Here is a 56,466-nt window from a genome sequence, read left to right on the forward strand (position 1 = left end):
CCGTTCCACCCCCGCCGCACGGTTGAGGAGGTTGAGGAAGGCACCCTGCTGTCGCCCCGGTTCGGCCCCGATGGCCTGCTTCCCTGCATCACCACCGACGCCGGAACGGGCGAGGTGCTGATGCTGGGCTGGATGAACGACGAGGCCCTGCGCCGCACCCTGCAAACCGGCGAGGCGCATTATTTCAGCCGGTCACGGCAGGCAGTCTGGCACAAGGGCGCAACCTCGGGTCTGGTGCAGCGGGTGACCGAGGCGCGCATCGACGATGATCAGGACGCGCTCTGGCTGCGGGTGCAGGTGCCCGGTTCCGGCGCTTCATGCCATGTGGGCTATCGGTCGTGCTTTTACCGCGCGGTGCCTACCGGCGCTCAGGCGGGCGGGCCGCTGCGCTTTACCGAGGCGGAGAAGAGCTTTGACCCGGTCGCCGTCTATGGCGATGCGCCGAACCCGACGCAGCTTTGACAAAGGGCAGCGGTGGAGCATTGCCCTGCCGCTGCCCTCGTACCTTTGCCCGTGCAGGCCTTAGTCCATGCGCTGCCAAAGCTGCGTGGCCAGCGCGCCCAGCCGGTCTTCGATGGCGCACATCGCATCGACCACCAGATCCTCGCGCCAGCGGCGGCCGACAATCTGCACACCAATCGGCACCGGGCCTTGCGGCAGCACCGACAGGCGGGCGGGCAGGTTACCCGCCGGAAGCCCCATGAAGTTCATCGAATAGGACCAGAGCGCGGCACCCAGCACCTCGCGCACGCCCTCGGCCCCCTCGGTATCGCGGTCGGGGCTGAAGAAGGGCTGTGGCAGGAACGGGGTCAGCATCAGCGGGAAACGCTCCTGCTGCCGCGCCCATTCGCGGCTGTAGTAGGTGCGCCTGGCGATGACCTTCAGATAATCCATCTCCTCGAACGGCGGGAACTGGCGGAAATACTCCGCGAAGATCGCCTTGATCGTGTCGCTGCCGATTGCTTCGATATCGGCCTTCATCAGGTGCGACACTTCGGTCAGCAGCGCGCGATATCCTTCCTGCGCCACTTCGGGCATGCAGGGCGGCGTGACCTCTTCGACGATATAGCCGGCATCGTTGAGCGCGTCGCGCGCGGCCTCCAGCGCGGCATTGACCTCCGGGTGCAGATCAAAGCCATAGGTTTCGCGCGTGAAGCCCACGCGGATCGGCCAGTCGAGGTCTTCGCCGCGCCACGGCAGCGGCGCATGGAACGGATCACGCGCATCGGGCGCAATCATCGCGGGCATGGCGGTGTGCAGGTCGGCGGCTTTGCGCACCAGCAGCCCCTGCACCGACATCGACTGCGCCAGCATCCCGCGTTCGGCCTTCTGGCTGGGGTTCCATGCGGGCACGCGGCCCAGCCCGGGCTTGACCGTCACCGCGCCATTGGCCGCTGCCGGAAAGCGCAGCGAGCCGCCGATGTCATTGCCATGCGCCAGCGCGCCGATCCCGGCCATGACCGCCGATCCCGCCCCGCCGGATGACCCGCCGGCACTGATATGGTGCCCCCACGGGTTGTGGGTGCGCCCGAAAAGCGGGTTGTCGGTATCGGCGCGGAAAGACAGCTCGGGCGTGTTGGTCCGGCCAATCACCACCGCGCCCGCGTCCTGAAGGTTCTTCACCAGCGGCGCGTCATCAGCCGCGATCATGTCCTTCAGCGCGGGCATCCCGTTCGAGGTGGCCTGCCCCTTCTGATCCACGTTGATCTTGATGGTCACCGCCACCCCGTGAAGCGTGCCGGGCGTGGCGCCCCCCTTGCGCGCCTTGTCCAGCGCGCGGGCGCGTTCCAGCGCATCATCGCCGGTATCGACCACCACGGCATTCAGGGCCGGATTGACCGCGCGCATCCGGTCTACGGCGGCCTGCACCGACGCTTCGGCTGAAATGTCGCCGTTGCGGGCGCGTGCGGCCAGATCTGTGGCGCTCAGCTGCCACAAGGGGGTGTCGGTCATCGGACTCTCCTGTCGAACATGTGCGGCGTCGCGGGCGCTGTTGCCGGACGCGGTCTTTCACGGGTGAAGCTTCACCCAACAGCAACGGGGCTGCAAGCATCTTTTCTTATTCTCAGGGGGGTGTCCACAGCCACGACCGGAAAGCCGCACTTGTCCGCGTGCTAACAATCTTCTAATCCCCCTTCCCTAGACGCCGCTGCTTGCATAAGGTTCGCGCAGAAAACACACAAATCACAGGAGGGTGCCATGCTTGGCCGTCTTAAAATGGGGCTTGCAGTGCTGGCGCTGGTTGCCACGCCCGCGTTTGCCCAACGCACGGATATTTCGGTCGGGATGGTGCTTGAGCCCCCAAACCTTGACCCCACCAGCGGCGCCGCAGCGGCGATCCGTGAGGTGACCTATTCCAACATCTTTGAGGGCCTCACCCGTTTTGGCCCCGATGGCGCGGTCAACCCCGGTCTGGCGCATGACTGGGAAATTTCCGAAGACGGCCTGACCTACACCTTCCACCTGCGCGAGGGTGTGCAGTTCCATGACGGCACACCGTTCAGCGCCGATGACGTGGTCTTCTCGCTCGACCGTGCCCGCGCTGAAGACAGCACCAACGCACAAAAACAACTCTTCGCTGCCATCGATACCGTCACCGCGATTGACCCGCTCACGGTCGAAGTGGTGCTGAGCCAGCCGCAGGGCGCTTTCCTGTTCAACATGGCCTGGGGTGATGCGGTGATCATGTCGCCCGCAAGCGTTGAGAACAACGCCACCAACCCCGTGGGTACCGGGGCTTTCCGCTTTGCGCGCTGGGTGCAGGGCGACCGCGTAGAGCTTGAGCGCAACGCCGATTACTGGGGCGAGGCCCCGGCGCTTGAGCGTGCGACCTTCCGCTTCATCTCTGACCCTTCGGCCGCTTTCGCTGCCATGATGGCGGGCGATGTCGATGCCTTCCCGAACTATCCCGCCTATGAAACCCTCGCCCAGTTCGAGGCCGATCCGCGCTATAACGTGATCGTCGGCTCGACCGAAGGTGAGACCATCCTGTCGATGAACCACCAGAACGAGGCGTTGTCGGATATCCGGGTGCGTCAGGCGATCAGCCATGCGATCAACCGGCAGGACATCATCGACGGTGCCATGTTCGGCTATGGCACGCCCATCGGCACCCATTTCGCCCCGCATAACCCCGATTATCTGGACCTGACCGCCAATTCCGCCCATGACCCGGAAGCCGCGCGCGCCCTTCTGGCTGAGGCCGGGCAGGAAAACCTGACGCTGCGCCTGATGCTGCCGCCGCCGGTCTATGCGCGCCGTGGTGGTGAGATCGTTGCCGCGCAGCTGCGCGAGGTGGGTATCCAGACCGAGATCACCAATCTGGAATGGGCCCAGTGGCTTGAGCAGGTTTTCCGCGGCAAGGATTTCGACCTGACCATCATCAGCCATACCGAGCCGATGGATATCGAGATCTATGCCCGGCCTGACTACTACTTCCAGTATGACAACCCTGAGCTTCAGACGATCATGGCCGAGCTGGATGAAACCTCGGACCCGGCAGCGCGCACCGATCTGCTGCACCGCGCCCAGCGCCATATCGCCGATGATTTCGTGGTCGGCTTCCTGTTCCAGCTTCCCAAGACCGGCGTTGCCAATGCCGCGATCGAGGGGTTGTGGGAAAATGCGCCGGTTCCGGCCAATGACCTGACCGGCGTGCGCTGGACCGAGTGATCCGCCCCTGCTGAGACAACGCCGGGCGCGGCCCTGTCGCGCCCGGTACGTTTTGAAAATTCCCGACGCCGCGTGGCCCGCCCTCCTCTGCGGCCCGCGCCCCCAGATACTGACACCGCATGCTTCGCTTCGCCCTTCAGCGCCTTGTCTCGCTTACGATCAGTCTGATCGTGGCCAGCATGGTGATCTTCTTCGTTATCGAGGTGATTCCGGGTGACCCGGCCGCCTATATGCTGGGCATGAATGCCCAGCCTGAAACCGTGGCGGCGCTGCGGCGTGAGCTGGGCCTCGATGTGGGGCTGTTCAGCCGCTATCTGACCTGGATCAGCGGCATGCTGATCGGCGATTTCGGCACCTCCTATACCTACCGCGTTCCGGTGAACGAGCTGGTTCTGGCGCGTATGGGCGTGTCGCTGCCGCTGACGGTCTATGCGCTGCTGCTGTCCACGCTGATTGCCTTTCCGGTGGGCCTGATCGCCGCCGCGCGCCGCGGCTCGGGCCTTGATGCCGGGATCATGGGCGCAACGCAGCTGGGAATCGCGGTGCCGAACTTCTGGTTCGCCATGCTGCTGGTGCTGCTGTTCTCCATCAACCTGCGCTGGTTTTCGGCCGGGGGCTTTCCGGGCTGGGACCGGGGCTTCTGGGTCAATATTCAGGCGCTGACCCTGCCTGCCATCGCGCTGGCCCTGCCGCAGGCGTCGATCCTTGCCCGCGTCATGCGCTCGGCTGTCATTGAAACGCTGGGGCAGGATTACATCCGCACCGCCCGCGCCAAGGGCCTGTCGGCGCGCCAGACGGTGGTGCGCCACGCATTGCGCAATGCGCTCATTCCGGTGCTGACCATCATCGGTCTGCAATTCTCGTTCCTTCTGGCCGGCGGGATTATCATTGAAAACGTATTCTTCCTGCCCGGCCTTGGGCGGCTGATCTTTCAGGCGATCACCCAGCGCGATCTGATCGTGGTGGAATCGGTGGTGATGCTTCTGGTCTTCGCGGTGATCCTTGTGACCTTTCTTGTCGATCTGGCCTATGCCGCCGCCGACCCACGCCTGCGGAGGCGCGCATGAAACGCCTGCCCATGACGCTTGTCGCAGGGGCGGCGCTGACCGGCGTCTTCGCGCTGGCGGCCATCCTTTCGCTGTTCTGGACGCCCTATGGCGTCGAGGGCATGAACATTTCCGCCCGCCTGCAGGCCCCAAGCGCAGCGCACTGGTTCGGCACTGACCATTTCGGGCGCGATATCCTTTCGATGATCATGGTGGGGGCGCGCACCTCCATTGCCGTGGCGGTGATCGCGGTGGGCATGGGCATGGTGCTGGGCGTGCCACTGGGCCTGTTGGCCGCCGCCAACCGGGGCGGGCTGATTGATGAAGTGATCATGCGCGGCAATGATCTGGTCTTTGCCTTTCCCGCGCTGGTCATCGCCATTCTGATCACCGCTGTTTTCGGCCCCTCCGCCGTCAATGCGATCATCGCCATCGGCATCTTCAACACGCCGGTCTTTGCCCGCGTCACGCGCGGCGGTGCGCTCAGCCTCTGGACGCTGGATTACATCCGCGCCGCCGAGGTGGCGGGCAAGCGCCGCGCGCGGATCTCGCTGGAACATATCCTGCCCAATATCGCCAACCTCCTGATCGTGCAGGGCACCATCCAGTTCTCGCTGGGCATTCTGGCCGAGGCCGCGCTTTCCTATGTCGGCCTTGGCGCGCAGCCGCCGATCCCCAGCTGGGGCCGCATGCTGGCTGAGGCGCAGACCATGATCTCCTTCGCGCCGCATATGGCGGTCATTCCGGGCCTCGCCATCGTGCTGACGGTGCTGGGCCTGAACCTGATGGGCGACGGTCTGCGCGATATTCTGGACCCGAAACTGAGGCGCGCACGATGAGCCTGATCCGCGTTGAGAACCTGTCGCTTGATATCCACGGCACACCGATCCTGCGCGACGTGTCGTTTGATATCCCGCAAGGCAAGGTCTTCGGGCTGGTGGGTGAATCCGGCTCGGGCAAATCCATGACCTCGCTGGCGCTGATGAAGCTGCTGCCAGAGGGGGGCAAGCGCAGCGGGCGCGCGATGATGGACGGGCGCGACCTGTTCGCGCTGGACGAAGACACCATGTGCGGCATTCGTGGCAATGATATCGGCATGATCTTTCAGGAGCCGATGACCGCGCTGAACCCGGTACAGACCATCGGCGATCAGGTGGCCGAAACGCTGATCATCCATGGTGCCGCCAAACGGTCTGAGGCCCTGAAACTTGCCCGCGAAAAGCTGGACCGTGTGGGGCTGGACGGCGCGCGCTTCCCGCTCGATCGCTACCCGCATGAGCTGTCAGGCGGCCAGCGCCAGCGCGTCTGCATTGCCATGGCCGTGGCCCTGCGCCCGCGCCTGCTGATCGCCGATGAGCCCACCACCGCGCTGGATGTCACCACGCAGGCGCAGATTCTGGACCTTTTGCGCGGGCTGGTCGATGAAGAGGGCATGTCGCTGCTGCTGATTACCCATGATCTGGCGGTGGTGGCGGGCGTGGCCGATCATGTGGCGGTGATGCAGGAGGGGCGGATTGTCGAGCAGGGGCCGACCGAGGCCCTGTTCCGCACCCGCGCGCATGACTACACCCGCCGCCTTTTCGCAGCCTCCGCCCATCACCCCGCGCGCCAGCCGACGGTGGAGGAGGAAACCCTGCTTGAGGTCGCCGATGTGCGCCGCAGCTACGCCCTGCCGCGCCGCTCGCTCTTCGGCCCCACGCCGATGCTTGAGGCCGTGCGCGGCGTCAGCTTCACCCTGCGCCGGGGGGAATCTTTGGGGCTGGTGGGTGAGTCCGGCTGCGGCAAATCCACCCTGACGCGGGCCATTCTGGGGCTGGAAAAGGTGCAGGCGGGCAGCATCCGGCTTTATGGCCGCGAGCCGATCAGCCCTTCCATGCCCAACGCACTGCGGGCCGGGTTGCAGGTGGTGTTCCAGGACCCCTATGGCAGCTTCAACCCCCGCTGGAAGGTCTCACGCCTTGTGTCCGAGCCGTTTCACCTGATGCCGCAAACCCCCGCAGACGCCCGCGACCGTATCAGCGAGGCTTTGAGCGAGGTTGGCCTGACCCCCGCCGACGCCGACAAATACATCCACGAGTTCTCCGGCGGCCAGCGCCAGCGCATCGCCATCGCCCGCGCGCTGATCAACCGGCCTGACCTGATTGTGCTGGATGAGGCCGTATCGGCGCTGGACGTGCGGGTGCGCGCGCAGATCCTTGATCTGCTGGCGCGGTTGCAGGAAAGCCACCAGCTGGGCTATCTGTTCATCAGCCATGACCTGCATGTCGTGCGCGCTATCACCGACCGGGTGATGGTGATGAAGGCCGGCGAGATCGTTGAAAGCGGCGAGACCGAGGCGGTTTTCGCCAACCCCCAACACCCCTATACCCGCGAACTGATCGCCGCCACGCCGGTGATCCCGGCGGGTTGGACGGAAGGAAAGACCCATGAAACTCTGGTATGATCCGCGCGAAATCCTGATCGGCGGCCAATGGCGCCGCACCGCTGACACGCTGGCGGTTGAAAACCCCTCCACCGGCGCTGAAATGGCGCAGATCGCGCGCGGCACAAGCGCTGATATTGACGATGCGGTAGCCGCCGCGCAATCGGCGCTGCACGGCGTCTGGGGCAAGACTACGGCGGCAGAGCGCGGGCGGCTGTTGACGCGCATCGGCCAGATGGTGGCCGAGCGTGCTGACGAGCTGGCCGCGATCGAGGCCGCCGATGTCGGCAAGCCGCTGAAGCAGGCGCGCGCCGATGCGCTGGCACTGGCGCGCTACATGGAGTTTTACGGCGGTGCCGCCGACAAGGTGATGGGCGAAACCATTCCCTATCTGAACGGCTACACCGTCTATACCTTGCGTGAGCCGCATGGCGTGACCGGCCATATCATCCCGTGGAACTACCCGATGCAGATCATCGGCCGCTCGGTCGGTGCCGCGCTGGCGATGGGCAATGCCTGTGTCCTGAAACCCGCCGAGGAGGCCTGCCTGACCGCGCTGGCCTTCGCCCGCATCGCCCATGAGGCGGGCATGCCCGAGGGCGCGCTGAACGTGGTGCCGGGTTTGGGCGAAGAGGCAGGTGCGGCGCTGTCGTCGCATCCCGGCATCAACCATATCTCCTTCACCGGCTCGGTTCATGTCGGCACGCTGATTCAGGCCGCTGCTGCCCGCAATGTGGTGCCGGTCACGCTGGAGCTGGGCGGCAAATCCCCGCAACTGGTGTTCAATGATGCTGACCTTGATGCAGCCCTGCCGTTTCTGGTGAATGCCGGTATCCAGAATGCCGGTCAGACCTGCTCTGCCTCGTCACGCATTCTGGTGGAGCGCGCGCGCTATGATGAGGTCATCACCCGCATGGCTGAGCGTTACAAGGCGCTTCAGGTCGGCCCCGCCGATGCTGACCTTGACGTTGGCCCGCTGATTTCTGCTCGTCAGAAAGAGATCGTGCAGGGCTTTATTGAGCGTGGCACCGATCTGGAGATGGCCGCACAGGGCCGCATCGTCGATCAGGCCCCGGCAGGCGGTCATTATGTGGCACCGACCCTCTTTGGTGGCGTTTCGGCGGATCACGCGCTGGCGCAGCAGGAAATCTTCGGCCCGGTGCAGGTCGTTATTCCCTTCGATGGCGAGGCCGAGGCAGTCGAAATCGCCAATGGCACCGAATTCGGCCTCGTCGCCTCGGTCTGGTCGCGCGATGGCGGGCGGCAGATGCGCATGGCACGGGCTTTGCGGGCCGGGCAAGTGTTCCTGAACAATTACGGCGCGGGCGGCGGCGTTGAGCTGCCCTTCGGCGGCATCGGCAAATCCGGCCATGGCCGCGAAAAAGGGTTCGAGGCGCTTTATGGCTTCTCGACCCTCAAAACCGTCGCCGCGCATCACGGCTGATTTCTGGGAGAGACTGATATGAGACTTGAGGGAAAAGCGGCAATCATCACCGGCGGCGGCTCTGGCTTTGGTGCGGGGATCGCGCGGCGGTTCGTGCAGGAAGGCGCGCGTGTCATGGTGGCCGATATCAACCTTGACGCCGCCAAGGCCATCGCAGCCGAGGTGGGTGGCATCGCCCAGCAGGTGGATGTGGCGAAGAATGACAGCGTGGCGGCCATGGCCAAAGCCGCGATCGAGGCCTTCGGCAAGGTCGATATTCTGGTCAACAACGCGGGCATCACCCATCTGCCGCAACCGATGGAAGAGGTCAGCGAGGAAGAATTCGACCGCGTTCTGGCCGTCAACGCCAAGTCGGTCTATCTGACCGCGCGCCATCTGGTGGGGCATATGAAGGCCAATGGCGCGGGCGCGATCCTTAATGTCGCCTCAACTGCCGGGGTCTCGCCGCGCCCCAATCTGAACTGGTACAATGCGTCAAAGGGCTGGATGATCACCGCCACCCGCGCCATGGCCGTGGAGCTGGCGCCTGCGGGCGTCCGGGTCAATGCGATCAACCCGGTCGCCGGGGAAACGCCGCTGCTGAAAAGCTTCATGGGCGAGGATACGCCCGAGATCCGCGCGAAATTCCTGTCCACCATCCCGCTCGGCCGCTTTTCCACGCCCGAGGATATGGCCAATGCCGCCCTCTTCCTGTGCTCGGATGAGGCCAGCATGATCACCGGCGTCGCCATGGAAGTGGACGGCGGGCGCTGTATCTGAAGGCGTTGTCGCAAGGGGGCTGCCATGAAACCGGGCGCGCGAAATCTGATCACCGATGTGGCGGGGCTGTTTGTCGGCAATGCCGAGGATCACGGCATCAAGACCGGCAGCACGGTGCTGGTGGGCGACAGGCCCTTCGTGGCCGCTGTCAGCGTCATGGGCGGCGCGCCCGGCACGCGTGAAACGGACCTGCTGGCGCCTGACAAACTGGTGCAGGAGGTTGACGCGCTGGTGCTTTCCGGCGGTTCCGCCTTTGGGCTCGATGCCCCCTCGGGCGTGGCTGATGCGCTGCGGGCGCAGGGGCGGGGCTTTGCGACGGCGAGCGGCGCGCGTGTGCCCATTGTGCCCGGCGCGATCCTGTTTGATCTGAGCAATGGCGGCAACAAGGACTGGGTGGAAAACCCCTACAAGGCGCTGGGCCGCGCCGCGCTCGCCAATGCCGGGGTGGATTTCGCGCTGGGCACAGCGGGCGCGGGGACGGGGGCTGCGACCTACCGGGTCAAGGGCGGCCTCGGCTCTGCCTCGGTGCTGCTGGAAAATGGCATCACGGTGGGCGCGCTGGTGGCCGTCAACGCCGTGGGCTCCCCCCTTGTCGGCGACACCAACCATTTCTGGGCCGCCCCGTGGGAGATGGACGCAGAATTCGGCAACCTCGGCCTGCCCGCGCGCTTTGATCCCGGCCATGAGCCCTTCTGCGGCAAGCGGCTGGGTGAGGCCACGACCATCGCCATCATCGCCACCGACGCCGCCCTGACGCAGGCGCAGGCCACCCGCATGGCGACCGCAGCCCATGATGGGCTTGCCCGCGCCATATCCCCCGCCCATACGCCGCTTGACGGCGATCTGGTTTTTGCAGCCGCAACCGGCGCGCGCCCCCTGACCAACCCGGTGGCGGACACCTTCGCACTGGGCCATGCCGCCGCCGTCTGTCTGGCCCGCGCCATCGCGCGCGGCGTCTTTGCTGCCACCCCGGCACCCGGCGACGTGCAACCCTGCTGGCGCGACCTCTGAGGCCATCACCGAGGCTTGCCTAACCCCCGGGCATCGGCGACATTGGCCGCGACAGAGCGGAGTTGACACTGTGCAGGTAGAAAAGACCGCCCTTCCCGATGTGCTGATGCTGACGCCGCGCCGTTTCGGCGATGCGCGGGGGTTTTTCAGCGAAAGCTGGAACAGGCGCACGCTGGAGCAGGCGGGCCTGCATCTGCCTGAATTCGTGCAGGACAATCACTCGATGTCGGTTCAGGTGGGCACGTTGCGCGGCCTGCACTACCAGTCACCGCCGCATGCGCAGGGCAAACTGGTGCGCTGCGGGCGCGGGCGGCTCTATGATGTCGCGGTCGATATCCGCAAAGGCAGCCCGACCTATGGGCAGTGGGTGGGGGTTGAGCTGTCGTTTGAGAACGCCCGCCAGCTCTGGATTCCCGCAGGTTTTCTGCATGGCTTTATCACGCGTGAGCCTGACACCGAGATCATCTACAAATGCACCGATCATTACGCGCCCGAATGCGACGGCGCGGTGCGCTGGGACAGCCTGGGCATCGACTGGGGCACCAACGCCCCGCAACTGTCCGACAAGGACGCAAGCGCCCCCGCCTTTGCAGATTTTGACAGCCCGTTCAGATGGGAAGGCGCATGAAGCTTCTGGTCACGGGCGGCGCGGGGTTCATCGGCTCGGCGGTGGTGCGGCAGGCGGTGGCAGCCGGGCATGGCGTGGTCAATGTCGATTGCCTGACCTACGCCGCCTGCCTTGAGAATGTCGCCAGCGTGGCCGCCAGCCCGCTTTATGCGTTCGAGCAGGTCGATATCCGTGATGCGGAGGCACTGGCGCGGGTGTTCGTCGCGCACCGCCCCGATGCGGTAATGCATCTGGCGGCGGAAAGCCATGTCGACCGCTCCATCGACGGGCCGGGCGCCTTTATCGACACCAATGTGCGCGGCACCTACACCCTGCTGGAGGCCGCGCGCGCCTATTGGCAGGATCAGGGCCGCCCCGAAAGCTTTCGCTTTCACCACATTTCCACCGATGAAGTGTTCGGCAGCCTCGGCCCTGAGGGGCAGTTCACCGAAGAAACGCCCTATGACCCGCGCAGCCCCTATTCGGCGTCAAAGGCCGCAAGCGATCATCTGGTGCGCGCATGGCACCACACCTATGGCCTGCCGGTGGTGCTGAGCAATTGCTCCAACAATTACGGGCCGTTCCACTTCCCTGAAAAGCTGATCCCGGTGGTGATCCTGAACGCGCTGGCGGGCAGGCCGGTCCCGGTTTACGGGCAGGGGCTGAACGTGCGCGACTGGCTTTATGTCGAAGATCACGCGGCGGCGCTGCTGATGGTGCTGGAAAAGGGCGCGGTCGGGCGCAGCTACAACATCGGCGGCGAGAATGAGGCGACGAATATCGACCTCGTGCGCAAGATCTGCGCCATCCTTGATCGCAAGCGCCCGGACGCAGCGCCCCATGCCGGGCTGATCGAATTTGTCACCGACCGCCCGGGCCATGACCTGCGCTACGCGATCGACGCCACGCGCATCCGCTCTGAACTGGGCTGGAAACCCTCGGTCACGCTGGATGAGGGGTTGGAGCGCACGGTCGATTGGTATCTTGCGAACGAATCATGGTGGCGCCCCCTTCAGGCGCGTCAGGGCGTGGGCGAGCGGCTGGGGGTGGCGCGATGATCCTTGCGCCCTGTGCTGCTGCCCGCGCGGCGGCCCGGCAGCTCGCGGGTGATGGCGCGCAGATCGACACTATCGCGCCACTTGAGGGGGGAACGGCAAACCGTGGCCTGCGCCTTTGCCGGTTGCGCGACGGGCAGATGTTCATCGAAAAGCGAACCGCCAGCATTCTGGAATACCAGATCGCCAAAAGGGTTCTCGCAGATCAGCGGGCGCGCCATCAGCCCTGCCCGGCGATGCTGCGCTTTCTTCATGCCACTGCGGAGAACGGCGAATACCTGCTGTATACCGAGCGGCTTGAGGGCGTCGGCACCAATGACGGCTGGCAATGGGGATGCGAGGAGATACTGGCGCGCTCGGTTCATGCGCTGGGCCAGTATCTTGAGCGGCTGTGCGCGGATATGGAGCCGAGGCCGCGCGCGCCTGACATCCTCACCCCGCTTCGCGCCGCGCTGGGGGATGACACTGAGGCCTGCACCAGATTGACCGCGCTGGCCCCAGTGCTGCAGGCGCAGCGGCCTGTGATGGGGCATAATGATGTCTTCTGGCCCAATTTCGGACTGGCGCGGGTGCCCGGCTATTTCGCCTTTCTGGATTTCGCCCTTGTCGGCCCCAACCTGCCGGGTGCAGAGTTTCATCACTTCGCACAACAAGCGGGGAAGGGTGCGCGCCAGCAGGCGTTCTTTCAGGCCGTGACGGCGCAGTATGCCCGGCTTCTGGCGGTGCCTGCCGGGCTGGTGCGGTGCAGCGCCTATGCCTATGCGGCGGTGCGCGCCTTCAGCCGCGAGATGCGCCGGGGGCGCGAAGAAGCGGGCCGGCGCAGTGCGCGCGCGTTTTTCACTCAGGCTGAAGCGGCATTGCAAGGGGGCGCGTCATGAGGGTGCTGGTCTTTGGCAAAACCGGCCAGTTGGCGACCGAATTGCGCCGCGCCTTGCCCGGGGGCGTGTTTCTGGGTCGTGCCAGGGCTGATCTGGCTGACCCGGCGGCCTGCGCCGCCGCGGTCCGACAACACCGCCCCGAAGCGGTGATCAACGCCGCCGCCTATACCGCCGTTGACCGTGCCGAGAGCGAAGAGGCACTGGCGGCGGTGATCAACGGCGACAGCCCCGCTGCCATGGCGCGCGCGGCGGAGGAAATCGGCGCGGTGATGATCCAGCCTTCGACTGATTATGTCTTCGATGGCGCGGGCGATGCGCCCTTTGCGCCTGACCACCCCACCGCCCCGCTCAACGCCTATGGCCGCGCCAAGCTGGCGGGCGAGGTGGGGGTGCGCGCGGCGGGCGGGGTGCATGCGATCCTGCGGGTTTCATGGGTATTCTCGGCGCATGGGTCCAACTTCGTGAAGACCACGCTGCGGCTGGGCGCCACCCGCGATCAGCTTGCTGTGGTGGCCGATCAGATCGGCGGGCCGACGCCTGCCGATGACATCGCCCGCGCATGCCTGACCATCGCGCGCGCCCTGCGCGATGCGCCCGCGTTTTCGGGCACCTACCATTTCGCCGGTGCTCCCGATACCAGCTGGGCAGGTTTCGCACGCGAAACCTTCGCGCGTTCCGGGATGGGCTGCGCGGTTACCGATATTCCCACATCTGACTACCCCACCCCGGCGCGCCGCCCGCTTAATTCGCGGCTGGATTGCAGCGGGCTGGATGTGTTTGGCCTTGACCGGCCTGACTGGCGCGCGGGGCTTGACCGGGTCTTGCAGGAACTGAAGGTGAAGGCATGAAACGCAAGGGCATCATTCTGGCCGGGGGCACCGGCACCCGGCTTTGGCCGATCACGATGGGACTGTCGAAGCAGCTTCTGCCGGTCTATGACAAGCCAATGATCTATTATCCGCTGTCGGTGCTGATGCTGGCCGATATCCGCGAGATCGCGATCATCACCACCCCCGAGGATCAGGCCCAGTTTCAGCGGCTGCTGGGGGATGGCAGCCAATGGGGGCTGCGGCTTGAATGGATCACCCAACCCTCGCCTGACGGGCTGGCGCAGGCCTATCTACTGGCGGAGGGGTTCCTTGATGGCGCGCCCTCGGCGATGGTGCTGGGCGATAACCTGTTCTTTGGCCATGGCCTGCCGGAGCTGATGGCTTCCGCCAGCATGCAGGGCGGCACGGTGTTTGGCTACCGCGTGGCAGACCCGCAGCGCTACGGCGTGGTGGATTTCGATGCCGACGGGCAGGTGCGCGCGATCATCGAAAAGCCCGCCAACCCGCCCTCCAATTACGCGGTGACGGGGTTGTATTTTCTCGACGGGCGCGCCCCGGAACTGGCGGCGCAGGTCAGACCCTCGGCGCGGGGCGAGCTTGAGATCACCGCGCTGCTGGAGCTTTATCTGGCGGAAGGCACGTTGCAGGTGCGGCAGATGGGCCGGGGCTTTGCATGGCTGGATACCGGCACCTATGAAAGCCTGCTGGACGCCGGTAATTTCGTGCGCACGGTCGAGCAGCGGCAGGGCCTGCAAATGGGCAGCCCTGACGAGGTGGCCTTTCACATGGGCTGGATTGACGCGCAGGCACTGGCAGAGCGCGCGGCGCTCTTTGCCAAGACGGCCTATGGGGCCTATCTGAAGGGCCTCTGCCCCTGAAAAGCCAGCGCTGCCAAGGCGGCTGAGGTTGCGCAGCGAAACCGGAAGGGGTGTCAGGCGTCCGGCGGCGCTGCTTCCGCAGCTGACAGGCGGTTCAGGCTGTCGCGCAGGGCCTGCGGCTCATCCGGGCTCAGAACCGCCTCAAGCCGGTCATGCGCCGCGCGCCAGTCCGGCAGCGCCCGCGCCAGCGTCGCAACACCATCGGCGGTGATGGAGACGATACGGCTGCGGCGGTCGTTCCTGCCTTGCGCAACGCTCAGCAGGCCGCGCCGTTCAAGCGGTTTCAGGGCGGCGGTCAGCGTGGTGCGGTCCATCCCCAGAAAGGGCGCAAGCTGGCCAACAGCGGGCGGCTCTGGCTGGTTCAGGGCCATCAGCAGCGAGAACTGGCCATTGGTCAGCCCGAAGGGGCGCAGAACCTCGTCAAAGCGGCGGGCCAGCGTGCGGGCGGCGCGCTGGGCGTGCAGGCAGAGGCAGGTGTCGCGCACATGCAGGACGGTATCGGGGGAGAGGCGCGGGGGGTTTGACTCGGGCATGATAGGTTGATATCAACCTAAATGGGTGGGCGCAAGACAGGCCTGCCATTGGCATCCGTTTTTCCTCGAGGAGACCACAATGACCGACCTGTCCAAAACGCCCGACCCCTCGGTGATGACCGGCGTGATTCCCTATCTTGCGTTCGGAGGGCGCGCCGCAGAGGCGATCGCGTTCTATACCCGCGCTTTCGGGGCAACCGATCTGGGCCGGATGCCGGACCCGGAACGCCCGGAAATGCTGATGCATGCGCAGATCGAGATCAACGGCGGTGCGTTCATGATGACCGACCATACCGGCGACGGCCCGCGCGCCGAAACGCCCCTGCCGCACGGTCATCTGCAACTCATGGTCGCCGATGGCCGCGCCTGGTGGGACCGTGCCGTGGCGGCTGGCTGCACCGAGGTGATGCCCTATGAACGGCAGTTCTGGGGCGATGACTGGGGCCTTCTGCGCGACCCGTTCGGCATTCAGTGGTCAGTCGCCCAGCCCGGGCCGGAGCATGCGGCCTGAGCCCGCGCGCGAAAGGGCAGGGGGATTGCTGCCGGTGACGTGCCGTGCAGGGTTGAAACTGCACGCAATTGCGGTATGTTCGTTATTCGTTCTCACCCCGCGCAGCGGGGTGGGGCGCAGGCGCTTCAGGGCAATGGGCGATGCAGCAGGCAATGGCAGATGAGCGGAATACCGATGCCGGAAGCCTGCCGCTTTCGGCCATTGGCCGCAAGATCATCCATGTCGATATGGACGCCTTTTATGCCTCGGTCGAACAGCGCGATAACCCGGCGCTGCGCGGAAAGCCGGTGGTGGTGGGCAGCCCCGCCGCGCGCGGCGTGATCGCTGCCGCCAGCTATGAGGCGCGCGCGTTTGGGGTGCGCTCCGCCATGCCCTCGGTCACTGCGTTGCGGCGCTGCCCTGACCTGATCTTCGTGCCGCACCGCTTTGATGTGTATCGCGCCGTGTCAGCGCAGATCAGGGCGATATTCGCCGAACATACCCCGCTGATTGAGCCCTTGTCGCTGGATGAGGCCTATCTGGATGTGACCGAGAACCATCTGGGTATTCCGCTGGCCACACAGATTGCGCGGATGATCCGGGCGCGGATCAAGGCGGAAACCGGGCTGACGGCCTCGGCCGGGGTTTCGTACAACAAGTTTCTGGCCAAGATGGCGAGCGATCTCAATAAGCCGGACGGGCAGGCGGTGATTACCCCGGCGCAGGGTCCGGCCTTTGTGGCAGCGCTGCCGGTGCGCAAGTTCCATGGCATCGGCCCGGCCACCGCCGACCGGATGGAGCGGCTGGGCCTTCAGACCGGGGCCGATCTGCGCGAACGGTCGCTGGCCTTTTTGCAGGAGCATTTCGGCAAGTCCGGCCAGTGGTATTACCGGATTGCGCGCGGGATTGACGAGCGCGCGGTGCAGCCGGACCGGGCGCGCAAATCCATCGGGGCCGAGGATACGTTTTCGCAGGATATTACCGGGCATGAGCGCGCCGCGCAGGAGGTGCGCGCGCTGGTGGCCAAGGTCTGGCGGCATTGCGCGGCCAAGGGGGTGCGGGGGCGCACGGTGACGCTGAAGGTGAAATACGCCAATTTCCGGCAGATCACCCGCAGCCGGACGCTGATTGCCCCGGTCACCGGCCCGGTGATGGAGGAAACCGCGCTGGCGCTGTTGCAGCCGCTTTTCCCGGTGGCGATGGGTATTCGGCTGCTGGGCGTGACGCTGTCAACGCTGGACGGGGAAGGTGGCGAAAGCGGCGAGGGGCGGCAGCTGAGCCTGTGGCAGGAGGGCTGAGGGGCGGCTTTCAGCGCCTTTGCGCCGCCAGCCATTCCTGCGCCAGCCGCGCCGTTCCGGCGGCGAAATGCGGGGCCATGGCCTGCGGTTCAGGGGCGTCAAGATGGCTGCCGATCCATGCCAGCAGGGCCATGCGGCGCAGCATGATGAATGTGTCGATCTCGGCCTCATCCTGCGCGGGCAATGCGCGCACCCGGCGATAACCGCGCAGCCATGCGGCTTTCAGCGCGGGGATTGCCGGGTCGATTTCGATGAAGCTGATGGCGGCGGCGAAATCATAGAGGAACCAGCCAAAACCGCAGTCGTCAAAATCAATCACCCGCGTGATGTTGCCCTCTTCCAGCAGGTTGGCCAGCCGCATATCGGCATGAATCAGGCCGTAGCGCGAGGGGTCATTGCCATAGACGGCAAGGCGGTGGCGGATGGTCCGCTCTGCCGTTTCAAGCACGGGGCGCAGAGCGGGGCTGACATGGGGTGCATCGCGCCAGTTGCCCCAGGTGGCCTGCGGGCTAAACACCGCCGCATCATCCCAGATCAGCCGCTCAAATCCCTCAGGGCGGGGCCAGTCCAGCGCGTGCAGATGCATCTTTGCGGCGATGGTGCCAAGGCGCTCAAACCCGGCGGTCAGATCGCCGCTCTCGCTTGGATGGGTGCCGTTGATGAAGTGAAACAGCACCAGATGGCGGGGGGGTTGTTGGCCATCTGTTGTGCAGGTCTGGAGGGGTTGGCCATTCCGGCCGGGGATGGCGCGGGGCACCTCGATGATGGCGTCGCGCTGCAAGGCATCCATCCAGGCCAGTTCCGAGGCGATGGCGCGGGGGCTGTGGTAATTTTCCCGGTGGATGCGCAGCACGGCGCGGAAGCCGCCGGGGGCCTCCACCAGCCATGTCGTGTTTTCGGCCACGTTGATCAGCCGGGCGCGGGCGCCTGCGGGAAGATCCCACAGCGCGAGTGCCTTTTGCGCAAGCCGGTCCAGATGCATCAGTGCATTACCCGCCGCCATGCCGGTTTCTGCCATTCCCCGCATCCCTTTACGCACCCGGTGACTGCCGGGTGCTGGCGCGATTTTCCGGTGCTGTCAACCGGCGGGCGGCACGGGTTCGTCAGGGTAAAGCACGCAGGCGACCTCATGCCCTTCCGCCACACGCCGCCGCCGGGGCGAGGGGCGGGCAGGGAAGCGGATGACCAGCGCTGCGTTTTCCTCGGTGATATCGGCGGCCTCTGTCAGCGAGGCGGGGCGCTGGGCCAGCACATCGGCCAGTTGGGCGCGCGCGACGGCGGCACCCTTTGGGGTGGGGATGCGCAGGTCAAGCCCGTTGCGCTCTGGCGTGCCGAGGGCGTCGCGCGGCCGGGTGGACAGATCCCATTCGGCGAGTGCGGCGATCACATCGCGCCCCTCCCAGCCGCATTCGACGGTGGCCAGCGGGCAGCGGTTGTGGAAGCGGCAGCCGTTGGGAATGTCGATGGCGGAAGGGATTTCGCCTGCCGATTCCAGCGGGGGTTTTTCAACCGATGGGTCAGGCTCGGGAGAGGCATCGAGGAGGAGGCGGGTATAGGGGTGTTTGCGCTGGGCGATGACCTGCTCGGTCGGCCCCACCTCGACAATCTCGCCCAGATACATGATCGCGGTGCGGTCGGCGACATAGCGGATGGTGGGCAGGTCATGGCTGACATAGACGAAGGAAATGCCCAGCTCATCGCGGAACCGGCGCATCAGGTTCAGCACACCGGCACGGATGGAGACATCGAGCATCGAGACCGGCTCATCCGCCACAATGAAGCGCGGCTCCAGCACGATGGCGCGGGCGATGGCGACGCGCTGGCGCTGGCCGCCTGACAGCTCATGCGGGAAGCGCTCCATATAGGTATCAGCCGGTTTCAGCCCGGCACGTTCCAGCGCCTGAACCACGCGCGCGCGGCGGTCGGCACCTTTGGCGAGACTGTGGATTTTCAGCGGCTCACCGACGATATCCTGAATGGTGAAGCGCGGGTTGAGGGTCTGATACGGGTCCTGAAACACCATCTGCGCGCGGCGGCGGAAGGCTTTGAGCGCGGCGCCTTTCAGATGCGCGATATCGCTGCCCTCGGACAGGATGCGCCCGGCGGTGGGTTCCTGCAACCGCACCAGCATCTCGCCGGTGGTTGTCTTGCCAGAGCCGGATTCACCGGCGATGCCCAGTATTTCGCCCTCCTGCAGCGTCAGGTCGATGCCATCGACGGCATGAACCTTGCTTTCGGACTTGCCAAAGAAGCTGCCGGCAACGGGGAAATGCTTGACCAGCCCTTCGATTGACAGCACCTCGGCGCTTTGCTTGCGCTGGGTGCGGGTGGCGACAACCACCTCTTCATTGAGGCGGCGGCCCACTTCGGCCCATGCCTCATTCGTGGCAGCGGTGCGGCGGAATTCTTCTACCTTTTCAGGGTAATGACAGGCCGCCAACCTGCCGGGGCCGACGGCATGCTGCGCGGGTTCTTCGGCGCGGCAACGGTCGGTCGCAAAGGGGCAGCGTTCGGCAAAGCGGCAGCCGGTGGGCGGGTTCAGCAGATCGGGCGGGGTGCCGGGGATCGAGATCAGCTCGCGCTGCGCGCCTTCCAGCGTGGGGAAGGCGTTGGTCAGGCCCATGGTGTAGGGGTGGAAGGGCTGGCCGAAAACCTGCCGGACGGGGCCGGTTTCCATGATCTTGCCGCCATACATGACCGCCACGCGGTCACAGGTCTGCACCACGACCGAGATGTCATGCGTGATGAACAACAACGCCATCCCGCGCTCTCGCCGCAGCCGTGCGAGCCGCGACAGGATCTGCGCCTGCGTCACCACATCGAGCGCGGTGGTGGGTTCATCGGCGATCAAGAGTTGCGGTTGCAGGGCCATGGCCATGGCGATGACGGCGCGCTGCTTCATCCCGCCCGACATCTCATGCGGGTAGGCGCGCAGGCGCGACGGGTCGATGCCGACAGCGCGGAACAACTCCTCGGCGCGCGCCCAGCCTTCGGCCTTGTCGATTTTGATATGGGCCTGCATCGCCTCAAGGATCTGGTCGCCCACCCGGTAAACCGGATCAAGCGCATTCATCGCCGCCTGCGAAATCCAGGCGATTTCCTTCCAGCGGACGCGGCGCATGTCTTCGCCCGTGAGCGGCACCAGATCGCGGCCATTGAAATCCATCTGCCCGCGCGGGATGTCGCCGTTGGGGGGCAGCAGTTTCAGCATCGCCTTGGCGGCGGTGGTCTTGCCGCAGCCGGATTCGCCCACCAGCCCCAGCGCCTCACCGGGCGCGATGGAGAAATCAATCCCGTCCACCGCCCGCACTGGCCCTGCGCCGGTGCGGTAATGGATCGCCAGATCGCGGACATCGAGAAGGGGTTTTGCGGCTATATCTTTCATTGCCGGGCTCTCAATCGCGGGTTGGCGACCACTTCCAGCGACCGCGAGATGAAGAAGACCGACAGAACCGTGGTCATGATGAAGATGCCGGGCGGCAGGTTCCACCACCATGCGGTGCGCCATGCGCCTGACAGGCGGGCGTCATGCAGGATGCCACCCCAGCTGATCGAATGGGGCGGGCCAAGGCCCAGGAAAGACAGCGTGGCCTCGGCGATGATGGAGACGCCGACGATGATGGCGAGTTCGAGAAACACCAGCGGCATCACATTGGGGAAGATATGCAGATACATGATCCGCAGATCCGAGGCCCCGGCCACCCGCGCGGCCTTCACAAAGGGCCGTTCGCGCAAGGACAGCACCTGAGAGCGGATCAGCCGCGCGACGGTGCGCCATGTCAGCAGCGACACCGCCAGAATGACGATGAACAGGCTGGGCTGGAACAGCAGCACAAGGATCAGCGCAAACGGCTCGAACGGGATGCCGTACATAACATCGACAGTGCGCATCAGGATGGTTTCGGTCCGCCCCCGGTAATAACCGGCAATCAGGCCGACATTGGTGCCGATCAGCACCACCAGCGCCGCGCCCAGAAAGCCCACCAGTAGGGCGATGCGGCTGCCGTGCACATTCTGGCTGTAAAGGTCACGCCCCAGATGGTCGGTGCCGAACCAATGTTCGCGCGATGGGGGCGCAAGGCGGGTGACGAAACGGTCAGAGCCAAGCGCCAGCCAGCTGTCCCCCTCGATCAGCAGGGCGCGCAGGTGGCGTTCGCTTTCCGTGGGGACGATCTGCCAGGTGCCGCCATCCCATTCCATGACGATGCCGTTGCGCCCGGCGGCTACGGCGCGGCCGTCATCACCGATCCAGCCGGTGCGCAGGGCGCGGGTATCGGGGGCGGGGTCGGTGATCCAGCGTTCCTCGGGGCTGTCGCGGCGCAGAAGGGTGCCGCGCTCACCCGTCACCAGCGCGGCGCCGCCCGGTGCGATGTGGATATGGTTGAGGTCACGGCTGGAGCCGAGGCGCTCAAGCGCGGCTTCATTGGTGGCCGGGTCATAGCGGATGGCAAGGCCACGTTCGCCGATCGCCAGAAGCGTGCCGTCGCTGTCGCGCGCGACCGAGCGCAGGGCAAAGCCACGGCCCACGGGGCTGTCGATCTCAAGGATGGTGCCGGTGACGGTATCAAGCCGCCAGATTTCCTCGCCCGCGCCGACCATCAGCGCAGCATTCTCATCAATCCACGCGACGCTTTGCAGATTGGCGGGCGCGGGGGCGTCGATGACGCGCCACGCGCTGCCTTCGCGTAGCAGAACCGTGCCGCCCGCGCCGACAACCAGTGCGCTGCCGTCCGGTTGCAGGGCGACTGCGTTCAGGTCAGCTTCGACCGGCACCTCCACCCGCTCCCACGTGCCGCCTTCGCGCGACCAGACGGTGCCCTGACGCCCGACAATCAGCGCCATGGCGCCGGCGCTGTCAGCGTCATTGAGGGCCAGCGGGCCAAGGCTGTCGGCCAGCTCCCACACATCGGCACCGCGTGTCAGAACCGAGCCATCCTCGATCTCGTTGATATGGCGCGGGTTGTGGGTGGAGAGAAGCGGCGCAAACAGCGCCATGGCGATAATGAAGCTCAGCACACACAGGCCGATCACCGCGAGCCGGTCTTGCAGCATCAGCTTGAGCGGGCCTGCGGCCGCGCGCAGGAAGGGGGGCATGGTCATCGGAAGCTCACCCTTGGATCAAGCGTGGTGTAAAGGATATCGACGAACAGGTTCAGCGTGATCACGAACGCCGCCATGATCAGGAAACTGGCCTGCGCCAGCGGGAAATCCGAGGTGCGCACGGCATTCAGAATCTCGCGCCCCAGCCCGGGCCATGAAAACACCACCTCAACCACCACCTGCCCGCCCGCCGCCAGCCCGATGGTGACGGCAAGCTGCGTGACGACGGGCAAAAGCGCGTTGCGGGCGGCGTGTTTGTAGAGGATATCGCGCTCGCGCAGGCCCTTGGCGCGGGCCATCTCGATGAAATCCTCGCCATAAACCTCAAGCATGGTGTTGCGCATGATCAGCAGCGGCGAGCCGAGGTAATAGAGCGCGACAATCATCACCGGCAGGATGGCGTGCCACAGAAAATCCAGCGTGAAAATCTTGTCCCAGAAGCTTGAGGCGTCATAGGGCAGGGTGCGCATGCCGCTGGTGGGCAGGATGGCAAGGGTGACGCCAAAGATCAGAATGGCGATCATCCCGGTCCAGAACATCGGGGCTGAGCGGAACATGAGGCCGAAGAAGATGCCCGCCGTATCCACGCGCGAACCGCGGCGCCATGACAGCCATGCACCCAGCGGCACACCGATCGCATAGGCGATGACGATGGCGGCCAGCATCAGGACCATGGTGTTGGCAAGGCGTTCCCATACAATGCCGGACACCGGCGCGCGGTAGCTGAACGAGGTGCCGAATTCACCTTGCAGCGCGTTGACAAGGAACAGGAAATATTGCCGCCACAGCGGGTCATCAAGGCCGAACTGCGCGCGCACGGCGGCGCGTTGTTCGGGGTTCAGCCCCTCGGTGATCAGTGCGGCCGTGGGGTCTGGCAGACCCATGCGGAACAGGAAGAACAGGATCGTGGCGATGATCCAGAGCGAGAATATCGCCTGAAGCACACGTTTGATCAGATAGGTACGGCGCGACATCGCCTGTTGCCTTTCGGTATCGTCCAGCCTCGGGCTGCCCGGAATGAGGGAACACCCCGCCGCAAGCGGTTTGCGGCGGGGTGCGAGGGGTTCAGGCGGTTACCGGAGCAGCCGGCCTTCGCTGTCCCAGGAATAGCCAGCGGCCTCAAGCTCGGCGCGGGCGGCATCCATGTCGAAATCAAACCGCTCGACGAACGGGTTGTGCCAGTAGGCATTGACCGGCGCGATGACCGAGGTGCCCACTTCGCCACGCCCGTCCAGCAGCACGTTGACCATGCGCTCACGGTCCATGGCATAGGTCAGCGCCCGGCGCGCGGCGACATCGTCAAAGGGTGCGCGGCGGGTGTTGAAGGTCATGTGGAAATAGCCGAAATCCGGCACGGAAACGACGGTCAGGTTGTCGTTGCCTTCGGCCAGCGGGATCTGGCCCGGCTCCATCCGCCAGGCGGTCATGTCGATCTGGCCGGTTTGCAGCGCGGTGAACACCCCTTCGGCATCGGCGTAGATGACGAATTCCACCCCATCGACCGAGATGTTGTCGGCGTAGAAATGGTCAGGGTTGGTGGCCAGCGACATGAACTCGCCACGGTCGTAGCGGTCATAGATGAACGGGCCGGAACCCACGGTGGGGATCTGTTCAGGCGTCAGGTCGCCGGGGTTCTCGATGCCTTCCCAGATGTGTTTGGGCAGGATCGGGATCTGGCTGAGGGTGATGGTGGCGAAGGGCGCCGAGGGTTCGGACAGGTTGAAGCGCACTGTCAGATCGCCCGTCACCTCGACCGATTCGACGGGCGCGAGGTAGGCGTTGAAGTAGCTGTAATCGCTGTTCATGTAGTAGTCAAAAGTGAAGGCCACATCTTCGGCGGTTACCGCCTCGCCGTCATGCCAGAGCATGCCTTCGCGCAGGGTCACGTCGATGGTGACATCATCCACCGCGTCAACCGAGGTGGCGGCCCAAGGCATGGGTTCAACATCCGGCGTCAGGCGCACCAGACGGTCATAGTAAAGGCGCATCCATTTCCAGCCCCAGACCGAGGTGGAGGCCAGCGGGTTCACATTATCCGGCTCCTGCGGGCCGCCGATGCGCAGCGTCTGGCTGTCGCCCACCGGCTGGGCCTCAAGCGGCACCCATTCGGAATAGAGCCCTTCACCGGCCATGGCGTTCATGTTGGTGAAGGTGGTGTTGTTATAGGCCACCACCTCGTCGCGGTGAAACAGCACCACGACCGGCACGTCCGGCATATACAGTTCCTGCATCTCGTGCACGATGTCGCGGCGTGCCTCGATGTCGAACTCACGCGACTGCGCGTCATAGAGCGCGTCATAATCGGGGTTCGAATAGCCACCGGGGTTGTTCGCGCCCATCACGCCCTGACGGCTGTCAAGCGAGCCCAGATAGAACTGCGGATCAAGGCGGTCAACGCGGCCGGACCAGCCCATGATGACGGTGTCGAAATTCTGCTCGGAATAGAAGCGGTCCAGCAGGGTGCGGAACTCAAGCGGCGAAACCGTGACATCCAGCCCCAGCTCACGCCATGCATCGGCGATGATGAAGGCGCCCTCATAGCGGATCGGATCGTAGGATTCGGTCGTGGTGAAGATTTCGACGGGTGGCACACGCTCTTGCGCGAGAGCCGGTGTGACGGCGCCAAGCATCGCCGTCAGGGCGGTGCAGGCAAGAAGATGGCTGGATTTCACGGAAGCCTCCCATGGCTTTTTATGTTTTTTGTTTACCGCAGGTCGGTGATCTAACTCCTGTGCTGCACAAATTTTCAGCTTTGATCACAAACGCGGCATTGGCAAAACTAGGCCGGACTTGCCGTCATGGTCAACCCTGATGCGAACGATTGCGCCTTTTGGAGGGAAATTCGCACATTTGCCCGGCATCTGCTTAGGGCAGGGCTACGTTCTGATGCGGGATAGTGTTCTTCCGCGCGCAGGCATGATTGCCTAGACTGCCACCTCTTGCGGGCCTGCGGGCGCCGCCCCTTCTGAGGAAAGCCCCGGTCATGACCCATACCCGCATCCGCCCCTTCAACACCCGCGAAACCTATCCCGAGCAGAGCCTTGACAACGACCTGTCGCAGGCCGTGGTCACGCGCGGCGGGCGCATTGTCTGGATGCGCGGCCAGTGCCCGCAGAATCTGGACGATGCGCAGAATATCGACAGCCATGACCCGGCTGAACAGACCCACAAGGTTATGCAGAATATCCGCCAGCTGATAGAGGAGGCCGGGGGCGAGATGGCGCATCTGGTCAAGGTGGTGGTTTATCTCACCGATGTGCGCCACCGCGAGGCGGTTTACCGGGTGATGGGGGAATACATCAAAGGCGTGCATCCGGTTTCTACCGGGCTGGTGGTCAGCGCGCTGGCGCGGCCTGAATGGCTGGTGGAGATCGACGCCACCGCCGTGATACCGGATTGACGCCATGACATTCTCGCTTGTCGCGCGCTGCGCTGAGACCGGCATGTTCGGCACCGCCATTTCCTCGTCCTCGCCAGCCGTTGCGGCGCGCTGCGCTTTTGCCCGCGCCGGCGTGGGGGCGGTGGCGTCGCAGAACATCACCGACCCCGCGCTTGGCCCGCAGGCGCTGGACCTGATGCAACAGGGGCTCAGCGCGCCGGATGCCGTGGCGGAGCTGGTGCGGCGCGGGCGGTTCATGGATTACCGGCAGGTGCTGGCGGTTGACGGGCAGGGGCGCACGGGCATTCATTCGGGCGCGCAGGCGCTGGGGATATGGACGCAGGCGCAGGGGCCGGATGTGGCCTCGGGCGGGAACCTGCTGGCCAATGACGGGGTGCCGCAGGCGATTGTCGATAGGTTTCTGGCTGCGCGCGGCCCGCTGGGGGACCGGCTGATCGCGGCGATGCGCGCCGGGTTGGCGGCGGGCGGAGAGGCCGGGCCGGTGCATTCGGCGGGATTGCTGCTGGTGGACAGGGTCAGCTGGCCGGTGGCCGATCTGCGTGTGGACTGGACTGAGGATTGCCCGATTGAAGGGTTGGCCAACCTCTGGGCGCTGTATCAGCCGCAGCTTGAGGCCTATCTGCAACGCGCGCTCGATCCGCGTGCGGCGCCGTCTTACGGTGTGCCGGGCGATGCGTAAAAGCACGACATTTGCTTGACAAACATACGGCGCGGCGGGCCACATGGCCCCCTGACCCAACCTGACCGCGCCGGGAGAGCAATGCTGAAATACACCCTCCGGCAGCTGGAATATTTCGTCGCTGTCGGGGAAACCGGAAGCATCGCGCGGGCGTCTGAGAAGGTGAATGTCTCGTCGCCGTCGATCTCGGCCGCCGTGGCGCAGCTGGAACAGCAATTCGGCCTGCCACTTTTTGTGCGCCAGCATGCGCAGGGCCTGTCGCTGACGCAGGCGGGGCGCGAGATGCTGGCGCAGGCGCGTGTGGTGCTGCGCGAGGCGCATGCGCTGATGGATATCGCGGGCGATATCGCGGGTTCGGTGCGCGGGCCGATGGCGGTGGGCTGCCTTGTGACCTTTGCGCAGGTGGTTCTTCCCGCGCTCAGACGCAGTTTTGAAGCGGCACATCCTGATGTGCGGATGCGCCAGTCCGAGCTTGATCAGGTGGAAATCTTCAGCGCTTTGCGCCGCTCAGAGATTGATATCGCGCTGACCTATGATCTGGATCTGCCCGCTGATCTGCAATTCACGGCGCTGCTGACGCTGCCGCCCTTCGTGATCGTCAGTGCCGCGCATCCGCTGGCCGGGCAGGGCGCGGTCAGTATCGACGATCTGACGGATCAGCCGATGGTGCTGCTGGATCTGCCGCTGAGTTCTGATTACTTCCTGTCGCTTTTTCAGGGTGCGGGGTCTGCGCCCCGGATCGCTGAGCGCACCCGCGACATGGCGGTGATGCGCAGCCTTGTGGCGAATGGCTATGGCTATTCCATCGCCAATGTCCGCCCGCTCAGTGACCAGTCGCCGGATGGCAAGCCGTTGCGGTTCATCCCGCTTTCCGGCCCGGTGCGCGCGCTGCGGATGGGGCTGCTGATGGCGCAGGATGCCGCGCGCTCAAACGCGGTGCGGGCGCTGGTGGCGCACAGCAAGACGATGCTGGCGGCGGATGAATTGCCGGGGCTGCGCAAGATCATGCCGGGTTAGCGTGACCGGCGGGGCAGGCGCGGCGCTTAGCGAATGCCCAATCAATGCTTCACAAAATCATGTTTTCCGCGCCCGGTGCCCGGCCCTAGACTGGCGCTGACCCCCGGGCCTGCTGCCCTGGGCCTTCCCCGTCGGCAAAGGACGCTGCGATGACAGAAACGACCGACACGCTGGTGGTGGGCGCCGGGCAGGCCGGGGTGGCGATGAGCGAGCATCTCAGCCGCCACGGCGTGCCGCATCTGGTGCTGGAGCGTCACCGCATCGCCGAGCGCTGGCGCTCGGAGCGGTGGGATTCGCTGGTGGCCAATGGCCCGGCCTGGCATGACCGCTTTCCGGGGAGGGAATTTGCGGGCACGGGCCCGGATGGCTTCCCCGGCAAGGAGGAGGTTGCCGATTACTTCGTGGCCTATGCCAGACAGATCGCCGCACCGATCCGCTGCGGGGTAGAGGTGACATCGGTGCGCCGGATCGAGGGAGCGGGCGGGTTCCGGGTGGAAACCTCGCAAGGGGTGATCGAGGCGGCGCGGGTTGTTGCCGCGACGGGGCCGTTTCAATGCCCGGTCATCCCCGCGCTTGTGCCGCAGGAGGCGGGTGTGGTGCAGATGCATTCCACGGCCTACCGCAACCCCGCGCAACTGCCTGATGGCGCGGTGCTGGTGGTTGGCGCAGGCTCTTCCGGGGTGCAGATTGCCGATGAATTGTCACGCGCGGGGCGCAAGGTCTATCTCTCGGTCGGCCCGCATGACCGCCCGCCGCGCAGCTACCGGGGGCGGGATTTTGTCTGGTGGCTGGGTGTGCTGGGTAAGTGGGACGCTGCCGCCTCGGCCCCCGGCACCGGGCATGTGACCATCGCGGTCAGCGGTGCCCATGGCGGTGAGACCATTGATTTCCGCCGCCTTGCGGCGCGGGGGCTGGTGCTGGTGGGGCGCACCGAGGGGTTTGCGAGGGGTGCGCTGACCTTTGCCCCCGACCTTGCGCGCAATCTGGCGCGGGGGGATGCCAACCTTCTGTCGCTTCTGGATGAGGCCGATGCTTATGTCGCCCGCAACGGCCTTGACCTGCCGCAGGAGCCACAGGCGCGGCACAAGGAACCGGACCCGGATTGCGTGACAAACCCGCTTTTGTCGCTTGATCTGGTGCAGGCGGGGGTGGGCACCATCATCTGGGCTACGGGCTTTGGGGTTGATTACGGCTGGCTGAAGGTTGACGCCTTTGATGAGGGCGGCAAGCCGCGCCACCAGCGCGGGGTCTCGGTTGAGGCGGGGATCTATTTTCTGGGCCTGCCGTGGCAGACGCGCCGTGGCTCAAGCTTCATCTGGGGTGTCTGGCATGACGCCGCGCATGTCGCCGAACATATCGCGATCCAGCGCAGATATCTTGCGTATCATCAGGAGGCACAGCGCCGCGCAGGTGCCATGCGGGAGGGATGAGCGGGCAGGGGCGAGCGCCGGAACGCGAAACGCCGCACCCGGCGTGTGCGGCGGAAAGCCCCCGGCCTGTCAGCCGGGGGCAAGCGGGTTGGGGTGATCAGGCGTCGTCGCCGATCAGCCCGGAATCGCGGGCGACGTTGAATTCTTCTTCGGTGATCTCGCCGTCGCCATCGGCATCGACCATGTCGAAATCATCGGGCGAGGCATCCGGATAGGCCATCATGAAATCGGTCATGGTCATCGGGAATTCGTGCTCCGTCGCATCCTGAGCCAGCACCGGGCCGGCGATCAGGGTCAGGGCGAAGGCTGCAATGGCAAGTTTCTGCATCAGTATTCTCCTCAGTTTAGACGGCCCCGTCAGGGCCATGTGATGTTAACCCGCCGCCGGGATGATCGTTCCGTCTGACCTGCGGCGCATCCCGGCGTTGGGCGGAAAGGCGCAGGCCGTTTTCTGCTGACAGCGCGCGCTGCTGAAGGCGGCGCAGGTGCCGCGCGGGGTTGCCTTCGGCGCCGCGCTGGCATTGACTGCGGCCTTCCCGATAACGGAGCGCGCGCGTGTCCACAATCATCCCCGCTGCGGATCGTCCCTTTCTGGGCATCATGCTGATGCTTGGTTTTTGCGTGCTTGCCCCGATGAGCGATGCGATTGCCAAGTTTCTGGGACATTATGTGCCGCTGGGCCAGTTGCTGGTGGTGCGTTTCGCGATTCAGGTGGTGATTCTGCTGCCGCTGGTCTGGTGGGCAAGGCAGCGCTTCTGGCCCGGGCGGCGGGTGTTCTGGCTGCTGGGCCTGCGCAGCCTGCTGCATGTGATTGGTATCGGCGCCATGTTCACCTCGCTGCGCTACATGCCGCTGGCCGATACGCTGGCGATTGCCTTTGTCATGCCCTTCATCATGCTGCTGCTGGGCCATTTTGTGCTGGGCGAAACTGTGGGGCCGCACCGGAGTGTAGCCTGTGCGGTGGGGTTTGCGGGCACATTGCTGGTGATCCAGCCCAATTTTGCCACCGTGGGCTGGCCCGCGCTGCTGCCGGTGCTGGTTGCGGTGACCTTCGCGCTGTTCATGCTGGTCACCCGGCTGGTTGCCAAGACGATTGATGCGGTGGCGATGCAGGCGCTGAGCGGGGTTCAGGCGCTGGTGATTCTGGTGCCGGTGGTGGTGCTGGGGCATGGCACGCATCCGGCGTTGCAGATGATCACGCCCGACTGGTTCGTGGCGTCGCTTCTGCTGGCGCTGGGGGTGCTGGGCACGCTGGCGCATCTGCTGATGACTTGGAGCCTGCGTTTTGCCCCTTCGGCAACGCTTGCGCCGATGCAGTATCTGGAAATTCCCATTGCTGCCGTGGTGGGCTGGCTGGCGTTTTATGAATGGCCCAACGGGCTGGCGGCGGCGGGGATCGTGGTGATCATGGCGGCCGGGCTTTATGTCATCGCGCGCGAACAGATGCTGTCGCGCCACCCCGCGTTATGAGCATGAGTGCGTTTCAGCCATGGCACTTCCGCGCTGCCAGTCGGGAAACTGCGTTGGTCTTTCCGGACGGTTGCCGCGATGTGCTGGTGGTGCGCCCGCCCGATGCGCCGCCGCATGTGGTGCTGACGACGTTTGATTTTTCGCCGCGTCACGCCGTCATGATGCCGGGAACCGAGATCAGCGGCTACCGGCTGCGGCCCGGTGCCAGCGTTTCGCACAAGGTGCTGGCGGCGGTTGCCGCCGACACCGGGCGCGCTACGACAATTCTGGGCGATGCGCTGGCGGAATGGGGCGCGCTGGACGATGCGATTGTGGCGCTGACCCGGCCCGGGGCCGGCGTGGCCGGGGTTGCCCGGGAAAGCGGGATGTCGCTGCGCAGCCTTCAGCGGCGGTTTCAGGACAGGCATCTGCCCCCGCCTGAGTTCTGGCGGCTTCTGGCCCGCGCCCGCCGGGCCGTGGCGCTTTTGCCCACGCCCGCACCGCTGGCCGAGATTGCGGCAGAGTGTGGCTTCAGCGATCAGGCGCATATGACACGCGCGCTCAAGCGCTGGTTCGGCCATAGCCCGGCGCAGTTGCGCCGGGATGCGGGGCTTCGCCTGCTGCTGGGTCAGCCTGCGCTGGGCAACTGGACGGCTGAGCAGATTTCGACAAGATAGCCATTGAGATCGCTGACATAGGCGGTGGTCTGGCCCCATGGCTCATCCCGGGCGGGTTGGAGCAGGGTTGCGCCTGCCGCCAGCGCGCGGTTGAGGGCTGCGGGCACATCCTCGGCCTCGAACGCCAGCTCGAACACAGGGGCCTTGGGCGCGGGCCGGGCCGGGTCTTTGCCCAACTGACGCATCAGCTTGGTTGAGGAGAAGGCCAGCTTTGTAGCGCCGGTGGCCATCTCGCCGTAATCGCCCGATTCGTGCAGAAAGCCCCGCTCCAGCCCGAAGGCGCGTTCGTAGAAATCCAGGGTGGCGGGCACGTCATCGACGTAAAGGATGGTGTAGCGAAAGATCATTCGGTTCTCCTGAGTGGCGCGGTTCCGGGGCAGGGATATCCCACCCCGGAACGCCGGTCTTGAATGATCACGCCATTCCTGAATGATCACCACATCGCCGCGCCCTGCGGATATCAGGCCGGGGAATGCGCGCCTTCTTCGGCGTCGGGTTCTTCCGGCGCGGGGGCCAGCTCCTTGCGCGAGACGAGAACATAGACGGTGGGCACCACGAACAGCGTGAAGACTGTGCCCACGGTGATACCCGAGAAGATCACCAGACCCATCGCAAAGCGCGCCGCCGCACCCGCACCATCGGCGGTCATCAGCGGCACGACACCCAGCGCGGTGGCGGCGGTGGTCATCAGGATCGGGCGCAGCCGCATCCGGGCCGAGGCGATCATCCCCGCAGTACGGTCCAGCCCCTGTTCGCGCCTGAGCTGGTTGGCAAATTCAACCAGCAGAATGCCGTGCTTGGTGATCAGCCCGATCAGCGTGATCAGCCCCACCTGAGTGTAGATGTTGAGCGTTCCCAACCCCAGATTGAGCGGCACCATCACCCCGAAGATCGACAGCGGCACCGACATCAGGATGATCAGCGGGTCACGCGCGCTTTCAAACTGCGCGGCCAGCACCAGATAGATCACTACAAGCGCCAGCGCGAAGGCCACAACGATGGTGTTGCCCTCGGACTTTTCGAGCCGCGACTGGCCCGCATAGTCGATGAAGAAGCCGCCGGGCAGCAGCGGGCGGGCGATTTCTTCCAGCGTGGCAAGGCCGTCGCCGGTGGAGGTGCCGATCATGGGCAACGCGGTGATCGTGGCCGAATTGAGCTGGTTGAACTGCTCGATCGCCTGCGCGGCCACCCGGGTCTCGATATTGACCACGGCGGACAGCGGCACCATCTCACCGCCCAGTGAGCGGACGTAGAATTCGCTCAGCCGCTCAGGGTTGTCGCGGTATTCCTGCGGTACCTGCAGGATCACGTCATAGCTGTTTGAATCGCGGTCAAACCGCGAGATCGCACCGTCGCCGACCAGCAGGCTGAGCGTGCTGCCCACCTGACTTGCGGGTAGGTTCAGCGCCGCCGCGCGGTCACGGTCAACCGTGACCAGCACCTGCGTGGTGTCAAAGGCCAGCGAGTTCTGCACGACGATGAACCGGCCCGATGCCTGCGCCTCCTGCCGGATCTGTTCGGCAACTTCATAGACCTGCGCAGGGTCGCCGGTTGACTGCACCACCAGCGAAATCGGCAGCCCGCCGCCCGCACCGGGCAGCGAGGGGGGCGAAAAGACAAACGCCTGTACGCCTGCAATGGGTGCCAGCCGTTCTTGCAGATCGGCCTGAATCTCGGCCTGTCTGCGCTCACGGTCTGCCCAGTCGTTAAAGGCCCAGAGCATGATCCCGGTATTTGTCTGTCCGCCGAAGCCGACAATCGAGAAGCTGGCGTCCAGTTCCGGCAGATCGCCGGTCAGTTCGGCCATCTGGTTGACGTAGCGACTGGTGTAATCGGTTGTGGCGTAGGAGGGCGCGTTGATGAACGAGAAGAGCGCGCCTGCATCCTCTTCCGGGGCCAGTTCGGACGAGGTCTTCATGAACAGGAACCCGGTCAGTGCCACCAGCACCGCCACCATCAGAATGGTGACCGGCGTGTATTTCAGCGTGGCCGTCACCCGGCGTTCATACCAGCCCTCGAACCGCAGGAAGCCGCGGTTGAGGCCCTTCTGAAACCGGTTCTCGCCGCCCTTCTTGAGCACGCGCGCGGCCATCATCGGCGAGATGGTCAGTGCCACCACGCCCGAGATGAACACCGCACCCGCCAGCGTGATCGCAAATTCGCGGAACAGCGCGCCGGTCAGCCCGCCGGTGAAGAACAGGGGCAGGAACACCGCGATCAGTGTCAGCATCATGGCGATGATCGCCGTTCCCAGTTCGCGCATCGAGGTGAAGGCGGCCTGCATCGGCGTCTTGCCTTCGTCGATATGGCGCTGGACGTTCTCAACCACGATGATCGCGTCATCGACCACCAGACCGATCGCCAGCACCATCGCCAGCAGCGTCAGCAGGTTGATCGAATAGCCCATCAGGAACAGGAAAAACAGCACCCCCACCAGCGACAGCGGAATCGCCACCAGCGGAATGGTGACCGAGCGGAAAGAGCCCAGGAACAGCAGAATGATCAGCCCTACGATCAGCGTGGCCTCGACGATGGTGCGCAACACTTCGTTGATCGAGGCCGAGATCTGCTCGGTGCCGTCATACATCAGGGTCAGGGTCATGCCGTCAGGCAGGCTGTTCTGGATGGCGGGCAGGTCCGCGAGAACGGCCGCCGACATGTCCAGCGGGTTGGCGGAAGGGGTGGGGAAGACACCCAGAAAGGTGCCCGGCTCACCGTTGAACGACACCACCATGTCGCTGTTTTCGGCTGCGAGTTCGACAAAGGCGACATCGCTCAGCCGCACCACTTCGTTGCCGCTGCCGGAAATCGGCAGCTGGCCAAAGGCTTCGGGCGTTCGCAGTGTCGAATCCATCGTGATGGCATAGGTCACCATCTCGTTGCGGGTGCGCCCGGGTGCGGCCAGAAAGTTGGCGTTGTTGATCGCGCCCATGACCTCGGTCGCGGTCAGGCCCTGACCGGCCATCCGGATCGGATCAAGCCAGACGCGCATCGAGTAATTCGCCGCGCCCATGACCTGGCTTTCGGCGACGCCCTCAACGGTGGACATGCGCGGCACGATCACCCGCTCGATGTATTCGGTGACCTGCTCGGCGGTCATGTTGGGGTTCTGCACCGCCAGATACATCGTGGCAAATGTCATGCCCGTGCCCTTGACGATGGAAGGGTCCATGGCATCTTCGGGCAGTTGCGAGCGCACCTGCTGCACCTTCGAGATCACCTCGGTCAGCGCGGCATCCGGGTTTTCGCCCAGCCGCATGTTGACCGTCACCACCGAGGCCGAGGGGCGCGACTGGCTGGTGATGTAATCCACCCCTTCGGCGGTGGCCACCGCGCTTGAGATCGGCGCGGTGACAAAGCCCTGGATCAGTTCGGCTGAAGCGCCGGGATAGATGGTGGTGACGGTGATCACCGTCTCATCCACCTCAGGATACTGGCGCGTCTGAAGGCCGATCGCCCCCATCAGCCCCATGAGAATGATCATCAGGCCCAGCACGGTCGACGCGACAGGCCGTTTGATGAACGGTGCGGAAAGGTTCATTGCGCGGGCTCCAGCGTGTCGGAGATGGTGACGGGGGCGCGGTTGTTCAGCCGGTTCTGGCCGGTGGCCACAATCCGGTCGCCGGGCGCAACGCCCTCGCTGATTTCCACCAGAGCGCCTGAGCGGCGGCCGGTGGTGACAAAGACCTGCCGCACGATCAGCCCGTCTTCGTCGGCTTCTTCGTTGTCGCGCACGACATAAAGGTAATCGCCATACAGGCTGCTGATCACGACGGTCTGCGGCAGGGCGATCACCCCGGTTTCAGTCGGCAGGTCAATCTCGACACGGGCGAACTGGCCGGGCGTCAGGGCGAAATCAGGGTTGTCCACTCGCCCGCGCAGCGACACCATGCGCGAGCTGGGGTCAACCCGCGGGTCGATCCCGGTGATTTCCCCGTCAAAGCGGCGCTCATCCCCCTCAATGCGGACATGCAGGCGCTGGCCGACATGAAGATAGGGCAGCGTCTGTTCGGGCAGGCTGAAATCCACCCGCATGGTATCGAGATCCTGCAAGGTGGTGACGATGGTGCCCGGCGAGATGTATTGGCCGATATCCACCCGGGCCAGACCGATGGTGCCCGCAAAGGGCGCGCGCAGTTCGCGCTGGGCGATCACCGCCTCGGCGCGGGCCAGTTGTGCCTCAGACGCGGTGAAGGCTGCGCGCGACTGGTCCAGCGTGACATTCGACGCCACACCACGGCTTTGCAGTTCCTGCTGGCGGTCAAGGTTGGTGCGTTCCAGTTCAAGCTGGGCGCGCACGGCGGCCAGATCAGCCCGCTGCACTTCGCTGTCCAGCCGCAGAAGCAGCTCACCCTCCGGGATTTCGGTGTTCGGCGCAAAGCCGATTTCGCGCACGATGCCGGCGGCCTCCACCGTCAGATCGACGCCCTGTGCGGCATGGACCGTGCCGATGGCCGTCAGCGTGGGCTGCCATTCGGTTGCGCGCGCTTCAACTACCTCAACCGGCAGAGGCTGAACCGGCATGTTGGCGAAGAAGTCGGCGATCATACGGTCGCGGAACAGGTTGAACCCCACCAACCCCGTGGCAACGAGGCCCAGAAGGATTACGGCAATCACGAGGCGCTTGATCATTGTGTCGATTCCCGCTTGGGCTTGAATTTTGAATGGCGGAGGTATACCGTCTGGACGGTAAAGTCAATGAGGCAGCCATGAGCGACCAGACAACTCCGCGCACCAAAGGAAATACCCGGCAGCGACTGATTGATGCCGCCGAGGCAATCGCCCGCACCGAGGGGCCCGGCGCGATGTCGCTTGATGCCGTTGCGGCTGAAGCGGGCGTATCGAAAGGCGGGCTGCTGTATCATTTTCCCAGCAAGTCAAAACTGCTTGAGGCAATGGTAGATGGTTTTCTGTCCCGTTTCGATAACGTTCTTCAGGATGCAGAGCGATCTGGCCGCCCGAATGCGGTGATTCAAGCCTTTGTGCAGCATTTTATCGACGATCGGAAATGCCGGATCCCGCCGCCCTCGGGCCTTCTGGCGGTGATTGCGGATGACCCGGGCATGCTTGAACCGATTCAGCGGCACCACCGCAATTTCCTGAACCGCATCCGCGCCAATGCGACCGACCCGGATTTTGCCGTGGTGGCCTTCTTGGCCATTCAGGCGGTGCGCAACGCCGAATTGCTTAACACCGAAGTGCTTGACAGCGATGAAATCGGCCGGATGGCCGAATGGCTGTTTCAGCGCCTCAAGTAACGCCCGGCAGGTGCCGTCAAAGCCGGGCCACGCTGGTGGAGATGGTGCGCGTGGCCTCGGTCAGGGGCTGAACCAGCTCGGCGCGGACGCGCTCCTCGGTCCAGTCGGGCATATAGACCGGCATGCTGATTCCCGCGACGGCAACCCGGTTCGGCCCGAAAACCGGCGCTGACACCACAACTTCCTGCAACATGATCTGCTGCGACGAGATGATGAAACCGTCATGGCGTGCCTGTTCCACACGTGTGCGAATCAGCGCGGGGTCCTGACAGGTGAAAGGCGTTTGCGGCGCGGGCAATGGCTGGGTCAGCAGCCCCGCGATCACCTCCGGCGGCGAGAAGGCCGCGATGACCTGGCCGATCCCCGTCATCAGCGCGGGCTGCCGCACCCCGATCAGCGCGGCGTCATAGGACAGGCTGGAGCGCGGGATGCGCGCCTTGTAGATCACCTCATACCCGTCAAGCACCGCCAGATTGACCGTGGTGCGCATCTTGCGGCTGAGTTCGATCATATGCGGCAGCGCGCGTTCCAGCAGCCGGTCATGGATCAGATAGGCATAGGCCAGATCAAGTATCCGCAGGCCGGGGCGGTAGCGGCGGGTTTTCTCGTCGCGCTCCAGATAGCCCAGCGCGTGCAGCGTATAGGTCAGGCGCTGGGCCGCGCTTTTCTCAAGCCCGGCCAATTCCGTGATCTCGCTCAGCGACAGGGGGGTGAGATGGGTGCGGAACAGCGCCAGCACGCGCATTCCACGCTCCAGCGTTGAGGCAAGGACGGTCGGCTGTGTGGCGGGTGGCATGGCGGCTTCCCTGAACAGGCTTTGAGGCCTCCGAAACCGGAGGCAGGCCCTTGACAGGGCAAATGCGATTGATGTTTAATATATACTATCAAATAATGATAAGCAAACACAAATAACGAAGTACCAGCAGGGGATGATGATCATGAAGTACAACTATCTCCGGACCAGCACGGCCATCGCGCTTGCGCTGGCATTTCAGGGGGCACCGGCGCTTGCCGGGCCCGATGACAACAGCCTGATCTGGGCTGCCGAGCGTGAGGTTACCGCCGCCGACACCTATTTCGACACCTCGCGCGAAGCTGTGGTGCTGGCGCAGCATGTCTATGACGGGCTGGTGTACTGGGATCTGGAGAGCGAGCGCTTCCTGCCGCTGCTGGCCACTGAATTCCGCCAGATTGACCCCGTCACCATTGAGTTTGACCTGCGCGAGGATGTGACCTTTCACGACGGGTCCGGCTTTGGCCCCGAAGATGTGGTCTATACTTTCAACTTCATCGCGGATGAGGCCAATGGCGTTCTGAACTACGGTGATATCCGCTGGCTGGACAGCGCCGAGCAGACCGGGCCGAACAGCGTGCGCCTGAACATGAACGAGCCCTTCCCGGCGGTGCTTTCCTATCTGGCGCTGGTGCTGCCGATCCTGCCCGAGGGGCATTTCGATGCCGCCGAGACGGGCGCTGACGGCCGCCGCCGCTTTGGCTCGGTCGCGCCCAATGGCACCGGCCCCTACCGCGTGACCAGCTTCAATGCGGGCGACCGCGTGGTGATGGAGCGCAACGCCGGTTATTTTGCGGGCGGCCCCAAAAGCGACGCGGAACTGGCACAGATCACCTATCGCACCATCACCGACAGCTCGACGCAGATTGCCGAGCTGATGACCGGCGGGATTGACTGGATCTGGGGTATCAGCAACGATCAGGCCGAGGCGCTGGCGCAGGCCCCGCATCTGGAGGCCGTGAATGCGCCGACGATGCGCATCAGCTATCTCTCCTTCGACATTCAGGGCACCAGCGGCTCCGACGCCTTCACCGATCCGCAGGTTCGGCGCGCCATGGGGCATGCGATCAACCGCGCGCGCATTGCGCAGTATCTGATGGGCGAGAACAGCGTTCTGGTGAATGCCGCCTGCCACCCCACCCAGTTCGGCTGCACCGATGATGTCGTGGCCTATGAGTATGACCCCGAAACCGCCCGCGCCCTGCTGGCCGAGGCCGGATATGCCGACGGGCTGACGGTGGATATTTATGGCTACCGCGACCGTGAGGTGGTTGAGGCGATCATGGGTGATCTGGCGGCGGTCGGTGTGCAGACCAACCTGCGCTGGATGCAGTATTCAGCGCTGGCCGAGATGATCCGCAATGGTCAGGTGCCGCTGGCGAACATGAGCTGGGGTTCCTCGTCGATCCCGGATGTATCGGCGATCACCAGCTATTTCTTTGGCGGTGGCCCCGATGACCCCGCCGATGACGCACAAGTGCAGGAGGCGATCCGCGCGGGTGATCTGGCGTCTGACCCGGAGGAGCGGCTGGCGGCCTATGCGGGCGCGCTGCAACTGATTGCCGAACGCGCCTACTGGATGCCGCTGTTCAGCTATACCAAGAATTATGTCTTTGACGCCCGGCTGGATTTCACGCCCTCGGCCGATGAGATGCCGCGCTTCTATACTGCGGGCTGGCGCTAAGCCCACCCCCCTCGCGCTGGCATGGTCCGGCGCGGGGCTTCCCCCACAGGCAGACCCTTCCACCGACCTGAAAAGGCTGCGGCATGCTCAGATTCACCCTGCGGCGATTGTTGATTGCCGTCCTTGTGGCGCTCGTCGTTTCGGCCATCAGCTTCGGGCTGATGTTCCTGTCGGGTGACCCGGCGGCGGCGATTGCCGGTGAAGGGGCGACGCAGACCGATATCGACGTGATCCGCCGCAGCTTTGGCTTTGACCGGCCGATTCCGGTGCAATACCTGTCCTGGATCAGCCACACGGTCCAGGGTGATTTCGGCGACAGCTACTATTTCAGCCGCCCCGTGGTGGACCTGCTGACTGAGCGTTTCCCGGCCACACTGACATTGGGCGGGCTGGCCATTGCCTTTGCGCTTCTGGTGTCGATCCCGCTGGGCATGCTGGCCGCCGTGCGCCAGAACCAGTGGCCGGACCGTGTGGCGCTGATGCTGGGCACCGTCGGGCAGGCGACGCCCAGCTTCTGGCTGGGGTTGATGCTGATCTGGCTGTTTGCGGTGCAGTTGCGCTGGCTGCCAGTTTCCGGCTCACAGAGCATGGCGCATTTCGTGATGCCTGCGCTGGTGCTGGGCTATTACGCCACGCCCTCGATGCTGCGCCTGTGCCGCGCGGGGATGATCGAGGCGCTGTCATCGGATTATGTGCGCACCGCCCGCGCCAAGGGGCTGTTGCCCGGTCAGGTGCTGTTCGGCCACGCCATCCGCAACGCGATCCTGCCGGTGATCAGCGTGGCGGCGGTGGAGTTTGGCTTCATTCTGGGTGGCTCCATCGTGGTGGAAAGCGTGTTCGGCATCCGGGGTATCGGCTTGCTGGCGTGGGAGAGCATTGGCCGCAACGATTTTCCCACCATTCAGGCGATCATCCTGATTTACGCGATGATCTATGTCTGGCTGACGTTTCTGGCCGATGTGATCAACGCCTGGGCCGACCCCCGCATCCGGGTGAGGAACTGACATGGCCGACATCGCAACCCTGCAACACCCTTCGCCGCGCCGCCTGCTGCTGATCCGCGCGCGCAACCATCGCGGGCTGATGATCGGCGGGCTGATCGTGCTGGCGGCGCTGCTGGTGGCGCTGAGCGCACCGCTGATCGCGCCCTATGACCCGTTTGCGCAAGACCTCAGCCGCCGCCTGCTGCCTCCCGTCTGGCATGAGCGCGGCAGTTGGGCGCATGTTTTCGGCACTGATGCGCTGGGGCGTGATTATCTGTCACGGCTGATTCATGGCGCGCGGGTGTCGCTGCTGATCGGGGTTTGCGCGGCGCTTGGGTCCGGGCTGATCGGCACCACTTTGGGCCTGATCGCGGGCTATTACGGCGGCTGGGTCGATAATGTGGTGACCTTCTTTGTCTCGGTCCGGCTGGCCTTGCCAGTAGTGCTGGTGGCGCTGGCGATTGTGTCGGTTTTCGGCGGCAGCCTGTGGATTGTGGTGGCCGTTCTCAGCCTGCTGTTGTGGGACCGTTTCGCGGTGGTGGTGCGCTCGGCAACCCAGCAGTTGCGCGCGCAGGAATTTGTCACCGCTGCGCGCGCCATGGGGGCCTCTACCCCGCGCATCCTGATTGTGGAGCTGTTGCCAAACCTGATTGGCCCGCTGGTGGTGATTGCCTCGCTGGAAATCGCCCATGCGATCTTGCTGGAATCGGCGCTGTCGTTTCTGGGGCTGGGGGTGCAGCCGCCGACACCAAGCTGGGGGCTGATGGTATCGGAAGGGCGGGGGATGGTGTTCTTTGACCCGCGCCTGATTGCCCTGCCGGGTGCGGCGATTGCCATTCTGGTGCTGGGCATCAACCTGATCGGCGACGGGCTGCGCGATGTTCTGACGCCGGAGGGACGGGAATGAGCGTGCTCACCTGCCGCAACCTGCGGGTTTCGATCCCCACGCCAACCGGCATCTTCGAGGCCGTGCGCGGTGTTGATGTGACGGTGGCGCGCGGTGAAACGCTGGGGATTGTCGGTGAGTCAGGCTCGGGTAAATCGGTCACCTCGTTTGCGCTGATGCGGCTGTTGCCGCCGCGTATCACGGTCACGGCTGACGAGATGCGGCTGGGCGATACCGACCTGCCGGGCCTGCCGGAGCGGCGTATGGCCGACCTTCGCGGCGCGCGCATGGCGATGATTTTTCAGGAGCCGATGACCGCCCTGAACCCGGTGCTGACCGTTGGCCGCCAACTGACCGAAACATGGCTGCGCCACAACAAGACCCCGATGCGCGAGGCGCAGGAACGGGCGATTGACCTGTTGAACCGCGTCGGCATTCCTCGCGCGGCTGAGCGGATGGCGGTGTATCCGCACCAGCTTTCGGGCGGGCTGCGGCAGAGGGTGATGATCGCCATGGCGCTTATCTGCGACCCTGACCTCTTGATCGCGGATGAACCCACCACCGCGCTGGATGTCACCATTCAGGCGCAGATCCTTGACCTTCTGGCCGATCTGCAGGCCGAGCGGGGGCTGGCGATGGTCTTTATCAGCCATGATATCGGCGTGGTTGCCCGGATCGCGCAGCGGGTGCAGGTGATGTATGCGGGCGAGACGGTTGATGGCGGCCCGGTGGATGAGTTGCTGACCCGGCCCCAACACCCCTATACCCGCGCGCTTTTGTCCGCCGTGCCGCGCCGGGGCATGCGCTGGGGCCGTGACAGGCTGGGCGCGGTGGAATGGACCGGCGGAGGCACGGCATGAGCGCGCCGTTGATGGAAATCCGCGATGTCAGCCGGGTGTTTATGCTGGGTGGCGGCCTCTTTGGCCGCGCGCGCCCGTTGCTGGCGCTGGACAAGGTCAGCCTTGATCTGCAGCGCGGCGAGGTGCTGGCGCTGGTGGGGGAATCGGGCAGCGGCAAAAGCACGCTGTCGCGTATTCTGCTGGGGTTGGATACACCCACCTCGGGCGAGGTCCGGCTGGAGGGGCGGCCGGTGCCCGGCATTCCACGCCGCGAATTTGCCAGCCGCGTGCAGCCGATCTTTCAGGACCCCTATTCATCGCTCAACCCGCGCAAGACGGTGCGCCAGCTGATCGAAATGCCGCTGGTGATTGCCGGGGGCGTCGGCGCGGGCGAGCGCCTTCGCCGGGTGCGCGAACTGCTGGATATCCTGCGCATGCCCGCGCGCATGCTTGATGCCTACCCTTCCCAGATGTCGGGCGGGCAGCGCCAGCGAGTGGCGATTGCCCGCGCGCTGATCTCGCGGCCTGATATCGTCATCTGCGATGAGCCCACCTCGGCGCTGGATGTCTCGGTTCAGGCGCAGGTGCTGAACCTGCTGATGGAACTGCGCGCCGAATTCAACCTGACCTACCTGTTCATCAGCCATGATCTGGCGGTTGTCGAATATATCGCCGACCGTGTGGCGGTGATGCAGGCGGGCAGGATTGTCGAACTGGCGCCGGTGGGCCCGCTCTTCGCCGCGCCGCAATCCGATTATACCCGCCGCCTGCTGGCCTCGGCATTGACCGTGCCGCAGGTGGCCTTGCCCCTGTCAGAGGAAACATGATGCCCACCACTACTGCCGCGCCCCTGCGCATCGACAGCGCCGAACTGCGCGTTGTCCGGCTGCCGTTGATCGCGCCCTTCACCACCTCGACCGGCACCATGTATGATAAGGTCTTTCCGCTTCTGACCCTGCGCAGCGGCGATCTGGAAGGTTATGCCGAGGGTGTCATGGACCCGATGCCGGATTTTCTGGATGACACCATCGCGGGCGGCATCGACTTTCTGCAACAGGCGATCCTGCCGCAGGTGATTGGTGCCAGCTTTGAGAACCCTGAGGCGCTCAACCGCATCCTGCGCCCGTGGCGGGGCAACTGGATGGCCAAGGCGATGGTGGACATGGCCTATTGGGACCTCTGGGCAAAATCCATGAACCTGCCCCTGTCGACCGTGCTGGGCGGGCTGGGTGATGCTGTCCCCGTGGGGATTTCGCTGGGCATTGATGACATCCGCGACACGGTGGAAAAGGCGCGCATGAACCAGGCGCTGGGCTATCGGCGCATCAAGCTGAAGATCATGCCGGGCCATGATCTGGAACTGGTATCCGCCGTACGCGCAGCTCTGCCCGATACGCCGCTGACCGTCGATGCCAACACCGCGTACACCCTGGCCGATATGAAGGTGATGCACGCGCTGGATGCTTTGGGGCTGGACTATATCGAACAGCCGCTGGCCTATGATGATCTGCACGATCATGCGGTGCTGCAATCGCGGCTGAAAACACCGATCTGTCTGGATGAAAGCATCCGTTCCGCCGCTGATGCGCGCAAGGCGCTGGCCGGGGGCGCTGCGCGGGTGATCAATATCAAGGTGGGGCGCGTGGCCGGGCATCTGGAGGCGCGGCGCATCCATGATATCGCCGCCGCCTGGGATGTGCCGGTCTGGTGCGGCGGCATGCTGGAGGCCGGGATCGGGCGCGCGCATAACATCCATCTGGCGACCCAGCCCAATTTCCGCAAACCGGGCGATACCTCCTCGATCAGCCGCTATTTCAAGCGCGATATCGTGCTGGAGCCGCTGGAGGTTAAAAACGGCCTGATGCCGGTGCCGCCCGGCCCCGGCATCGGCGTGCAGCTTGACCGCGCGTTTCTGGCCGAGGTTTCAGGCGAGGCGCTGACCTTCTGAGGCAAGGTGTGCCGGGCCAATATGAGCCCGGCTCATTATCTTTCGCAACATTATGAATTTCTAATCCGGGCCGATTTGCGTTAATGCTGCGCCTTGCTAATCAAAAGGCCAAGGACTCATGCAGCTTTTCACCATCCCGCGCCACCCGTCGCAAGCGAAGATCGAAGCGCTGGTGCGCGAGCGTATCGCGATACTCGATGGCGCGATGGGCACGCAGATTCAGACGCTTGGCCTGTCAGAGGAAGATTATGCGGGCCACGGCGGCGGCTGTTCCTGCGCGCATCACACGGACCATCCGCAGAAGGGCAACAACGATCTGTTGATCCTGACGCAGCCCAAGGCGATTGAAGATATTCATTTCCAGTTCGCCATGGCGGGCGCCGATATTGTGGAGACCAATACCTTTTCCTCCACCTTCATCGCGCAGGCCGATTACGGGCTGGAAAGTGCGGTGTTCGACCTCAACCGCGAAGGGGCGCGGATTGCCCGGCGCGCGATTGAGCGTGCCACCGCGATTGACGGCAAGCCGCGTTTTGTCGCGGGGGCGGTGGGGCCGACCAACCGCACGGCCTCGATGAGCCCGGATGTGAATGACCCGGGCTACCGCGCCGTCAGCTTTGACGAGTTGCGCCGCGCCTATGGCGAGCAGATCCGCGGGCTGGTGGCGGGGGGATCGGACCTGATCCTGATTGAGACGATCTTTGACACGCTCAACGCCAAAGCCGCGATCTTTGCCGCGCTTGAGGCCTTTGCCGAAGCCGGGCAACGCCTGCCGCTGATGATCTCGGGCACGATCACCGATGCCTCGGGCCGCACGCTTTCGGGCCAGACGCCCACCGCCTTCTGGCATTCCATCGCCCATTCCCGGCCCTTCACCATCGGGTTGAACTGCGCGCTGGGTGCTGCCGCGATGCGCCCGCACATGGCTGAGCTGTCAGGCGTGGCGAATACATTCACCTGCGCCTATCCCAACGCCGGGCTGCCCAACGCCTTTGGCCAGTATGATGAAACGCCTGATCAGACCGCCGCGCAGGTAGCCGAATTCGCGCGAGACGGGCTGGTGAATATCGTCGGCGGCTGCTGTGGCACCACGCCGGACCATATCGCCGCGATTGCGCAGGCCGTGGCGGGCTTCCCCCCGCGTGAGGTGCGTTCATGAACCGTTATCTGCGTCTTTCCGGGCTGGAGCCATTTGTTCTGACGCCGGATATTCCCTTCGTGAACGTGGGTGAGCGCACCAACGTCACCGGCTCGGCCAGGTTCCGCAAGCTGATCACTGCGCGCGATTATTCCGCCGCGCTGGAGGTGGCGCGCGATCAGGTGGAGAACGGCGCGCAGATCATCGACATCAACATGGATGAGGGGTTGATCGATTCAAAGGCGGTGATGGTCGAGTTTCTGAACCTCATCGCATCCGAGCCTGATATCGCCCGCGTGCCGATCATGATCGACAGCTCCAAATGGGAGGTGATCGAGGCCGGGTTGCAATGTGTGCAGGGCAAATCGGTGGTCAACTCCATCAGCCTGAAAGAGGGCGAGGACTCGTTTCGCCATCAGGCCAGCCTGTGTCTGGCGTATGGCGCGGCGGTGGTGGTCATGGCCTTTGACGAAGACGGGCAGGCCGATACCTTCAAGCGCAAGACCGAAATCTGCGCGCGCGCCTACAAGATCCTGACCGAGGAACTGAGCTTTCCGCCCGAAGACATCATCTTTGACCCCAATGTGTTCGCCATCGCCACCGGCATTGAAGAGCACGACAATTACGGTGTCGATTTCATCGAGGCCACGCGCTGGATACGCCAGAACCTGCCGCATGCGCATGTCTCGGGCGGGGTGTCGAACCTCAGCTTCAGCTTTCGCGGCAACGAGCCGGTGCGCGAGGCGATGCATGCCGTGTTCCTCTATCACGCCATCAAGGCCGGGATGGACATGGGCATCGTCAACGCCGGGCAACTGGCGGTCTATGACCAGATCGACCCTGACCTGCGCGAGGCTTGTGAGGATGTGGTCCTCAACCGCCAGCCCAAGGGCGGCGGCACCGCGACCGAGCGGATGCTGGAACTGGCTGAGCGGTTCCGCGGTGGCGCGCGCGAAGAACGGGTGCGCGATCTGGCATGGCGCGAATGGCCGGTTGAGAAGCGGATGGAGCATGCGCTGGTCAACGGCATCACCGAGTTTATCGAGGCCGATACCGAGGAAGCCCGCGTTGCCGCCAAGCGCCCGCTGGACGTGATCGAAGGGCCGCTGATGGCCGGGATGAACGTGGTGGGCGATCTGTTTGGCGCGGGCAAGATGTTCCTGCCGCAGGTGGTGAAATCAGCCCGCGTGATGAAACAGGCGGTCGCCATTCTGCTGCCCTATATGGAAGAGGAAAAGCGCCTCGCCGGGGGCGGCAGTGAGCGTCAGACGGCGGGCAAGGTGCTGATGGCTACGGTGAAGGGCGATGTGCACGATATCGGCAAGAACATCGTCGGCGTGGTTCTCGCCTGCAACAATTATGAGATTATCGACCTGGGTGTCATGGTGCCGCCGCAGAAGATTTTGCAGGTGGCGCGCGATGAGAAGGTCGATGTGATCGGCCTGTCCGGCCTGATCACCCCCTCGCTGGACGAGATGGTGCATCTGGCCGCCGAGATGGAGCGTGAGGGGTTCAGTGTGCCCTTGCTGATCGGCGGGGCGACCACGTCCAAGGTGCACACGGCGGTGAAAATCGCGCCGCGCTATGATCGCGGGCAGGTGGTTTATGTCACCGATGCCAGCCGCGCGGTGGGTGTGGTCGGCCAGCTTCTGAGCGCCACGCAGAAGCCCGCCTATGTTGATGCGATCCGCGCGGAATATTCCGAGGTGGCAGAGCGCCACCATCGCAACGAATCGGCCAAGTCCCGCCTGCCGCTGGTTGCGGCGCGCGCCAATGCGATGAAGATCGACTGGGCGGGCTATTCGGTCGCCGCGCCCTCGTTCACCGGGCCAAAGGTGGTCGATGACTGGGATCTGGCCGAGATCGCGCGCTATATCGACTGGACGCCGTTTTTCCAGACCTGGGAGATGAAGGGTGTCTATCCGCGCATTCTGGACGATGAAAAGCAGGGCGAGGCCGCGCGGTCGTTGTTCGCTGACGCGCAGGAGATGCTGGCGAAGATCATTGCAGAGCGCTGGTTTTCGCCGCGCGCCGTGGTGGGTTTCTGGCCCGCCAATGCGGTCGGCGATGATATCCGCCTTTACACGGACCCGGAGCGCCGTGAGGAACTGGCGATGCTGCACACCCTGCGCCAGCAGACCCAGAAGCGCGACGGGCGGCCCAACCTTGCCCTGTCGGATTTCGTGGCGCCAGAAGGCACGGCACCTGACTGGATGGGCGGCTTTGTGGTGACGGCAGGCCCCGAAGAGGCCGCGATTTCCGAGCGTTTTGACCGCGAGAATGACAACTACGCCGCGATCATGGTCAAGGCGCTGGCCGACCGCTTTGCCGAGGCGATGGCCGAGATGCTGCACGAAAGGGTGCGGCGCGAGTATTGGGGGTATGCGCGCGATGAAGCCTTCGCGCCCACCGAGCTGATTGGCGAGCCCTACCGCGGCATCCGCCCCGCGCCCGGCTACCCGGCGCAGCCTGACCATACGGAAAAGCGCACCCTCTTCCGCCTGCTTGATGCCGAGGCGGCGACCGGCGTCACGCTGACGGAAAGCATGGCGATGTGGCCCGGCTCGTCGGTTTCGGGGTTTTATATGGGGCACCCTGAGGCCTATTACTTCGGTGTTGCCAAGATCGAGCGCGATCAGGCAGCCGATTATGCGCGCCGCAAGGGCATGACGCTGGAAGAGGTCGAGCGTTGGCTGGCGCCGGTGCTGAACTATGTGCCCGGCTCTGGCGGTACGGCAGCGGCCGCCTGACAACACTACATGTTGACAACATGCGTCCTATCATGGCTAATGCTTGTGTCCATGGTGCCTTGGGGCGACTCAGGGTTGAAAAGGGAAGCCGGTGTGATTCCGGTGCTGCCCCCGCAACTGTAAGCGGCGAGCGACGCTGAACATGTCACTGGGGGCAACCCCGGGAAGGCCAGCCAAGCATCGACCCGCGAGCCAGGAGACCTGCCAGGACAGCGACGTTGAAACCGCGCGGCGGGTGCGGGGTGCGCAGGTTCAGACCGGGCAGTGATGCCAACGGTCTGGCTTGGCCCCTCTGCCCGTTGCCAGAACCAGACAGAGACCAGGGCATGAGCATCACCGTCTATTCCAAACCCGCCTGCGTGCAGTGCACCGCAACCACCCGCGCCCTCAACGCCAAGGGCCTTGCCTTTGACGTGGTTGACCTGACGCAGGATACCGACGCTTTCGCGCGCGTTTCCGAGATGGGCTACCGGCAGGCGCCCGTCGTGGTGGCGGGCGATGAGCATTGGTCGGGCTTTCGCCCTGATCTGATCGGCCAGCTGGCCTGAACGCCGGGGCGAGGGAAGGCAAAATGGGCGGGCTGGTTTACTATTCGTCGCGTTCGGGCAATACCACGCGCTTCATGCAGGCGCTGGGCCTTCCCGCGCAGCGCATCCCGTTTGACACCGCAGAACCCCTGCCCGAACCCGCCGCGCCCTATGTGCTGATCTGCCCCACCTATGCAGACGGGCAGGGCAGGGGCGCAGTCGCCAAACAGGTGATCCGCTTTCTGAACGACCCGGCGCGGCGCGCGCTGATCCGGGGGGTGATCGCAGGCGGCAACCGCAACTTCGGCACGACCTATGCCCTTGCGGGCCGGGTCATCGCCACGAAATGCCAGGTTCCCTGGCTTTACAGTTTTGAACTGGCCGGAACCGAGACCGATATCGCCCGCATCCGCGCCGGGCTGGACACATTCTGGAGAGAGACATGCCCGACGGCGGCCTGAACCCTGCGCTCGACTTTCACGCGCTCAACGCGATGCTGAACCTTTACGATGACGAGGGGCGCATCCGCTTTGATGCCGACCGCAAGGCGGCGCGGGAGTATTTTCTGCAACATGTCAACCAGAACACCGTCTTCTTTCATTCGCTGGATGAAAAGCTGGGCTATCTGGTCGATGAAGGCTATTACGAGGCCGGGGTGCTGGCCCAGTATCCGCGCGAGTTTCTGCACCAGATCTGGGAGGCGGCCTTTGCCCGCAAATTCCGCTTTCTCACCTTTCTGGGCGCCTTCAAATATTACACCAGCTACACGCTGAAAACCCGCGACGGGAACCGCTATCTGGAGCGTTATGAGGACCGGGTGGTGATGGTCGCGCTGGCGCTGGCGCGCGGCGATCAGGCGCTGGCGATGCGGCTGATGGATGAGATGATCGCAGGCCGCTTCCAGCCCGCAACGCCGACTTTCCTGAACGCCGGAAAGCAATCGCGCGGTGAATTGATCTCGTGCTTCCTGCTGCGGCTGGAAGACAATATGGAATCGATCGGCAGGGGCATCAATTCGGCGCTGCAACTGTCCAAGCGCGGGGGCGGCGTGGCCCTGATGCTGACCAACATCCGCGAGCATGGCGCGCCGATCAAGGGGATTGAGAACCAGTCATCCGGCGTCATTCCGGTGATGAAGCTGCTGGAAGACAGCTTCAGCTATGCCAATCAGCTGGGCGCGCGGCAGGGTGCGGGGGCGGTCTATCTGAACGCCCATCACCCGGATATCCTGCGCTTTCTGGATACCAAGCGCGAGAATGCCGATGAGAAAATTCGCATCAAAACCCTGTCGCTGGGTGTGGTGATCCCCGATATCACGTTCGAGCTGGCGCGCGAGAATGCCGATATGTACCTGTTCTCGCCGCATGACGTGGAGCGGGTGTATGGCATGCCCTTCTCGGAAATCGCGATCACCGAGAAATACGCCGAAATGGTGGGCGACAAGCGCATCCGCAAGAAAAAGATCAACGCGCGGGCGTTCTTTCAGACGCTGGCCGAGATCCAGTTTGAAAGCGGCTATCCCTATATCATGTTTGAAGACACGGTGAACCGGGCCAACCCCATCGCCGGGCGGATCAGCATGTCGAACCTGTGCTCGGAGATTCTGCAGGTCAATTCGGCATCTGAATTCAACGACGACCTGAGCTACAGCCACATGGGCACCGATATCTCGTGCAATCTGGGCAGCCTGAACATTGCCGCGACAATGGACGGGCCGGATTTCGGCGCGACGGTTGAAACCGCGATCCGGGCGCTGACGGCGGTGTCCGAGATGTCGGCGATTGACAGCGTGCCCTCGGTCCGGCGCGGCAATGACGAGGCGCATGCGGTGGGGCTGGGGCAGATGAACCTGCACGGCTTTCTGGCGCGCGAGCGTATCCATTACGGCAGTGCGGAGGGGATAGATTTCACCCGCTGCTATTTCGCCGCCATCGCCTTTCACGCGATCCGCGCCTCAAATGCGCTGGCGCGTGAAAAGGGGAGTACCTTCGCCGGGTTCGAGGCCTCGACCTATGCCGATGGTCGCTATTTCGAGAAATACACCAGCCGCGACTGGCTGCCCGAAACCGATACCGTGCGCGACCTGTTCGCGCGGATGGGCGTGGCGCTGCCGGGGCGCGATGACTGGGCCAGCCTGCGCGCGGCGGTGATGGAGCACGGGCTTTACAACCGCAACCTTCAGGCCGTGCCGCCGACCGGGTCGATCAGCTATATCAACAATTCGACCAGCTCGATCCATCCGATCGCGTCGAAAATCGAAATCCGCAAGGAGGGCAAGATCGGCCGGGTCTATTACCCCGCGCCGTTCATGACCAACGACAATCTGGAATTCTACCGCGATGCCTATGAGATTGGCCCGGAGGCGGTGATCGACACCTATGCCGCCGCGACCGAACATGTTGATCAGGGGCTGTCGCTGACGCTGTTCTTCCCGTCGGATGCGACGACGCGCGATATCAACCGCGCGCAGATCCATGCCTGGAAGAAGGGCATCAAGACGATCTATTACATCCGCCTGCGCCAGACCGCGCTGGAAGGAACCGAAGTGCAGGGCTGCGTTTCCTGCAGTCTGTGAGGGGTGGATAGCGCCGGGGGTTTCACACCCCCGGACCCCCGTGGGATATTTTTGAACAGATGAATAAAGGGCCTTGGCGATGAAGGATCATGGAACGGGCCGGGCAGTGCCGCGCGCGATCAACTGGAACCGGATGGAAGATGACAAGGATCTGGAGGTCTGGAACCGGCTGACGGTGAATTTCTGGCTGCCGGAGAAGGTGCCGCTGTCGAACGATGTGCAAAGCTGGGCCACCCTGCGCCCGCAAGAGCGCGAACTGACGATCCGGGTTTTCACCGGGCTGACGCTTCTGGACACGATCCAGAACACGGTGGGCGCCCCCGCCCTGCTGCCCGATGCGCAGACCGCGCATGAAGAGGCGGTGCTGACCAATATCGCCTTCATGGAAGCGGTGCATGCGCGCAGCTATTCGTCGATCTTCTCAACCCTGTGCACGACGCCCGAGGTGGATGAGGCTTTTCGCTGGTCGGAGGAAAACCCGCAGCTTCAGGCCAAGGCGCGGCTGATCCTTGAGGAATACGACCTTGGCGCCGACCCGCTGAGGCGCAAGATTGCCAGCGTGTTTCTGGAAAGCTTTCTGTTCTATTCCGGCTTTTACCTGCCGATGTACTGGTCCAGCCGTGGCAAGCTGACCAATACCGCCGATCTGATCCGGCTTATCATCCGTGATGAGGCGGTGCATGGCTATTACATCGGCTACAAATTCCAGCGCGCGGCGGAGCGCCTGCCTGAGGCGGAGCGCAATGCGCTCAAGGATTTCGCCTTTGCGCTGATGTTCGATCTTTACGAGATTGAAGTGAAATACACCGAGACGCTGTATGACGGAATCGGCCTGACCGAGGATGTGAAGGCCTTTCTGCATTACAATGCCAACAAGGCGTTGCAGAACCTTGGTTATGAGGCGCTGTTTCCGCCTGCCGCCTGTCAGGTGAACCCGGCGATTTTGGCCGCACTCTCGCCTGACAGCGAGAACCATGATTTCTTTTCCGGCTCCGGCTCGTCCTATGTCATTGGCAAGGCGGTGGCGACGGAAGACGAAGACTGGGATTTCTGACAGGGGCACTTGTCTTTCTCACCCGCGCGCGGTTAGCGTTCCGGAAACAATCGGAACGGGTTCGTGAACAACGACAAGAAGCGCCTCCTTGCTGTTGCCGCGATTCTGCTTGTCGAAGTCGTGGCGATTGCCTTCGTCTATCAGTTCGTTGCAACGGTTGATTGCCACGAGACCGGCGCACAGGGCGCATGCCGGTTCATGCGCAGCCTTGTGGCGCGCGCGATCGTGGCTTTTGCCGCGTTTGACCTGTTCTTTCTGGCCCGGCCTGATGCCTGGGCGCGCCTGCTGCACCTTGCCAGCCCGCAGGGGCGCCGCACGGGGGCGCTGTGGGTGGCGCATCTGGCGGGTGTCGGGCTGATCCTGCTTCCTGCGCTGCTGGGCGGCGCGCGCAATCTGACCGATGTGTTTCATCTGGCGCTGATCCCCTGGCTGGCCGGTCTGGTGCTGGCCAGTGTGACCGGCATTGCGCTGCTGGCGCCGCTGGGCGCGCTGGGGCGCTGGCTGAAGGGTGAGCGGTATGCGCCGCTGATCATTCTGCTTGTCGCTGTTGCCGTGCCGGATGTAGCCGATGTCATACTGCCGCTGTGGGACTGGCAATTTCTGACCGCGCTGACCTTTGTCGCGGTGTTTCTGACCTTGTCGCTTTTCACACCCGATGCGCAGGCCGATCCCGAGGCCTTCATTCTTGGTGCAGAAGGGTTCTTTGTGCATATCGCGCGGCAGTGCTCCGGGTTGGAGGGGATCGCGCTGGTGAGCGCCTTTGTGGCGATCTACGGAATCCTGTTTCGCCGGGATCTGCGCTTTCCGCATTACTGGCTGATCGTGCTGCCGCTGGGCCTTTTGCTCAGCTGGTTGCTCAATGTGCTCAGGATCGCGCTTCTGGTGCTGATCGGCGCGCGGGTTTCCCCCGATCTGGCGGTGAACGGGTTTCACAGCTATGCGGGCTGGCTGTTTTTCACGCTGCTGGCGCTGTTTCTGCTGTTTGTTGTGCAGTGGTTGCCCTGGGTGCACCGGCGTAAGCGTGCGGCGGGCACACGGATGGCGCTGCGCGAGGACTGGCTGGCGGCGCGCATTCTGCCGTTCATCGCCTTCATGGTGGCCGGTGTGCTGACCTCGGCGGTGGCGCTGCATCCGGATCTTGCCTATCCGCTCAAGGCGCTGGTGCTGCTGGCGGCGCTGATGTTCTTTCGCCGGGTGCTGGCGCGGATTGAGCTGGCCTTTGACCCGGTTGCGGTTGGCGCGGGGCTTCTGGTGGGCCTGGCCTGGATAGCGCGGCAGCCCCCGCCGGGCGAGGCGGAAGCGGCGCTGATGGCCGGGCTTGCCACGCTGGGCAGTGTGGCGCTGGCCTTCTGGGTGGTGGCGCGGCTCTTGGGGACCATGGTGCTGGTGCCGATTGTCGAAGAGCTGTTCTTTCGCGGCTACCTGCTGGTGCGGCTGGATTTTGGCGGCATGGCGGGCAGGATTGTGGCGGTGGTGGCCTCAAGTGCGCTGTTCGCGGCGCTGCATGGCCGCCTGATCGATGCCTTCGTGGCAGGGGTGATCTTTGCGCTGGTCATGCTGCGGCGCAACAGGCTTGGCGACGCCATGGTTGCCCATGTCGTCGCCAATTCGGTGATTGCGCTGTGGGCGCTGATGGCTGGAGATCTGGCGCGGATCTGAGGTGAGCCGCACGCCGGTCAGTCTGCCGGTCAACTCATGCGGCGGCGGCGTTCCCAGACGAAGAGCAGGGCCGCCGCAACAGCCGCGAGGGCGAGAAGCCCGGTCGAGGCATCGATTTCCGGTACGGCTGCCGGTGTGTGGTTATGGCCACCGCCGCCGGTGATGGGGCGCAGCCAGTTCCAGAGCCACCAGCCCGAAGAAGAGGAGGTCTGCGCCATCATCGGACCGGCCATGGCAAGGGTGGAAAGCGCGCTGACGCTGAGACCCAGAAGAAACTTGTTCATGATTTACCTCGTATCCACCCGTTGACCGGAGCCCGCCCATGCTGGTTCTCGATCTGGCATTACTCTAGCCCTGACAAGGTGATTGTAAAGAAAACTCATACTTTGCACCGATAATAGCGACAATAATTACCTATGAATTGTGATCGTTGCCAATGCGGCAGGCAATCCGGCGGGGCGCGCGCAGGGGATGGTGAAAGCCGGGGCAGCGCGGGGGCGAATCACTTCAGTTTCCGGGGGTTAGTTGCGCCGGAAAGGACTGCGGCGCGGGCCATTTTGCAGGCCCGCGCCGTGAAGAAAGCCGGATGACCGTTATTCGGCGGCAGCGCGCAGGGCGGGCCTGTCGCCCGCCAGCCCTTCAAGATAGTCGGCGATGCCGCTGGCGATGGCGCGCTTGTCTTCCAGCGCGGTGACACCGTCGCGGGCCACCATGAGCGCGCGCTGCTCGGTGCCGCGGGTATCCTCACCGCGGGTGGCAACCACCAGCCCGGCGTGGTCCAGCCGTTTTGCGGCGACGCGTATCAGCTCTTCCTCGCTGACACCCTCAAGATACTTGAACCCCACGCAATGCATCAGCGGATCGGCCTGGCAGGCAAGGTCGATCACCTTTTCGGTGGGTTCCAGCTCCAGCATCAGGCTGCTCTGCCCGGAAGCGATCTTGCCCTGAACCGCCTGTTTTGGCCGGTAGTCGGCGACGCCCGCCGAGAAGACGCCCGCAAAGAGCCCCGCGCGGGCGCGGGCAACGACCGTATCGCGATACTCGTCATAGGTTCGGGTGATGGTTACCGGAATGGGGGCCGAAGGGCGCCATGCACCGTCACCCAGCACCAGTTCAGCATCGGCGCCGCGCCAGATCAGCTCTTCGGCCACGCGCGCACCCAGCCGCCCGCGAAAGCGGTTGACGATGCGGCGCACGCCGTCGATGGGCACCGGGGTTGGCCCGGCGGTGACCATGATCTTGCGGTCGATCAGCGCCGAGGTGCTCAGCGCGCGGCCCACGGCGATGCACAGAAGCTCGGTATCCGGCAGGTTGTGCTTGCCATAGGCATCGCGTGGAGCAATAAAGCGCACGCCCTGCGCGGCAAGCCTGCGGGCATTGTCCACCAGTTGGGCGTTGTGCATCGTGCCGTGCATGGTGGGCGCGACCAGCACCTTGGTGCGCCCCTGCTCCATCCGTCCAAGGGCCGAGATCAGGGCAGAGGTGACGACCGTATCGCCGATGCCATGCGCCATCTTGGCGATGGTCGAATGGGTGGCGGGGGCAACCAGATAGGCGTCAAAGGGTGCGCCATCCGACAGATGCTCGGCCGCCCAGGTCAGGCCGGTGACCACCGGTCCCAGCGTTGCCCATTCCAGCGTGTCGCGGGCGACGTAGCGCAGCGCGTCTTCGCTGGCAAAGGCCACGACCTGCGCGCCATGCCGGCGCAGGCCCCGCGCGATCTGTGGCGCTTTCATCGCCGCGATGCCGCCGGTTACCAGCAGCGCGATGCTCCGCCCGGCAAGGCGTTGCGAGAGCATGGGCACATCGTGATCCCCCATCCCCGAGGGGGTGGGGGCGCTGAAATCCCAGTCGTATGGCTTCATGCCCGGGCCTCACTTCCCTCACGCGCCGCCTGTTCGATGGCGATGCGGCCCCAATGGCGCTGTGTGCCCCGCGCGCGGTCCATGCGGGTGTTCAGCGCCTCGAAATGGCGGGGCAGGAAGCGGCTGCGCTTGCCCATTTCTTCGTTCAGATGCGGCACCACAGTGATATCGAACGGATCGGTCCCTTCCGATTCAATTGCCGGGGCATAGGGCCGCCCTTCCCCCAGGAACGAGGGCATGAGCCACGACAGATGCGGGAGCGATTCAAGATAGATGACCACCGCCGCATCGTCATAGGACGCATCCGCCGCATGCCAGCGCCCGCCAAGCTTCACGGCGGCAAAGTAGTGGCGCACGGAGCTGCGCATCAGTGTCAGCCAGCTGGAGGGCATCAGCCTGCCCAGCGTGGAGATCGGCATCGGCATTTCCACAAAGCCTGCCTCAAGCCCTGCCGCGCGCATCAGCGCTACCTGCAGGTTGGCCTTGGTGGTGCACATGCCGGTGCCGCGCGCGAGTGTGTCCGAGGCGCGCTCCTGCCAGGTGCCGAAACGGTAGGGCATGGGCTGGACGAATTTCAGGATCGCTTCGGCGGTGCCGGCCTGCGTCGCGCGGCGCAACCGCACGGCGCAACGCCGGATTTCCGGGTGGTCGATGTCGCACAGGGTTTCCGGGTCCGGCAGTCTGGCGGGCGGAATCGCAGCCGCCTCGGCCGCGTCGGCGGCGATAAGCGCATGGGTCATCGCGCGGCGGAGCGGGCGGTTGGCGGCACTGGTCCAGACCGCGCTTTTCATGTCCAGCGTCCAGATGCGCGCGGGAAGGTCAACGGCGAGCAGTTCTTCATCCGTTGCGGCGATATGGTTGCCCGGCCCGTACCAGTTGCGCGGCCCGGCCAGTCGCCCGGCGAGGATGACATGCAGCGCGAAAGGATTGGGATCGCCCAATGCCTGACCCGGTGCAAGATGACGAACGCGACCGAGCGGAAACACACTCGCCGCATTTTCATCAAGATAAAGCCCCAAAGTTGAATCTTCGAACTCGTTAAGCAAGTCAGGGTTGATCGGATCGGCAGAATGCGTCGTCATTTCGTTTCCCCGTGCTCCTGCGATGCATTACAAATGGAAAAGAACCTGCCGCGGCAGGTCTGTCGCGCGATTCCTGTTAAGAATACCCCTCAACTGCTAGATTAAGAAGACAAATTGGCCGACGCATGACACTTTTTTGCCTTCTTTTCGCCTGAATGAGCCACATTTCGCCTTTCCGTTGCGTCGCGGGGGCCCTGGAGCGGCGAAAAACGGTTGAATCGTGAGAGGCTTGCGGCAATCCTTTTCATGAGCACCTGAGAAAAAGCCGCTTCCTGAGAGAATCAGGGGGCAGGTCAGGTGACGGCTTGGGAGGGCTTCAATGGAATTTGTGCAACTGCTGTTGAGCGGTATGGCCAACGGCTGTGTCTATGGGCTGGTCGCGCTGGGCTTTGTGCTCATCTACAAGGCCACCGAGGCCGTGAATTTCGCGCAGGGCGATTTCATGATGCTGGGCGCCTTCGTGATGCTCACCCTCGTCAATCCGCATTACATGGGCATCAATTTCTGGCTGGCCGTGCCGATTGCGCTGCTGATCATGGGCGCGCTGGGCTATCTGCTGGATCTGGCGGTGCTGCGCCACATGTTTGGTCAGAACCAGACGGCCATTGTCATCCTGACCATCGCGCTGGGCTTCGTGATCCGGTTCTTCGCCGGGGTCATCTGGGGGCATGAGCCGGTGAACCTGCATTCGCCGCTGGCGCTGGGCGATATCCGGGCGTTTGGTGTGGTGCTCAGCCTTGCCGATATCGC

51 protein-coding genes and 1 riboswitch (1 of these 52 only partly in view) are annotated in these 56,466 nt (G+C 64.4%); of the genes, 36 read left to right on the forward strand and 15 right to left on the reverse strand.

Translation table 11 applies throughout. From position 1 onward, the window contains the following. Positions 1 to 462: phosphoribosyl-AMP cyclohydrolase (hisI, locus tag V7Q53_RS06305; RefSeq protein ID WP_333827613.1), on the forward strand; the 462-nt coding region annotated here is incomplete at its 5' end. 60 nt (positions 463 to 522) lie between these two features. Here the strand turns inward: hisI and V7Q53_RS06310 are convergent. After that, the gene (locus tag V7Q53_RS06310) at positions 523 to 1,953 is read right to left on the reverse strand and encodes an amidase family protein (RefSeq protein WP_333827614.1); all 1,431 of its coding nucleotides are present in this window, start codon (positions 1,951 to 1,953) and stop codon (positions 523 to 525) included. 246 nt (positions 1,954 to 2,199) lie between these two features. Here V7Q53_RS06310 and V7Q53_RS06315 point away from each other — a divergent pair, with 246 nt between their 5' ends. From V7Q53_RS06315 to rfbA, 12 genes are all read left to right on the forward strand, one after another. Then, positions 2,200 to 3,672 (forward strand): ABC transporter substrate-binding protein, encoded by a 1,473-nt coding sequence (locus tag V7Q53_RS06315; RefSeq protein WP_333827615.1) that lies wholly within the window; start codon positions 2,200 to 2,202, stop codon positions 3,670 to 3,672. Positions 3,673 to 3,791: 119 nt separating this feature from the next. Further along, positions 3,792 to 4,739 (forward strand): ABC transporter permease, encoded by a 948-nt coding sequence (locus V7Q53_RS06320; protein WP_333827616.1) that lies wholly within the window; start codon positions 3,792 to 3,794, stop codon positions 4,737 to 4,739. Beyond that, positions 4,736 to 5,557 carry an ABC transporter permease gene (locus tag V7Q53_RS06325; protein WP_442954420.1) on the forward strand — a complete coding sequence of 274 codons (822 nt, stop codon included), beginning with the start codon at positions 4,736 to 4,738 and terminating at the stop codon, positions 5,555 to 5,557. The genes V7Q53_RS06320 and V7Q53_RS06325 overlap by 4 nt, the downstream gene beginning before the upstream one ends. Beyond that, complete coding sequence (locus tag V7Q53_RS06330) at positions 5,554 to 7,161, forward strand: ABC transporter ATP-binding protein (protein WP_333827617.1); 1,608 nt, start codon at positions 5,554 to 5,556, stop codon at positions 7,159 to 7,161. The genes V7Q53_RS06325 and V7Q53_RS06330 overlap by 4 nt, the downstream gene beginning before the upstream one ends. Next, positions 7,145 to 8,584 (forward strand): aldehyde dehydrogenase family protein, encoded by a 1,440-nt coding sequence (locus tag V7Q53_RS06335; protein WP_333827618.1) that lies wholly within the window; start codon positions 7,145 to 7,147, stop codon positions 8,582 to 8,584. The genes V7Q53_RS06330 and V7Q53_RS06335 overlap by 17 nt, the downstream gene beginning before the upstream one ends. An 18-nt stretch (positions 8,585 to 8,602) precedes the next feature. Beyond that, entirely contained in the window at positions 8,603 to 9,343 is a 741-nt protein-coding gene (locus V7Q53_RS06340; RefSeq protein ID WP_333827619.1) for an SDR family oxidoreductase, read from the forward strand. A 24-nt stretch (positions 9,344 to 9,367) separates the two neighbouring features. Continuing rightward, positions 9,368 to 10,354: a P1 family peptidase gene (locus V7Q53_RS06345; protein ID WP_333827620.1), complete on the forward strand. Its 987-nt coding sequence runs from the start codon at positions 9,368 to 9,370 to the stop codon at positions 10,352 to 10,354. Positions 10,355 to 10,424: 70 nt separating this feature from the next. Beyond that, positions 10,425 to 10,982, forward strand: a complete 558-nt coding sequence (rfbC, locus tag V7Q53_RS06350) for a dTDP-4-dehydrorhamnose 3,5-epimerase (RefSeq protein ID WP_333827621.1) — start codon at positions 10,425 to 10,427, stop codon at positions 10,980 to 10,982. Further along, entirely contained in the window at positions 10,979 to 12,019 is a 1,041-nt protein-coding gene (gene rfbB, locus V7Q53_RS06355; protein WP_333827622.1) for a dTDP-glucose 4,6-dehydratase, read from the forward strand. The genes rfbC and rfbB overlap by 4 nt, the downstream gene beginning before the upstream one ends. Then, on the forward strand, positions 12,016 to 12,894 hold the full coding sequence (locus V7Q53_RS06360; protein WP_333827623.1) for a hypothetical protein: 879 nt from the start codon (positions 12,016 to 12,018) through the stop codon (positions 12,892 to 12,894). Before rfbB ends, V7Q53_RS06360 begins: the two co-directional genes overlap by 4 nt. Next, positions 12,891 to 13,742: a dTDP-4-dehydrorhamnose reductase gene (gene rfbD, locus V7Q53_RS06365; protein ID WP_333827624.1), complete on the forward strand. Its 852-nt coding sequence runs from the start codon at positions 12,891 to 12,893 to the stop codon at positions 13,740 to 13,742. Before V7Q53_RS06360 ends, rfbD begins: the two co-directional genes overlap by 4 nt. After that, the gene (gene rfbA, locus V7Q53_RS06370) at positions 13,739 to 14,602 is read left to right on the forward strand and encodes a glucose-1-phosphate thymidylyltransferase RfbA (RefSeq protein ID WP_333827625.1); all 864 of its coding nucleotides are present in this window, start codon (positions 13,739 to 13,741) and stop codon (positions 14,600 to 14,602) included. Before rfbD ends, rfbA begins: the two co-directional genes overlap by 4 nt. 53 nt (positions 14,603 to 14,655) lie before the next feature. Here rfbA and V7Q53_RS06375 read toward each other — a convergent pair whose 3' ends face one another. Beyond that, the gene (locus tag V7Q53_RS06375) at positions 14,656 to 15,135 is read right to left on the reverse strand and encodes a MarR family winged helix-turn-helix transcriptional regulator (protein WP_333827626.1); all 480 of its coding nucleotides are present in this window, start codon (positions 15,133 to 15,135) and stop codon (positions 14,656 to 14,658) included. 79 nt (positions 15,136 to 15,214) lie between these two features. Here V7Q53_RS06375 and V7Q53_RS06380 point away from each other — a divergent pair, with 79 nt between their 5' ends. Both V7Q53_RS06380 and dinB read left to right on the forward strand, forming a co-directional pair. Beyond that, the gene (locus tag V7Q53_RS06380; RefSeq protein WP_333827627.1) at positions 15,215 to 15,646 is read left to right on the forward strand and encodes a VOC family protein; all 432 of its coding nucleotides are present in this window, start codon (positions 15,215 to 15,217) and stop codon (positions 15,644 to 15,646) included. A 152-nt stretch (positions 15,647 to 15,798) separates the two neighbouring features. Continuing rightward, the gene (gene dinB, locus V7Q53_RS06385) at positions 15,799 to 16,923 is read left to right on the forward strand and encodes a DNA polymerase IV (RefSeq protein ID WP_333827628.1); all 1,125 of its coding nucleotides are present in this window, start codon (positions 15,799 to 15,801) and stop codon (positions 16,921 to 16,923) included. 10 nt (positions 16,924 to 16,933) lie between these two features. Here the strand turns inward: dinB and V7Q53_RS06390 are convergent, their stop codons facing one another. The 5 genes from V7Q53_RS06390 to V7Q53_RS06410 form a co-directional block, all read right to left on the reverse strand. Then, complete coding sequence (locus V7Q53_RS06390; RefSeq protein ID WP_333827629.1) at positions 16,934 to 17,941, reverse strand: phosphotransferase enzyme family protein; 1,008 nt, start codon at positions 17,939 to 17,941, stop codon at positions 16,934 to 16,936. Positions 17,942 to 18,001: 60 nt separating this feature from the next. Next, positions 18,002 to 20,308: an ABC transporter ATP-binding protein gene (locus V7Q53_RS06395; RefSeq protein WP_333827630.1), complete on the reverse strand. Its 2,307-nt coding sequence runs from the start codon at positions 20,306 to 20,308 to the stop codon at positions 18,002 to 18,004. After that, a complete protein-coding gene (locus V7Q53_RS06400) occupies positions 20,305 to 22,023 on the reverse strand; it encodes an ABC transporter permease subunit (protein WP_333827631.1) in 1,719 nt (572 codons plus the stop codon). Before V7Q53_RS06400 ends, V7Q53_RS06395 begins: the two co-directional genes overlap by 4 nt. Further along, positions 22,020 to 22,997 (reverse strand): ABC transporter permease, encoded by a 978-nt coding sequence (locus tag V7Q53_RS06405; RefSeq protein WP_333827632.1) that lies wholly within the window; start codon positions 22,995 to 22,997, stop codon positions 22,020 to 22,022. The genes V7Q53_RS06400 and V7Q53_RS06405 overlap by 4 nt, the downstream gene beginning before the upstream one ends. 99 nt (positions 22,998 to 23,096) lie before the next feature. Further along, on the reverse strand, positions 23,097 to 24,695 hold the full coding sequence (locus V7Q53_RS06410; RefSeq protein ID WP_333827633.1) for an ABC transporter substrate-binding protein: 1,599 nt from the start codon (positions 24,693 to 24,695) through the stop codon (positions 23,097 to 23,099). Positions 24,696 to 25,006: 311 nt separating this feature from the next. On the opposite strand from V7Q53_RS06410, the gene V7Q53_RS06415 reads away from it, so the two are divergent. The 4 genes from V7Q53_RS06415 to V7Q53_RS06430 all read left to right on the forward strand — a co-directional run bounded on the left by V7Q53_RS06415 (position 25,007) and on the right by V7Q53_RS06430 (position 28,549). Further along, positions 25,007 to 25,423, forward strand: a complete 417-nt coding sequence (locus V7Q53_RS06415) for a RidA family protein (protein ID WP_333827634.1) — start codon at positions 25,007 to 25,009, stop codon at positions 25,421 to 25,423. A gap of 4 nt (positions 25,424 to 25,427) precedes the next feature. Next, positions 25,428 to 26,102 carry a DUF1028 domain-containing protein gene (locus tag V7Q53_RS06420; RefSeq protein ID WP_333827635.1) on the forward strand — a complete coding sequence of 225 codons (675 nt, stop codon included), beginning with the start codon at positions 25,428 to 25,430 and terminating at the stop codon, positions 26,100 to 26,102. An 81-nt stretch (positions 26,103 to 26,183) separates the two neighbouring features. Continuing rightward, complete coding sequence (locus V7Q53_RS06425; RefSeq protein WP_333827636.1) at positions 26,184 to 27,119, forward strand: LysR family transcriptional regulator; 936 nt, start codon at positions 26,184 to 26,186, stop codon at positions 27,117 to 27,119. Between the two features lie 149 nt (positions 27,120 to 27,268). Further along, complete coding sequence (locus V7Q53_RS06430) at positions 27,269 to 28,549, forward strand: flavin-containing monooxygenase (protein WP_333827637.1); 1,281 nt, start codon at positions 27,269 to 27,271, stop codon at positions 28,547 to 28,549. A 97-nt stretch (positions 28,550 to 28,646) separates the two neighbouring features. Here the strand turns inward: V7Q53_RS06430 and V7Q53_RS06435 are convergent, their stop codons facing one another. After that, on the reverse strand, positions 28,647 to 28,877 hold the full coding sequence (locus V7Q53_RS06435) for a hypothetical protein (protein ID WP_333827638.1): 231 nt from the start codon (positions 28,875 to 28,877) through the stop codon (positions 28,647 to 28,649). Between the two features lie 272 nt (positions 28,878 to 29,149). Between V7Q53_RS06435 and V7Q53_RS06440 the strand changes: the two genes are divergently transcribed. Then, positions 29,150 to 30,019, forward strand: coding sequence for a DMT family transporter (locus V7Q53_RS06440; RefSeq protein WP_333827693.1), 870 nt, complete (start codon positions 29,150 to 29,152; stop codon positions 30,017 to 30,019). A gap of 53 nt (positions 30,020 to 30,072) precedes the next feature. Continuing rightward, positions 30,073 to 30,675 (forward strand): AraC family transcriptional regulator, encoded by a 603-nt coding sequence (locus tag V7Q53_RS06445; protein ID WP_333827639.1) that lies wholly within the window; start codon positions 30,073 to 30,075, stop codon positions 30,673 to 30,675. On the opposite strand, the gene V7Q53_RS06450 is transcribed toward V7Q53_RS06445, so the two are convergent. The 3 genes from V7Q53_RS06450 to V7Q53_RS06460 all read right to left on the reverse strand — a co-directional run bounded on the left by V7Q53_RS06450 (position 30,627) and on the right by V7Q53_RS06460 (position 35,307). Continuing rightward, positions 30,627 to 31,022: a VOC family protein gene (locus V7Q53_RS06450; protein WP_333827640.1), complete on the reverse strand. Its 396-nt coding sequence runs from the start codon at positions 31,020 to 31,022 to the stop codon at positions 30,627 to 30,629. The genes V7Q53_RS06445 and V7Q53_RS06450 overlap by 49 nt on opposite strands. A 113-nt stretch (positions 31,023 to 31,135) precedes the next feature. Beyond that, on the reverse strand, positions 31,136 to 34,216 hold the full coding sequence (locus tag V7Q53_RS06455; RefSeq protein WP_333827641.1) for an efflux RND transporter permease subunit: 3,081 nt from the start codon (positions 34,214 to 34,216) through the stop codon (positions 31,136 to 31,138). After that, entirely contained in the window at positions 34,213 to 35,307 is a 1,095-nt protein-coding gene (locus V7Q53_RS06460) for an efflux RND transporter periplasmic adaptor subunit (protein WP_333827642.1), read from the reverse strand. The genes V7Q53_RS06455 and V7Q53_RS06460 overlap by 4 nt, the downstream gene beginning before the upstream one ends. Positions 35,308 to 35,384: 77 nt before the next feature. Between V7Q53_RS06460 and V7Q53_RS06465 the strand changes: the two genes are divergently transcribed. Next, a complete protein-coding gene (locus tag V7Q53_RS06465; protein WP_333827643.1) occupies positions 35,385 to 35,933 on the forward strand; it encodes a TetR/AcrR family transcriptional regulator in 549 nt (182 codons plus the stop codon). Between the two features lie 16 nt (positions 35,934 to 35,949). Here V7Q53_RS06465 and V7Q53_RS06470 read toward each other — a convergent pair whose 3' ends face one another. Further along, positions 35,950 to 36,729 (reverse strand): IclR family transcriptional regulator, encoded by a 780-nt coding sequence (locus tag V7Q53_RS06470; protein WP_333827644.1) that lies wholly within the window; start codon positions 36,727 to 36,729, stop codon positions 35,950 to 35,952. Positions 36,730 to 36,871: 142 nt separating this feature from the next. On the opposite strand from V7Q53_RS06470, the gene V7Q53_RS06475 reads away from it, so the two are divergent. From V7Q53_RS06475 to xrtE, 13 genes are all read left to right on the forward strand, one after another. After that, entirely contained in the window at positions 36,872 to 38,410 is a 1,539-nt protein-coding gene (locus V7Q53_RS06475) for an ABC transporter substrate-binding protein (RefSeq protein ID WP_333827645.1), read from the forward strand. 83 nt (positions 38,411 to 38,493) lie between these two features. Next, on the forward strand, positions 38,494 to 39,414 hold the full coding sequence (locus tag V7Q53_RS06480; protein ID WP_333827646.1) for an ABC transporter permease: 921 nt from the start codon (positions 38,494 to 38,496) through the stop codon (positions 39,412 to 39,414). Position 39,415: 1 nt separating this feature from the next. After that, the gene (locus V7Q53_RS06485) at positions 39,416 to 40,300 is read left to right on the forward strand and encodes an ABC transporter permease (RefSeq protein ID WP_333827647.1); all 885 of its coding nucleotides are present in this window, start codon (positions 39,416 to 39,418) and stop codon (positions 40,298 to 40,300) included. After that, positions 40,297 to 41,139: an ABC transporter ATP-binding protein gene (locus V7Q53_RS06490; protein ID WP_333827648.1), complete on the forward strand. Its 843-nt coding sequence runs from the start codon at positions 40,297 to 40,299 to the stop codon at positions 41,137 to 41,139. Before V7Q53_RS06485 ends, V7Q53_RS06490 begins: the two co-directional genes overlap by 4 nt. Continuing rightward, positions 41,136 to 41,945 carry an ATP-binding cassette domain-containing protein gene (locus V7Q53_RS06495; protein WP_333827649.1) on the forward strand — a complete coding sequence of 270 codons (810 nt, stop codon included), beginning with the start codon at positions 41,136 to 41,138 and terminating at the stop codon, positions 41,943 to 41,945. The genes V7Q53_RS06490 and V7Q53_RS06495 overlap by 4 nt, the downstream gene beginning before the upstream one ends. Beyond that, entirely contained in the window at positions 41,945 to 43,066 is a 1,122-nt protein-coding gene (menC, locus tag V7Q53_RS06500) for an o-succinylbenzoate synthase (protein WP_333827650.1), read from the forward strand. Before V7Q53_RS06495 ends, menC begins: the two co-directional genes overlap by 1 nt. Positions 43,067 to 43,184: 118 nt before the next feature. Further along, the gene (locus V7Q53_RS06505; protein ID WP_333827651.1) at positions 43,185 to 44,225 is read left to right on the forward strand and encodes a homocysteine S-methyltransferase family protein; all 1,041 of its coding nucleotides are present in this window, start codon (positions 43,185 to 43,187) and stop codon (positions 44,223 to 44,225) included. Beyond that, the gene (gene metH, locus V7Q53_RS06510; protein WP_333827652.1) at positions 44,222 to 46,954 is read left to right on the forward strand and encodes a methionine synthase; all 2,733 of its coding nucleotides are present in this window, start codon (positions 44,222 to 44,224) and stop codon (positions 46,952 to 46,954) included. The genes V7Q53_RS06505 and metH overlap by 4 nt, the downstream gene beginning before the upstream one ends. Positions 46,955 to 46,989: 35 nt before the next feature. Next, positions 46,990 to 47,177: riboswitch (cobalamin riboswitch) on the forward strand. A 103-nt stretch (positions 47,178 to 47,280) separates the two neighbouring features. Continuing rightward, a complete protein-coding gene (nrdH, locus tag V7Q53_RS06515; protein WP_333827653.1) occupies positions 47,281 to 47,502 on the forward strand; it encodes a glutaredoxin-like protein NrdH in 222 nt (73 codons plus the stop codon). Positions 47,503 to 47,525: 23 nt separating this feature from the next. After that, positions 47,526 to 47,942, forward strand: a complete 417-nt coding sequence (gene nrdI / locus V7Q53_RS06520) for a class Ib ribonucleoside-diphosphate reductase assembly flavoprotein NrdI (protein ID WP_333827654.1) — start codon at positions 47,526 to 47,528, stop codon at positions 47,940 to 47,942. After that, positions 47,924 to 50,056 carry a class 1b ribonucleoside-diphosphate reductase subunit alpha gene (nrdE, locus tag V7Q53_RS06525; protein WP_333827655.1) on the forward strand — a complete coding sequence of 711 codons (2,133 nt, stop codon included), beginning with the start codon at positions 47,924 to 47,926 and terminating at the stop codon, positions 50,054 to 50,056. Before nrdI ends, nrdE begins: the two co-directional genes overlap by 19 nt. Positions 50,057 to 50,135: 79 nt before the next feature. Next, positions 50,136 to 51,110, forward strand: coding sequence for a class 1b ribonucleoside-diphosphate reductase subunit beta (gene nrdF / locus V7Q53_RS06530; RefSeq protein ID WP_333827656.1), 975 nt, complete (start codon positions 50,136 to 50,138; stop codon positions 51,108 to 51,110). Between the two features lie 63 nt (positions 51,111 to 51,173). Beyond that, on the forward strand, positions 51,174 to 52,769 hold the full coding sequence (xrtE, locus tag V7Q53_RS06535) for an exosortase E/protease, VPEID-CTERM system (protein WP_333827658.1): 1,596 nt from the start codon (positions 51,174 to 51,176) through the stop codon (positions 52,767 to 52,769). A 29-nt stretch (positions 52,770 to 52,798) separates the two neighbouring features. On the opposite strand, the gene V7Q53_RS06540 is transcribed toward xrtE, so the two are convergent. The 3 genes from V7Q53_RS06540 to V7Q53_RS06550 all read right to left on the reverse strand — a co-directional run bounded on the left by V7Q53_RS06540 (position 52,799) and on the right by V7Q53_RS06550 (position 55,716). Continuing rightward, positions 52,799 to 53,053: a VPEID-CTERM sorting domain-containing protein gene (locus V7Q53_RS06540; RefSeq protein WP_333827659.1), complete on the reverse strand. Its 255-nt coding sequence runs from the start codon at positions 53,051 to 53,053 to the stop codon at positions 52,799 to 52,801. A 309-nt stretch (positions 53,054 to 53,362) separates the two neighbouring features. Further along, the gene (locus V7Q53_RS06545) at positions 53,363 to 54,634 is read right to left on the reverse strand and encodes a phosphopantothenoylcysteine decarboxylase domain-containing protein (protein ID WP_333827661.1); all 1,272 of its coding nucleotides are present in this window, start codon (positions 54,632 to 54,634) and stop codon (positions 53,363 to 53,365) included. Then, complete coding sequence (locus tag V7Q53_RS06550) at positions 54,631 to 55,716, reverse strand: transglutaminase family protein (protein WP_333827662.1); 1,086 nt, start codon at positions 55,714 to 55,716, stop codon at positions 54,631 to 54,633. The genes V7Q53_RS06545 and V7Q53_RS06550 overlap by 4 nt, the downstream gene beginning before the upstream one ends. Before the next feature lie 319 nt (positions 55,717 to 56,035). Between V7Q53_RS06550 and V7Q53_RS06555 the strand changes: the two genes are divergently transcribed. Next, a protein-coding gene (locus V7Q53_RS06555; protein WP_333827663.1) for a branched-chain amino acid ABC transporter permease crosses the window boundary here: on the forward strand, positions 56,036 to 56,466 show its 5' portion. It continues 445 nt past the right edge of the window; only the first 431 of its 876 coding nucleotides appear in the window; its start codon is at positions 56,036 to 56,038; its stop codon lies off the right edge, out of view.

Source organism: Pararhodobacter sp. (assembly GCF_036802785.1).
Taxonomy (GTDB): domain Bacteria; phylum Pseudomonadota; class Alphaproteobacteria; order Rhodobacterales; family Rhodobacteraceae; genus Pararhodobacter.

What these genes read in the sequence shown, in the direction of transcription:
- V7Q53_RS06465 (WP_333827643.1), top strand. Translation starts at nt 35,385, where the DNA reads ATGAGCGACCAGACAACTCCGCGCACCAAAGGAAATACCCGGCAGCGA.
- V7Q53_RS06460 (WP_333827642.1), bottom strand. Translation starts at nt 35,307, where the DNA reads ATGATCAAGCGCCTCGTGATTGCCGTAATCCTTCTGGGCCTCGTTGCC.
- V7Q53_RS06390 (WP_333827629.1), bottom strand. Translation starts at nt 17,941, where the DNA reads ATGGCAGAAACCGGCATGGCGGCGGGTAATGCACTGATGCATCTGGAC.
- metH (WP_333827652.1), top strand. Translation starts at nt 44,222, where the DNA reads ATGAACCGTTATCTGCGTCTTTCCGGGCTGGAGCCATTTGTTCTGACG.
- V7Q53_RS06345 (WP_333827620.1), top strand. Translation starts at nt 9,368, where the DNA reads ATGAAACCGGGCGCGCGAAATCTGATCACCGATGTGGCGGGGCTGTTT.
- V7Q53_RS06470 (WP_333827644.1), bottom strand. Translation starts at nt 36,729, where the DNA reads ATGCCACCCGCCACACAGCCGACCGTCCTTGCCTCAACGCTGGAGCGT.
- rfbB (WP_333827622.1), top strand. Translation starts at nt 10,979, where the DNA reads ATGAAGCTTCTGGTCACGGGCGGCGCGGGGTTCATCGGCTCGGCGGTG.
- V7Q53_RS06340 (WP_333827619.1), top strand. Translation starts at nt 8,603, where the DNA reads ATGAGACTTGAGGGAAAAGCGGCAATCATCACCGGCGGCGGCTCTGGC.
- V7Q53_RS06325 (WP_442954420.1), top strand. Translation starts at nt 4,736, where the DNA reads ATGAAACGCCTGCCCATGACGCTTGTCGCAGGGGCGGCGCTGACCGGC.
- V7Q53_RS06430 (WP_333827637.1), top strand. Translation starts at nt 27,269, where the DNA reads ATGACAGAAACGACCGACACGCTGGTGGTGGGCGCCGGGCAGGCCGGG.
- V7Q53_RS06490 (WP_333827648.1), top strand. Translation starts at nt 40,297, where the DNA reads ATGAGCGTGCTCACCTGCCGCAACCTGCGGGTTTCGATCCCCACGCCA.
- V7Q53_RS06360 (WP_333827623.1), top strand. Translation starts at nt 12,016, where the DNA reads ATGATCCTTGCGCCCTGTGCTGCTGCCCGCGCGGCGGCCCGGCAGCTC.
- V7Q53_RS06320 (WP_333827616.1), top strand. Translation starts at nt 3,792, where the DNA reads ATGCTTCGCTTCGCCCTTCAGCGCCTTGTCTCGCTTACGATCAGTCTG.
- menC (WP_333827650.1), top strand. Translation starts at nt 41,945, where the DNA reads ATGCCCACCACTACTGCCGCGCCCCTGCGCATCGACAGCGCCGAACTG.
- nrdI (WP_333827654.1), top strand. Translation starts at nt 47,526, where the DNA reads ATGGGCGGGCTGGTTTACTATTCGTCGCGTTCGGGCAATACCACGCGC.
- nrdF (WP_333827656.1), top strand. Translation starts at nt 50,136, where the DNA reads ATGAAGGATCATGGAACGGGCCGGGCAGTGCCGCGCGCGATCAACTGG.
- V7Q53_RS06480 (WP_333827646.1), top strand. Translation starts at nt 38,494, where the DNA reads ATGCTCAGATTCACCCTGCGGCGATTGTTGATTGCCGTCCTTGTGGCG.
- V7Q53_RS06495 (WP_333827649.1), top strand. Translation starts at nt 41,136, where the DNA reads ATGAGCGCGCCGTTGATGGAAATCCGCGATGTCAGCCGGGTGTTTATG.
- nrdE (WP_333827655.1), top strand. Translation starts at nt 47,924, where the DNA reads ATGCCCGACGGCGGCCTGAACCCTGCGCTCGACTTTCACGCGCTCAAC.
- V7Q53_RS06540 (WP_333827659.1), bottom strand. Translation starts at nt 53,053, where the DNA reads ATGAACAAGTTTCTTCTGGGTCTCAGCGTCAGCGCGCTTTCCACCCTT.
- V7Q53_RS06450 (WP_333827640.1), bottom strand. Translation starts at nt 31,022, where the DNA reads ATGATCTTTCGCTACACCATCCTTTACGTCGATGACGTGCCCGCCACC.
- V7Q53_RS06435 (WP_333827638.1), bottom strand. Translation starts at nt 28,877, where the DNA reads ATGCAGAAACTTGCCATTGCAGCCTTCGCCCTGACCCTGATCGCCGGC.
- rfbD (WP_333827624.1), top strand. Translation starts at nt 12,891, where the DNA reads ATGAGGGTGCTGGTCTTTGGCAAAACCGGCCAGTTGGCGACCGAATTG.
- rfbA (WP_333827625.1), top strand. Translation starts at nt 13,739, where the DNA reads ATGAAACGCAAGGGCATCATTCTGGCCGGGGGCACCGGCACCCGGCTT.
- V7Q53_RS06375 (WP_333827626.1), bottom strand. Translation starts at nt 15,135, where the DNA reads ATGCCCGAGTCAAACCCCCCGCGCCTCTCCCCCGATACCGTCCTGCAT.
- V7Q53_RS06380 (WP_333827627.1), top strand. Translation starts at nt 15,215, where the DNA reads ATGACCGACCTGTCCAAAACGCCCGACCCCTCGGTGATGACCGGCGTG.
- dinB (WP_333827628.1), top strand. Translation starts at nt 15,799, where the DNA reads ATGGCAGATGAGCGGAATACCGATGCCGGAAGCCTGCCGCTTTCGGCC.
- V7Q53_RS06505 (WP_333827651.1), top strand. Translation starts at nt 43,185, where the DNA reads ATGCAGCTTTTCACCATCCCGCGCCACCCGTCGCAAGCGAAGATCGAA.
- V7Q53_RS06405 (WP_333827632.1), bottom strand. Translation starts at nt 22,997, where the DNA reads ATGTCGCGCCGTACCTATCTGATCAAACGTGTGCTTCAGGCGATATTC.
- V7Q53_RS06315 (WP_333827615.1), top strand. Translation starts at nt 2,200, where the DNA reads ATGCTTGGCCGTCTTAAAATGGGGCTTGCAGTGCTGGCGCTGGTTGCC.
- V7Q53_RS06425 (WP_333827636.1), top strand. Translation starts at nt 26,184, where the DNA reads ATGCTGAAATACACCCTCCGGCAGCTGGAATATTTCGTCGCTGTCGGG.
- nrdH (WP_333827653.1), top strand. Translation starts at nt 47,281, where the DNA reads ATGAGCATCACCGTCTATTCCAAACCCGCCTGCGTGCAGTGCACCGCA.
- V7Q53_RS06455 (WP_333827641.1), bottom strand. Translation starts at nt 34,216, where the DNA reads ATGAACCTTTCCGCACCGTTCATCAAACGGCCTGTCGCGTCGACCGTG.
- V7Q53_RS06545 (WP_333827661.1), bottom strand. Translation starts at nt 54,634, where the DNA reads ATGAAGCCATACGACTGGGATTTCAGCGCCCCCACCCCCTCGGGGATG.
- V7Q53_RS06415 (WP_333827634.1), top strand. Translation starts at nt 25,007, where the DNA reads ATGACCCATACCCGCATCCGCCCCTTCAACACCCGCGAAACCTATCCC.
- V7Q53_RS06335 (WP_333827618.1), top strand. Translation starts at nt 7,145, where the DNA reads ATGAAACTCTGGTATGATCCGCGCGAAATCCTGATCGGCGGCCAATGG.
- V7Q53_RS06395 (WP_333827630.1), bottom strand. Translation starts at nt 20,308, where the DNA reads ATGAAAGATATAGCCGCAAAACCCCTTCTCGATGTCCGCGATCTGGCG.
- V7Q53_RS06485 (WP_333827647.1), top strand. Translation starts at nt 39,416, where the DNA reads ATGGCCGACATCGCAACCCTGCAACACCCTTCGCCGCGCCGCCTGCTG.
- V7Q53_RS06420 (WP_333827635.1), top strand. Translation starts at nt 25,428, where the DNA reads ATGACATTCTCGCTTGTCGCGCGCTGCGCTGAGACCGGCATGTTCGGC.
- V7Q53_RS06475 (WP_333827645.1), top strand. Translation starts at nt 36,872, where the DNA reads ATGAAGTACAACTATCTCCGGACCAGCACGGCCATCGCGCTTGCGCTG.
- V7Q53_RS06440 (WP_333827693.1), top strand. Translation starts at nt 29,150, where the DNA reads ATGCTGATGCTTGGTTTTTGCGTGCTTGCCCCGATGAGCGATGCGATT.
- V7Q53_RS06400 (WP_333827631.1), bottom strand. Translation starts at nt 22,023, where the DNA reads ATGACCATGCCCCCCTTCCTGCGCGCGGCCGCAGGCCCGCTCAAGCTG.
- V7Q53_RS06550 (WP_333827662.1), bottom strand. Translation starts at nt 55,716, where the DNA reads ATGACGACGCATTCTGCCGATCCGATCAACCCTGACTTGCTTAACGAG.
- V7Q53_RS06310 (WP_333827614.1), bottom strand. Translation starts at nt 1,953, where the DNA reads ATGACCGACACCCCCTTGTGGCAGCTGAGCGCCACAGATCTGGCCGCA.
- V7Q53_RS06330 (WP_333827617.1), top strand. Translation starts at nt 5,554, where the DNA reads ATGAGCCTGATCCGCGTTGAGAACCTGTCGCTTGATATCCACGGCACA.